Raw genomic sequence first — 55,462 nt, forward strand, 5'->3', positions numbered from 1 at the left:
CGACGGCAAGCACAAGGTGGAACGCCGGATGCAGGACACCGTCGTCTTCGACGAACGGCTGCAGGCGGCCAAGGCGCTCATCGACGAGTGCATCCAGAGCTGGAGCAAGGGCAGCAACGCCAACATCAAGGTGTTGGTGAACGATGCATTCCACGTCGACCAGCAGGGCAAGATCAGCACCGCCCGCGTGCTCGGCCTGCGCCGGCACGACATCGCCGATGCAAAGTGGCAGCAGGCGATGAGGGCGATCGGCGACAGCATGCGCATCGCCAGCACCAAGCCCTACATCCGCTTCTACGAGCGCAACGACGTCACCGGCGAGTACACGCCGATCAACCTGGACGTGGCCGCCGTATGAGCATGCACATCACCGAACCCTCTTTCTGCGCCTGGTGCATGGCGCCCGGCGCCAGCCTGCACGAGATCGCCTGCGACGCCTGCCGGCCGCAGCTCGAAGCCGCGGGCCTGGTCGAACCCTCGGCGATGCGGGAGCGCCCGCCCGCCAAGGTGCAGATCGGCCCCACCGACATCTGAAACGGAGCCCCACCCCATGAGCCCTCCCGAGTTCGTCAGCACCATGCCGTTTCCGACGCACACGATCGCGCCGTGGCCGCGCAGGGCCGCGCCAGCGCGCGACCTGCTGCCGCCCCGGTTGCGGGAGTTCGCCCGCCTGATCGGGTTGTCGGCCACCATGTCCTTCGTCGCGCGCTACGGCGGCCTGCGGATCTACATTCCGGCGAACCCGGCCCCCGACCATCCGTTCGCCGCGCTGATCGGCTTCGACAACCTGCGCGCCCTCAGCGCCGAGTACGCCGTCGACGGCACGGGGCTTCGCTTCGTGCTGCCCAAGGCCCAACGGGCCCTCGACGCCATCCGCAACGAACAGATCCGCACGGACTACAGCACGGGCAAGTCCATCCGCGCGCTGGCCGCGGAACACAGCCTCGTGGAACGTCAGGTCTCGCGCATCGTCGCGGACATTTCGCTCTGACCCGGAGGCCGGGCGGCAGGGCCCGGCCTCCTCACAGGAAAACTCTGGGGACAGTTTCCGGACAAGCCCCCTGTTATCCACAGCGAGAGCGACCTCGCCCAAGTTGTTCCTGTTTTGATAGCACCGCGAAAGCACAGGAGCGCACAGTGTCCGGGGTGTGACAAGTTGTTGTCAGGCAAGGGAAAAAGCGCCCTGTCCACAGGGCGGGTTTACCCTTATCTACTACTACTAACTTAAATAAGAAGAATAAATAGAGAAGAGAGCAGGAAGCCCGCGCCCGAAAAAGAGGCCGGGCGGGGGTCGAAGGGTTAGCCCGATAGGTCGAATCCGTCTCGGTTGATACGATTTTTCTCAAAGCGCCGATCCCCAGGGCGTTGGAGACAAGATGGACCTGAGCAACCCCCCAGGCGCCGGCGAGGCGCTGTACCGCGTCATGGTGCGCATCCGTGCCTTCGAGAACGCCGCCGAAACCGCCAGCCAGGGCGGGGTCAGCGCCTACGGCCAGCAGGCGGGCGGCGCCGCCAAGGTGCGCGGGCCGCTGCACCTGTCGACCGGGCAGGAAGCGGTGCCGGCGGGCGTGTGCGCCCACCTGCGCGCGAGCGACTACCTCACCTCCACGCACCGCGGCCACGGCCACACGCTGGCCAAGGGCGCGGACCTCACGCGGATGATGTGCGAGCTGTTCGGCAAGGCCACGGGCTTCAACGGCGGCAAGGGCGGCTCGATGCACATCGCGGATTTCTCGGTGGGCATGCTGGGCGCCAACGGCGTGGTCGCGGCGGGCTTGCCGATCGCGGTGGGCGCGGCGCATGCGCAAAAGCTCTTGAAGCGCAGCGACGACATCACGGTCTGCTTCTTCGGCGACGGCGCGATCAACCGCGGCCCGTTCCTCGAAGCGCTGAACTGGGCCCGCGTGTACGACCTGCCCGTGCTCTTCGTCTGCGAGGACAACCGCTGGAGCGCGACCACCGCGAGCGGCCCGATGACGGCCGGCGACGGCGCCTCGGCGCGCGCCGCGTCGATGGACATCGCGGCCACGCAGGTCGACGGCAACGACGTGTTCGCGGTGCATGCCGCTGCCGCACGGCTGGTGGCCGAGGTGCGCAGCGGCACGGGACCGCGCCTGCTGCACGCGCTCACCTACCGCGTGAAGGGCCATGTGTCGGTCGACCTCGCGGCCTACCGCGACCCGGCCGAACTGGCCGCCGCGCTGGAAACCGACCCGATCGCGCGCGCCCGCGGCCACCTGCTGGACACCGGCGTGGCCGCCGCGACGCTGGACGCCATCGAGAACGCCGCGCGCGACGAGGTGGACACGGCCCTGGCCGTGGCCGACGCGGCGCCCTGGCCCGAGGCGAGCGCCGCCTTCACCGACGTGCAGACCACGGGAGCAGGCCAATGGCTGTGACGACGCTGAGTTATTCCGAAGCCGCCGTGCGCGCGCTGCAGCAGGAGATGGACGCCGACCCGCGCGTGGTCGTGCTCGGCGAGGACGTGGGCCGCGGCGGCATCTTCGGCCAGTACAAGGGGCTGCAGCAGCAGTACGGCGCCGAACGCGTGATCGACACGCCGATCAGCGAGGCCGCGATCATGGGCGCCGGCGTGGGCATGGCGCTCGCCGGGCTGCGCCCCGTGGTCGAGATGCGCGTGGTCGACTTCGCGCTGTGCGGCATGGACGAGCTGGTGAACCAGGCCGCGAAGAACCGCTTCATGTTCGGCGGCCAGGGCCGCCTGCCACTGGTGGCGCGCATGCCGGGCGGCATCTGGGACGCGTCCGCGGCGCAGCATTCGCAGTCGCTCGAGGCCTGGTTCGCGCACCTGCCGGGCGTGGTGGTGGTGAGCCCCTCGACGCCGCAGGACAACCACGGCCTGCTTCGCGCGGCGCTGCAGTGCGGCGACCCGGTGGTCTACATCGAGCACAAGACGCTGTGGGGCCTGCGTGGCGAGGTGGACGACACGCTGGCCGTGCGGCTGGGCCAGGCGGCGCGCGTGCGCGAGGGCAACGCGCTCACGCTGGTGAGCTGGAGCAAGCAGATGCAGCCTTGCGCCGCGGCCTGCGACGCGCTGGCGGCCGAGGGCATCGCGGTCGACCTGATCGACCTGCGCACGCTGTGGCCGTGGGACCGCGAGACGGTGCTGTCGTCGTGCGCGCGCACGGGGCGGCTGCTGGTGGTGCACGAGGCGGTGCAGGCCGCGGGTTTCGGCGCCGAGATCGCCGCGAGCGCGGCCGAGGCCACGGGCTGCCGCGTCGCGCGGCTGGGCGCGCCGCGCATCCCGGTCGGCTACGCGCCGGTGCTGGAGGCGCAGTCGCGCGTCGGTGTAGACGCGATCGTGGCGGCGGCGAAGAAGCTGGCCGGCTGACACGCGCGAACCCGAACGGCCATGGACCCGCTCTTCTTCAAGCTGGTGCGGGTTGTCAACCTCACGGCGCGGCCGTTCCATGAGCGCGTGGGGCGCGAGCACCAGCTCACGCTGAACGAGTGGCGCGCGATGGCCGTGCTGGCCGCGCAGCCGGGGCTCAGCGCCACGCAGGTCGCCGACCTCACCGGCCTGGACAAGATGGCCGTGAGCCGCGCGCTGGCGGGCCTGAAGCGCCACCAGCGCGTGCAGCGCCGCAGCGACCCGACCGACCAGCGCTGCAGCCGCCTGTACCTCACGGCCGCCGGCAAGGCGCTGCACGCCACCGTCGGCGCGCTGGGACGGCAGCGCGAGGCCGAGCTGTTCGCGGGCGTCGATGCGGGCGAGCTGGCCCGCCTGAGCGACACGCTCGACACGCTGATCCGCGCGGTGGAGCGCGCGCCCGACTCAGGCACTGCCGGTCAGACCGTGTAGCCGCCGTCCACGCTCAGGTTGGCGCCAGTGACGAAGCCGCCGTCCGGGCCCACGAGGTAGGCGACCATGCCTGCGATTTCTTCGGCGCGGCCGTGGCGCGGCAGCACCATCACGTCGTGCATCGAGGCGGCGCGCGGGCCGGTGGCGGGGTTCATGGCGGTGTCGATCGGGCCTGGCTGCACGTTGTTCACGGTGATGCCGCGCGGGCCGAGGTCGCGCGCCAGGCCGCGCGTGAGGCCGACGATGGCGGCCTTGCTCATCGCGTAGACGCTGGCGCCCGCGTCCAGCACGCGCTCGGCGTTGATGCTGCCGATGTTGACGATGCGGCCCGTGCCGTCGCCCATGTGGCGCGCGGCGGCCTGGACGGCCACGAAGGTGGCGCGCACGTTGACGTCGATGGTGCGGTCGAAGTCTTCGAGCGAGAAGGTGTCGAGTTCGCCGCCGAGGTACACGCCGGCGTTGTTCACCAGGATGTCGAGCCGCTCGAAGGCGCGCGCGCCCTGGGCAATGGCGGCCGTGAGCGCGGCGGCGTCGCCGGCGTCGGCACGGATGGCCAGCGCGCGGCCGCCGGCGGCCTGGATCTCGCCGGCGAGCTTGTCGGCCTCGGCTTGGGCGCTGACGTAGGTGAAGGCCACGGCCGCGCCGTCGCGCGCCAGCCGGCGCACGATGGCGGCGCCGATGCCGCGCGAGCCGCCGGTGACGAAGGCGACCTTGCCGGCCAGGACGGGGGAAGAGGAGGAGGACACAGAGGTGGAAGCCATGATTTTTCCGATCGGGTGGAGGAGGAAGGCCTTCAGTGTCGGAATTCCATTCCCTTTGCGGTAGCCATCAATCAGCCCGATCAGATTCAACCCAAAGTTGAAGATGAACGCCAGAATGGCGGCATGGAACCGCTCAATCACCTCGAATCCTTCGTGCAGAGCGCTGAGGGCGGCAGCTTCTCGGCGGCCGCGCGGCGCCTGGGGCTCACGCCCGCGGCGGTGAGCAAGAACGTGGCGCGGCTCGAGGCACGGCTGGGCGTGCGGCTGTTCCAGCGCAGCACGCGCCGGCTCACGCTGACCGAGGCCGGCGAGCGTTTCCTGGCGCAAGTGGGCGGCGCGCTGGCCACGCTGCAGGACGCGGTGGCCGGCCTCGCGCAGGACGACGGCCAGCCCTCGGGCACGCTGAAGGTGAGCATGGGCCAGGCCTTCGGGCGCGAGCATGTGCTGCCGTTCATGGGCGACTTCCTGGCGCGCTACCCGGGCATCGTGCCCGACTGGCATTTCGACAACCAGCAGGTCGACCTGGTCGGCGAGGGCTTCGACGCGGCCATCGGCGGCGGCATCGCGCTGTCGCCCGGCGTGGTGGCGCGCGAGCTGGCACGCATCCACGTGGTCGCGGTGGCGGCGCCGGCCTACCTGGCGGGGCGCGCGCTGCCCGCGCACCCGTCCGAGCTGGCGCGCTTCGACGTGCTGCTGCGCCGCTCCTCGCCCACGGGCCGGCTGCGACCGTGGACGCTGCGGCATGCGAGCGGCGAGGAAACCATGGTCGACCTGCCGGCGCGACCGCGCGCGATCTTCAACGACCCCGAGGCGATCGCGCAGGCGGCGCTGCTGGGGCTCGGCGTGGCGATGCTGCCGATGCCTTTCGTGGAACGCGGCCTGCGCAGCGGCGCGCTGGTGCGGCTGCTGCCCGGGTGGTACCAGGATTCGGGCGCCGTGTGGATCTACTACCCGAGCAAGAAGCTGCTGCCGCCCAAGACGCGGGTGTTCGTCGACTTCGTGCTGGCGCGCTTTCGCGAAGCGCAGTTCGCGCAGCGGATGCAGGTGGGCTGAGCGGCGATGTCCATCGAAGGCCGGGGTTTTTACTCGCGACGCCTTTGGCGCCCCCCTGTACAAAGGCGCGCATGACTTCCATCTCCCGCTCTTCTTCCGTCACTTCCTCCACCCGCCGCTTCGCGCTCGTCGCCACGGCGGCAGCCACCCTCGCGCTGCTGGGCGGCGCCGCGCACGCGCAGGCCACCTGGCCGACCAAGCCGGTGCGCATCGTCGTGCCCTTCGCGGCCGGCGGCACCACCGACATCCTGGCGCGCGCGGTAGCGCCCGAACTCTCGAAGGCCTTCGGCCAGCAGTTCATCGTGGACAACCGCGCGGGCGCCGGCGGCAACGTGGGTGCCGAGATCGTCGCGCGCTCGCCCAACGACGGCTACACGCTGCTGATGGGCACGGTGGGCACGCACGGCATCAACCGCGCGCTGTACCCCAAGCTGCCCTTCGACCCGATCAAGGACTTCGTGCCGATCACCCTGGTGGCCGCGGTGCCGAACGTGATGGAGATGAACGCCGAGAAAGCCAAGTCGCTGAACATCCGCAACGTGCAGGATTTCATCAAGTACGCGAAGGCGAATCCCGGCAAGCTGAACATGGCATCGAGCGGCAGCGGCACCTCGATCCACCTGGCAGGCGAACTCTTCAAGAGCATGACGGGCACTTTCATGGCCCACATTCCGTACAAGGGCTCGGGCCCGGCGCTGCTGGACATGGTGGGCGGCAATGCCGATGTGATGTTCGACAACCTGCCCTCGTCGATGGCGCAGATCAAGGGCGGCAAGCTCACGGCGCTGGCCGTGACCAGTTCGCAGCGCTCGCCCGCGCTGCCCGATGTGCCGACGGTGGCAGAAGCCGGCGGCCCCGCGCTCAAGGGCTACGAGGCGAGCTCATGGTTCGGGTTGCTGGCGCCGGCCGGCACCTCGCCGGAGATCGTGAACCGCATCCAGCAGGAAGTGGCCAAGTCGCTGGGCACGCCGGCGATCAAGGAAAAGATGCTGGCCCAGGGCGCGATCCCGAGCGGCAATTCGCCGGCGGACTTCACGAAGCTCATTGCGAGTGAGCATGTGAAGTGGGCGAAGGTCGTGAAAGACTCCGGCGCAAAGGTGGACTAACCCCCAGTCTTCGCGCACTTCGTGTCGCTACGCCAACCCCCTTGCAGGGGGCAACACCTGCGGCCCGGCAAAGCCGGTTCCGCGGTGTTACTCGAAAAGACAGGGTGACTTGCTGAGGTCGGGGCTCAGGTCCCCCAGGTCACATCCTTGCTCTCGGCCTTTGAGTCCTTGAGCATGTGCAGCAGCGGTGCGGCGCGCTGGTGCAGGCCGACATGCTGCTTCTCGGCGTCGGCGTCGTGGCCTTCGACGACGTGTTCGTCGTGGTTGTGCGGCGCAGGCTTGCTGCTTTCGAGCGCCAGTGCGGCTTCGAGGGCAGCGATGGCGCCGGGGATCTGCTCGACCGTGATGATGCCCTGCGGCGCGGCCGGCTTGCCGACGATGTCGAGCAGCTGGCGCGCATGCACCTCGAGCATCACGAAGTCTGGGGCGGCCCGGGATTTGAAGCGGTAGAGCATGGTGGTGGTGTCCTCACTTATTTGTAGATGTAATCACGGGCAAAAGGGTACACCGATTGCGCACCGCGCAAGACGTCTGTGCGCCCTACATTGCCGTCAGGCTTTGTCGACAGCATCTGGTGCAGCGAGATCCAGCCCTGCTCGAAGCTCATCGCCGAGCCCGCGAGGTACAGGCGGTAGGCGCGAAGGATGCGCTCGGCGTTCTCGCCCTGGCGCCCGCCACTGCGGCCCAGCACCTCGCGCGCGGCATCGAGCTGCGCCTCGAGCGCGTCCGACCAGGCCCACAGCGTGCGCGCGTAGTGCGGGCGCAGGCTTTCGGTGTCGACCATCTCCAGCCCGGCCGCCGCGGTCTCGCGCAGCACGTGCGTCACGTGCAGCAGCTCGCCGCCGGGGAAGATGTATTTTTCGATGAAGTCGCCCATGCCGGCGCCGAGCTGGCGGTAGTTCAGCTCGCCCGAGGTGATGCCGTGGTTGAGCACCAGCCCGCCCGGCTTGAGCAGCGTGTGGATCTTGCGGAAGTAGGTCGGCATGTTGGCCGCGCCCACGTGCTCGAACATGCCCACCGACGAGATCTTGTCGAAGGGCTGCGCGTCGGGCAGCTCGCGGTAGTCGCGCAGCTCCACGCGCACGCGGCCCTGCAGGCCTTTTTCCTCGATGAGCCGCTGCACATGCGCATGCTGGTTCTTCGACAGCGTGATGCCGGTGGCGTCCACGCCGTAGTGCTCGGCCGCCCACAGCAGCAGCGCGCCCCAGCCCGAGCCGACGTCGAGGTAACGCTCGCCGGGCTGCAGCATGAGCTTGCGGCAGATGTGGTCGAGCTTGGCTTCCTGCGCCTGCGCCAGCGTGAGCTCGGGCGTGCGGAAGTAGGCGCATGAATAGACGCGGCGCGGGTCCAGCCACAGCGCGTAGAAATCGTCGGAGACGTCGTAGTGGAACTCGATCTGCGCGGCGTCCTTGCGCAGCGAGTGCGAGCCGCGCGACTTGGCGCGGTGCTGCAGGCGGCTCCACCAGCTGGTGTCGGTCTCGGCCGGGTTGCCAGGCAACAGGCCGACGGTGGCGTCGATCAGGTCGCGCATGGCGCCCTCGATCTGCACCTTGCCCTCGACGTAGGCCTCGCCGATGGCCCCGACCTGCCGGCCGGCCAGCTTGGCCAGCACCGACCACTCCTTGAAAGCCAGCGTCACGCGCGAACCCGCCTGGGCGACCCGGCGCCCGTCGGGCAACTCCAGTGCGATGGGCACGGGCAGCGAGGCCAGCTGCGACTCGATCTTGGGTATCAAGTGTTGCATGCGTCCATGGTATTGATTTTTCCAAGGATTTGCATGACATCGCGCAGCCGCGCGGGCCGGGAGCCTCTGCAGAGAAGCCCTCGTTGACAACAGATTGTTTATGCCTAAACTATTCAACCATGAACAGCTTGACCTCCCCCCGCCTCGCGCCCGCCTCGGACCTCCAGCGCATCCTGTGCATCGGTGGGGGTCCAGCCGGCCTGTATTTCGCCCTGCTGATGAAGGCCCGCAACCCGGCACTGCAGATCACGGTGGTCGAACGCAACCGCCCCTTCGACACCTTCGGCTGGGGCGTGGTGCTCAGCGACCAGACGCTGGGCAACCTGCGCGAAGCCGACGGCCCCACGGCCGCGCTCATCGGCAACGAGTTCCACCACTGGGACGACATCCAGGTCTTCTTCAAGGGCCGCCAGGTGCGCTCCGGCGGCCACGGCTTCTGCGGCATCGGCCGCAAGCGCCTGTTGAACATCCTGCAGGAACGCTGCCTCGAGCTCGGCGTGGAGCTGGTGTTCGAGACCGACGCCACCGACGACCAGGCCATTGCCGCGCAGTACAAGGCCGACCTGGTCATTGCCAGCGACGGCCTCAACAGCCGCATCCGCCAGCGCTATGCCGACGTGTTCAAGCCCGACATCGACCTGCGCAACTGCCGCTTCGTCTGGCTGGGCACGCACCAGACCTTCGACGCCTTCACCTTCGCCTTCGAACAGACCGAGCACGGCTGGTTCCAGGCGCATGCCTACCAGTTCGACGACAAGACCTCGACCTTCATCGTCGAGACGCCCGAAGCCGTGTGGAAGGCCCACGGCCTCGACCAGATGGAGCAGCCCGAGGCCATCGCCTTCTGCGAGAAGCTGTTCGCCAAGTACCTGGGCGGCCATTCGCTCATCAGCAACGCCACGCACCTGCGCGGCTCGGCCAACTGGATCCGCTTTCCGCGCGTGGTGTGCGAGCGCTGGACGCACCGCATCGACGTCGAGGGCCGCTCGGTGCCCGTCGTGCTCATGGGCGACGCCGCGCACACGGCGCACTTCTCGATCGGCTCGGGCACCAAGCTCGCGCTCGAGGACGCGATCGACCTGGCCAACGAATTCGCGCAGGGCGGCACCGTCGACCACGTGCTCGAGGGCTATGAAGCACGCCGCAGCGTCGAAGTGCTGAAGATCCAGAACGCCGCGCGCAACTCCACCGAATGGTTCGAGAACGTGCCGCGCTACACGGGCATGGAGATCGAGCAGTTCGCCTACTCGCTGCTCACGCGCTCGCAGCGCATCAGCCACGAGAACCTGCGCGTGCGCGACACGCAATGGCTCGGCGGCTACGAGCAGTGGCTGGCGGGCGGCAAGGCCGTGGCGCCGATGCTGATGCCGCTGAAGGTGCGCGGCCTCGAACTCAAGAACCGCATCGTGGTCTCGCCGATGGCGACCTACAGCGCGGTCGACGGCGTGCCGCAAGACTTCCTGCTGGTGCACCTGGGCGCACGCGCGCTCGGCGGCGCCGCGATGGTGTGCGTCGAGATGACGAGCCCGACGCCCGAGGGCCGCATCACGCCGGCCTGCACGGGCCTGTACAACGACACGCAGCAGGCCGCGTTCAAGCGCATCGTCGACTTCGTGCACACACAGTCGAGCGCGAAGATCGCGATCCAGCTCGGCCACAGCGGCCCCAAGGGCTCGACGCGCGTGGGCTGGGAAGGCACCGACGAGCCGCTCGAAAGCGGCAACTGGCCCGTGCTCGGCGCGAGCGCCCTGCCCTACGGTGAACAGAACCAGCTGCCGGCCGCGATCACGCGCGCCGAGATGGACACGCTGCGCGACCAGTTCGTCGATTCCACGCGCCGCGCGGTCGAGTGCGGCTTCGACTGGCTCGAGCTGCACTGCGCGCACGGCTACCTGCTGTCGGCCTTCATCAGCCCGCTCACCAACCTGCGCACCGACGAGTACGGCGGCGACATCGAAGCACGCTGCCGCTACCCGCTCGAAGTGTTCCGCGCGATGCGCGCCGTGTGGCCGGCCGACAAGCCGATGAGCGTGCGCATCTCGGCCCACGACTGGGCGCCTGGCGGCAACACCGATGCCGATGCCGTGGTGGTCGCGCGCCTCTTCAAGGAGGCCGGTGCCGACTTCATCGACGTGTCCTCGGGCCAGACCACGCGCGCCGCCAAGCCCGTGTACGGCCGCATGTACCAGACGCCGTTCGCCGACCGCATCCGCAACGAGGTCGGCATCTCGACCATCGCGGTGGGCGCCATCACCGACGCCGACCAGGCCAACAGCATCATCGCGGCCGGCCGCGCCGACCTGTGCGCCGTGGCGCGCCCGCACCTGGCCGACCCGGCCTGGACGCTGCACGAGGCCGCCAAGCTGCAAAGCCGCGACGTCGACTGGCCCAAGCAGTACCTGAGCGGCCGCGACCAGATGTACCGCGAGATCGCCAAGCAGCAGCAGATCGCCGCAGCCACCGCTGCCGCAGGCCGCGCGGCCGACGCCGAAGAGACACACTGACATGGACCTCGAAGCACGCGCCCACAGCGAGCACCCCGAGGCGCTGCGCCTCTGGCTGCGCATGCTCACCTGCACGCAGCTGGTGGAAAAGCAGGTGCGCAACGGACTGCGTGCGCAGTTCGCCACCACGCTGCCGCGCTTCGATCTCATGTCGCAGCTCGAGCGCTCGCCCGACGGCCTGAAGATGAACGAGCTCTCGCGCCGCATGATGGTCACGGGCGGCAACGTCACCGGCATCACCGACCAGCTCGTGACCGAAGGGCTGGTGGAGCGCATCAACGTCGAGGGCGACCGCCGCGCCTGGCGCGTGCGCCTCACGCCGCGCGGACGCAAGCTCTTCAACGAGATGGCGCAGCAGCACGAAGACTGGATCGTCGAGGCTTTCTCGAGCCTCAACCCCAAGGAGATCGCGCAGCTTCACAAGCTGCTCGGCAAGGTCAAGCAACATTCCCACAGCAGCCAATTGGCGGAGACCGCATGAAGCACTACATCGGCGCAAGCAATCCCATGCGCGCGCAATTCGAACCCAAGGCCGACTACAAGGCCGAGCACTTTGCCTGGCGTTTCGAGGCCGGCGTCGGCACCATCACGCTGAACCGCCCCGAGCGCAAGAACCCGCTGACCTTCGACTCGTACGCCGAGCTGCGCGACCTGTTCCGCGCGCTGACCTACGCGACCGACGTGAAGGTGATCGTCGTCACCGGCGCTGGCGGCAACTTCTGCTCGGGCGGCGACGTGCATGAAATCATCGGCCCGCTGACCGGCATGCGCATGCCCGAGCTGCTCGAGTTCACGCGCATGACGGGCGACCTCGTGAAGGCGATCCGCAACTGCCCGCAGCCCATCGTCGGTGCCATCGACGGCGTGTGCGCCGGCGCCGGCGCGATGATCGCGCTGGCCTGCGACCTGCGCTACGGCACGCCCGCCACGCGCACCGCCTTCCTCTTCACCCGCGTGGGCCTGGCCGGCGCCGACATGGGCGCCTGCGCACTGCTGCCGCGCGTGATCGGCCAGGGCCGCGCCTCGGAGCTGCTGTTCACTGGTCGCGCCATGACCGCCGACGAAGGCCAGGCCTGGGGCTTCTTCAACGCACTGCACGACAGCGCCTCGCTGCTCGACGCCGCCACCAAGGTCGCGCGCGACCTGGCCGAAGGCCCGAGCTTCGCGCACGGCATGACCAAGACGATGCTGTCGCAGGAATGGTCGATGACCATCGACCAGGCCATTGAGGCCGAAGCGCAGGCGCAGGCGATCTGCATGCAGACCGAAGACTTCAAGCGCGCCTACGAGGCCTTCGCGGCCAAGCGCAAGCCGGTGTTCGGCGGAGACTGACGCGCATCATGATGACCAAGATCCCCGCCCCACCTTCGACCGCGCACCTCGCGCTGCCGTTCTTCGACGACGCGCACCGCGCGCTCGCCAACGACCTGCTGCCCTGGTGCGCCGCACAGGAGATCGATGAGCGCGACGACCGCGCAGCCTGCCGCGAATGGGTGCGCCGTCTCGGCGACGCCGGCTGGCTGCGTTACGCGGTGCCCGGCAGTGCCGGCGGCGCGCTCGAGCGCCTCGATTCGCGCGCGCTCGTGCTGCTGCGCGAAACGCTCGGCTACCACTCGCCACTGGCCGACTTCGCGTTCGCGATGCAGGGCCTGGGCAGCGGCGCGATCACGCTGGACGGCACACCCGAGCAGCAGTCGCAGTACCTGACGGCCGTGGGCCAGGGCAAGAAGATCGCGGCCTTCGCACTCAGCGAACCCGAGGCCGGCTCTGATGTGGCAGCGATGGCGATGCGCGCCGAGCCCACCGCCGACGGCTGGCGCCTGAACGGCGAGAAGACCTGGATCAGCAACGGCGGCATCGCCGACTTCTACTGCGTGTTCGCCAAGACCGACCCCACGGCCGGCACGCGCGGCATCACGGTGTTCATCGTCGACGCGACGACGCCGGGGCTCGACACCTCGGCCCACATCGACGTGATGGCGCCGCACCCGCTGGCCACCCTGCGCTTCGACAACTGCGTCGTGCCGCGCACGGCGCAGCTGGGCACGCTGAACGGCGGCTTCAAGCTCGCGATGCGCACGCTCGACATCTTCCGCGCGTCGGTGGCCGCGGCCGCGCTCGGCATGGGACGCCGCGCGCTCGCCGAAGCCATCGCGCATGCCAAGGGCCGCCGCATGTTCGGCCAGACGCTGGCCGACTTCCAGCTCACGCAGGCCAAGCTCGGCGAGATGGCCGCGCTGATCGACAGCGCCGCACTGCTCACCTACCGCGCCGCCTGGATGCGTGACGACGCCGAGCGCCGCGGCGCGCCGGCGGTCGGCGACGTGTCGGCGGCTGCCGCCATGGCCAAGATGTGCGCCACCGAGAACGCGAGCCGCGTGATCGACATGGCGCTGCAGATGCATGGGGGACTCGGCGTGAAGGTCGGCACCAAGATCGAAAGCCTGTACCGGGACATCCGCTCGCTGCGCATTTACGAAGGCGCGACGGAAGTCCAGCAACTGATCATCGGCAAATCCGTTTTGCGGGGGTGAAACCGTGTCTGCCCAAGTCGATCGCTTCGTTCATGACCGCCTGCCGCCTGCCGCGCAGTTGCCGGTCTTTCGCTACGACCTGCCCGAACTGCAGTTTCCCGACCAGCTGAACCTGGTCGAGGAGATGCTGGACAAGGCGGTCGCCAAGGGCTTCGGCGACCGGCCGATGCTGCGCTCGCCCGCCGGCGTGCTCACCTACGCCCAGGCGGGCGTCGAGGTGAACCGCATCGCCCAGGTGCTGGTCGAGGATCTCGGGCTCGTGCCCGGCAACCGCGTGCTGCTGCGCGGCGGCAACTCGGTGTGGATGGCGCTGTCATGGCTCGCCGTGGTCAAGGCCGGGCTGATCGCGGTGGCGACGATGCCGCTGCTGCGCGCTAAGGAGCTCGGCGAGATCATCGAGAAATCGCAGCCCGTGGCCGCGCTGTGCGAGGGCCGCCTGCTCGAGGAGCTGGTGGCTGCGCAGCAGGCGCACCCCGTGCTCGCGACGGTGATTGCCTTCAACCAGCCCGACGCGCCCGATTCGCTGTCGGCCCGCGCAGCGAGCAAGAGCGGCGTGTTCCAGGCCTGCTCCACGGCGGCCGACGACATCGCGCTGCTGGCCTTCACCTCGGGCACCACGGGCAAGCCCAAGGCGCCCGTCACCACGCACCGCGACGTGGTCGCCATGTGCCAGACCTGGCCGCGCCACGTGCTGCGCGCGCGCAGCGACGACATCGTGGTCGGCACGCCGCCGCTGGCCTTCACCTTCGGGCTCGGCGGCTTGCTGATCTTCCCGATGTGGGCCGGTGCGTCGGTGTACTTTCCCGACGGCGCCTTCTCGCCCGAAGCGCTCGTGAAGCTCATCAACGAGGTCGGCGCGACCATCTGCTACACCGCGCCCACCTTCTATCGCCAGATGGCGCCCTTCGTCCGGCAGCACGGGGCGCCGAGCCTGCGCATCTGCGTGAGCGCAGGCGAGGCGCTTCCCGACGCCACGCGCCAGCTCTGGAAGGAGACCACCGGCATCGAGATGCTCGACGGCATCGGCGGCACCGAGGTGTTCCACATCTACATCTCGGCCGCCGGCGACGAAGTGCGCCGCGGCGCCGTCGGCAAGGCGGTGCCGGGGTTCACCGCGAAGGTGGTGGACGACCAGGGCAACGAGGTGCCGCGCGGCACGGTCGGTAAGCTGGCGCTGCAAGGCCCGGTCGGCTGCCGCTACCTCGACGATCCGCGCCAGGGCGACTATGTGAAGAACGGCTGGAACTACCCCGGCGACTCCTTCGTGCAGGATGACGACGGCTACTTCTTCTATCAGGCGCGTGCGGACGACATGATCATCACGGCCGGCTACAACGTCGGCGGCCCGGAGGTGGAAGACGCGCTGCTCAAGCACCCGGCCGTCGCCGAGTGCGGCGTGATCGGCAAGCCCGACACCGACCGGGGCATGATCGTGAAGGCCTTCTGCGTGCTCAAGCCCGGCAACACCGGCGACGCAGCGATGGTGAAGGCCCTCCAGGACCACGTGAAAGCCACCATCGCCCCCTTCAAGTACCCGCGGGAGATCGAGTTCGTGACGGCGCTGCCGCGCACCGAAACCGGCAAACTCCAGCGCTTCAAATTGAGACAACTCAACAGCAACACACCATCATGACGAACAAACTCATTCAGCCTCCGGGCTGGCTGCCCCCGAAGGGCTATGCAAACGGCATCGCGGCGCGCGGCACCCAGGTGTTCGTCGGCGGCCAGATCGGCTGGAATGCCCAGCAGCAGTTCGAATCCGACGACTTCATCGACCAGTGCGGCCAGGCGCTGCGCAACATCGCCGAGGTGCTGCGCGAAGCCGGTGCCGGCCCCGAGCACATGGTGCGCATGACCTGGTACGTGACGGACCGCGACGAGTACAGCCGACGCCTGTCCGAGCTCGGCCCGGTCTACCGCGATGCGCTGGGCCGCAATTTCCCGGCCATGACCTGCGTGCAGGTGGCGGCGCTGGTGGAGCACCGTGCGAAGGTGGAGATCGAGGTGACGGCGGTCATCCCGGACTGATCCTGCGCTTGGGCTGCGCGTCAGCGCAGTCGTCAGGCGCCGCTGCGGCGCACGTTCTCAAGACCGGCCTCTTCGCGGGGCTGGCCCGGAAACAGAAAAGCCCTCTTCGCGAGGGCTTTTTTTGTGTCGAATTTCGACCAGGAATTTCCAAAAGAATTCGGCCAAAGAAAAAGGCCCTTTGATTTCTCAAAGGGCCTTTTAAATTGGTTGCGCGAGCAAGATTTGAACTTGCGACCTTTGGGTTATGAGCCCAACGAGCTACCAGGCTGCTCCATCGCGCGGCAAGTATAAATTATAGCTTATTCAGCGGCGTTTTGCTCAGCGCCAGCATCTTTAATTTCAGCACGGTCGACCAGTTCGACGAGCGCCATCGGGGCGTTGTCGCCCACGCGGAAACCCATCTTCAGGATGCGGGTGTAGCCGCCCGGACGCGCTGCGAAACGCGGGCCGAGTTCGCCGAAGAGCTTGACGACGCTGTCGCGGCTGCGCAGGCGGTCGAAGGCCAGGCGCTTGTTGGCGAGCGTGGGCTTCTTGGCTAGGGTGATCATCGGCTCGATGACGCGGCGCAGTTCCTTGGCCTTGGGGACCGTGGTCTTGATGACTTCGTGCTCGATGAGCGAATTCATCATGTTCTGCAGCATCGCGAGGCGGTGCGAGCTGGTGCGGTTGAGTTTGCGGAGTCCGTGTCCGTGACGCATGGTGCTTTCCTTTACTTTATAAAAACAGACAGCCGTATCAGGTACTGTCCGGTGCACTGGCCCTTTTCAGGGGGCCGATTTCTCAAAAAATCAAATCAACGCTTGTCGAGACCAGCCGGCGGCCAGCTTTCGAGCTTCATGCCAAGGGTGAGACCGCGCGAAGCGAGCACTTCCTTGATTTCGTTGAGCGACTTGCGACCCAGGTTCGGGGTCTTGAGCAGCTCGTTTTCGGTGCGCTGGATCAGGTCACCGATGTAGTAGATGTTTTCGGCCTTCAGGCAGTTGGCCGAACGCACCGTCAGTTCGAGTTCGTCGACAGGGCGCAGCAGGATCGGATCGAATTGCTGGGCGCTGCGCGGTGCGGGTGCATCGAATGCAGCGAGTTCGCCGCCTTCGAGCTGCGCGAACACGGCGAGCTGCTCGACCAGGATTTTAGCCGATGCGCGAACGGCATCTTCGGCGCTGATCGCACCGTTGGTCTCGATCTCGACCAGCAGCTTGTCCAGGTCGGTACGCTGTTCGACACGAGCGCTTTCGACGGTGTAGCTCACGCGCTTGACGGGCGAGAACGAGGCGTCGAGAACGATGCGGCCGATCGACTTGGTCGGCTCGTCGGCGTAGCGACGCATCGTGCCGGGCACATAGCCGCGACCCTTTTCGACCTTGATCTGCATGTCGAGCTTGCCGCCTTGCGACAGGTGCGCGATCACGTGGTCGGGGTTGATGATCTCGACGTCGTGCGGGGTCTGGATGTCCGATGCGAGGACCGGGCCTTCGCCGTCCTTGCGCAGGCTCAGCGTGACTTCGTCGCGGTTGTGGAGCTTGAACACCACGCCCTTGAGATTCAGCAGGATGTTGACGACATCTTCCTGCACGCCGTCGATCGACGAGTACTCATGCAGAACGCCAGCGATCGTGACTTCGGTGGCCGAGTAGCCGACCATGGACGACAGCAGAACGCGACGCAGCGCGTTGCCGAGCGTGTGGCCGTAGCCGCGCTCGAAAGGTTCGAGCGTGACCTTGGCCTTGTTGGCGGCAAGTTGCTCGACCTGGATGGTCTTGGGTTTCAGCAGGGTGGTTTGCATGCAGACTTCCTCTCAATACCCCCGGCTCGTTACACCGGTAAGGCTGGTGAAGCGCCTGATCCGCAACAGAGTGCGGAGCAGGAACGTGAACAACAATATCAATCTCCCGCCGGCGCAAGGACGCGCAGGCGGGTAGAGAAAATCAACGCGAATACAGTTCGACGATCAGCGATTCGTTGATGTCGGCTGCGAATTCGTCGCGATCCGGGACCTTCTTGAAGGTGCCTTCGGCCTTGTCGGCGTTCACATCGACCCAAGCCGGCATACCGACTTGTTGGGCCAGTTGCAGCGCTTCGACAATGCGGTTCTGCTTCTTCGACTTTTCGCGCACGGCGATCACGTCACCGGTCTTGACCAGGTACGACGGGATGTTGACCGACTGGCCGTTCACGGTGATCGCCTTGTGCGACACGAGTTGGCGTGCTTCGGCGCGCGTCGAGCCGAAGCCCATGCGGTAGACCACGTTGTCCAGGCGCGACTCGAGGATGAACAGCAGGTTGGCGCCGGTGTTGCCACGGCGGCGATCGGCTTCTTCGAAGTAGCGGCGGAATTGCTTCTCGAGCACGCCGTACATGCGCTTGACCTTCTGCTTCTCACGCAGCTGCAGACCGTAGTCGGAGGTGCGCTGACCCGAGGTGCGGCCGTGCTGGCCGGGCTTGGAGTCGAACTTGGCCTTGTCCTGGATCGAACGGCGGGCGCTCTTCAGGAACAGGTCGGTGCCTTCACGGCGGGAAAGTTTGGCCTTGGGGCCGAGGTAACGTGCCACGGTATTTCCTTGGTGTCATCTGCCGCAGTTGCCTGCGGGAGCCGTCGGCGAATGTGCCGATGGCGGTGGGCTTAGTGAAAAAACAAATGCGCAGCCGCTCGAAAGCTGGCTGCGCCTTGCGGACTGACGATCAGATGCGGCGACGCTTCTGGGGACGGCAGCCGTTGTGCGGAACGGGCGTCACGTCGGCAATGGAATTGATCCGGATGCCGAGCGCAGCCAGTGCGCGCACCGACGACTCGCGACCAGGACCGGGGCCCTTGATCTCGACGTCGAGGTTCTTGATACCTTGTTCGACAGCAGCACGGCCGGCCACTTCGGAAGCGACCTGCGCAGCGAACGGGGTCGACTTGCGCGAGCCCTTGAAGCCCTGGCCACCCGACGAAGCCCACGACAGGGCGTTGCCCTGGCGATCGGTGATCGTGATGATGGTGTTGTTGAACGAGGCATGCACGTGGGCGATACCGTCCGCAACGTTCTTGCGAACCTTCTTGCGAACGCGCTGTGCGGCGTTGTTTGCAGGTGCTTTAGCCATGCTTGTCTATCCTTATTTCTTCAGGGACTGCGCAGCCTTGCGCGGACCCTTGCGGGTGCGGGCGTTGGTGCGCGTGCGCTGGCCGCGCATCGGCAGGCCGCGACGGTGACGGAAGCCGCGATAGCAGCCGATGTCCATCAAACGCTTGATGTTCATCGTCGTCTCGCGACGCAGATCGCCTTCGATCGTGAACAGAGCGATCTGGTCGCGAATCTTTTCGAGATCGGCGTCGGTCAGATCCTTGATCTTCTTCGAATATTCGATGCCGCTCGCTTCGCAGATTTGACGGGCGCGGGTGCGACCGATACCGAAAATGGCGGTCAGGCCGATTTCAGCGTGCTTGTGCGGCGGGATGTTGATGCCAGCAATACGTGCCATGTGCGTCCTCTAATACTCTTCAATCAACCCTGGCGCTGCTTGTGGCGCGGGTCGGTGCAAATCACACGCACCACACCTTTACGGCGGATGACCTTGCAATTACGGCAGATGGTTTTGACCGAAGCCGAAACTCTCATTTCATTCTCCTAAAACTGTTTAACGTGGCGGTCTACCGCCCGGACTCAATACTGAAACTCACAGCCCTACGATGTCTTGAAGTTCGCCTTCTTCAGCAGCGATTCGTACTGCTGGGACATCATGTAGTTTTGCACCTGGGCCATGAAGTCCATCGTGACGACCACGATGATCAGCAGGGAGGTACCACCGAAGTAGAACGGCACGTTGTACTTCAGGATCAGGAACTCGGGCAGCAGGCAGACGAAGGTGATGTACACCGCGCCAGCCAACGTCAGGCGAACCAGAATCTTGTCGATATAGCGAGCGGTCTGGTCACCCGGGCGAATGCCAGGAATGAACGCACCACTCTTCTTCAGGTTGTCGGCCGTTTCCTTGCTGTTGAACACGAGTGCCGTGTAGAAGAAGCAGAAGAAAACGATCGCAGCGGCGTACAGCAGCACGTAGATCGGCTCGCCCGGACGCAGTGCGCTGGCGATGTCCTTGATCCAGCGGAAGCCACCGTCACCAGCGCTGAACCAGCCCACCACCGTTGCCGGCAGCAGAATGATCGACGACGCGAAGATCGGAGGAATCACACCGGCCATGTTCAGCTTCAGGGGCAGGTGCGACGACTGACCGCCGTAGACCTTGTTGCCAACCTGGCGCCGCGCATAGTTCACGAGGATCTTGCGCTGACCACGTTCCACGAACACCACGAAGTAGGTGACCAGCACCACGACAGCGATGATGAAGAGCGCAACGATGGGGTTCATCGCACCGGTCGTCACCAGCGAAGCCAGGCCGCCGATCGCACCGGGCAGACCGGCCGCGATACCTGCAAAGATCAGGATCGAGATGCCGTTGCCCAGGCCGCGTTCGGTGATCTGCTCGCCGAGCCACATCAGGAACATCGAACCTGCCGTCAGGCTCACCATGGCGGTCAGGCGGAAGCCGAAACCGGGGGCGATCACCAGACCGGCCGACGATTCGAGGGCCACTGCGATGCTGAACGACTGGAACAGGGCCAGGCCGAGCGCGCCATAGCGCGTGTACTGCGTGATCTTGCGGCGACCGGCCTCGCCTTCCTTCTTCAATTGCTCGAAGGTCGGAAGCACGTAGGTCATCAGCTGCATGATGATCGACGCCGAGATGTACGGCATGATCCCCAACGCGAACACGGTGAAACGCGACAGCGCCCCGCCCGAGAACATGTTGAACAGGCTCAGAATGCCGCCCTGCTGGCCCTGGAACAACGCTGCCAGCTGGTCCGGGTTGATACCCGGCACAGGAATGTGCGCGCCAATCCGGTAGACCACGAGCGCGAGCAGCAAAAAGACGAGCCGACGACGGAGGTCGCCGAACTTGCCTGTTTTTGCGATCGTTGCCGCGTTAGTTGCCACGAAGAACTTCTTTCAGTCCGATGGTGATCAGGCGAGGCTGCCGCCGGCTGCTTCGATCGCAGCCTTGGCACCAGCGGTCGCACCCACGCCCGTCAGCTTGACGGCCTTGGTGAGTTCGCCGGTCTTGATGATCTTGACGACCTTGGCGAGCTGGCCCACGAGGCCGGCTTGCTTCAGTGCCAGGACATCGACTTCGGCCAGGCCGAGCTGCTCGAGAGCAGTCAGCGTGACTTCGGCGTTGTACTTCAGCAGGTGCGACTTGAAGCCGCGCTTGGGCAGGCGACGCTGCAGCGGCATTTGACCGCCTTCGAAGCCGACCTTGTGGAAACCGCCTGCGCGCGACTTCTGGCCCTTGTGACCGCGACCTGCGGTCTTGCCGATGCCCGAGCCGATACCGCGGCCAACGCGACGCTTGGCGTGCTTGGCGCCAGCTGCCGGCTTGATGCCATTGAGTTCCATATCAGTCTCTCTTACAGAACTTTGACCAGATAACTGATCTTGTTGATCATGCCGCGCACTGCGGGCGTGTCTTGCAGCTCGCTCACGCTGTTGAGCTTGCGCAGGCCGAGGCCACGCACGGTCGCGCGATGCGATTCCTTGGTGCCGATCGGGCTCTTCACCAGCTGCACCTTGAGGGTTTGTTGTTGCGTCATTTGAATGCTTCCTTCAGCCTTGCGAGAGCTTGCGCTCAGGCGAAGATTTCTTCGACGGTGAGACCGCGCTTGGCAGCCACTTGGCCGGCCGTCGTCGAGTTCTTCAACCCGTCGAGCGTGGCGCGAACCATGTTGTAGGGGTTCGACGAACCATGGCTCTTGGCCACGATGTCGGTGATGCCCATGACTTCGAACACGGCGCGCATCGGGCCGCCGGCGATGATGCCGGTACCCTTGGGAGCCGGGTACATCACGACGGTGGCAGCACCGTGGTGACCTTGCACCTGGTGGTGCAGCGTACCGTTCTTGATCGGAGCCTTGAACAGGTTGCGGCGGGCTTCTTCCATTGCCTTCTGCACGGCAGCGGGCACTTCCTTGGACTTGCCCTTGCCCATGCCGACGCGGCCATCGCCATCACCGACCACGGTCAGCGCTGCGAAACCGAGGATACGACCACCCTTCACCACCTTGGTGACGCGGTTGATCGCGATCATCTTCTCGCGCAGACCGTCCTCAGGACCTTCGTTCTGCGTTCTTGCTTGAATCTTTGCCATTTTGAATCTCGTGTCCGATTAGAACTGCAGACCGGCTTCGCGGGCTGCCTCGGCCAGCGCCTTGACGCGGCCGTGGTAGGCGAAACCTGCGCGATCGAAAGCGACCTTCTCGACGCCGGCAGCCTTCGCCTTTTCAGCGATGCGCTTGCCGATGGCGGTGGCAGCGGCGGCATTGCCACCCTTGCCCGAGGCGCCGAGTGCTGCGCGCACTTCGGCTTCGGCGGTCGATGCGGTTGCGATCACCTTGGTGCCGTCGTCGGAGATGACGGTGGCATAGATGTGCAGGTTGGTGCGGTTCACCGTGAGGCGAGCCACGCCCTGCGTCGCAATGCGGATGCGGGTCTGGCGCGAGCGGCGAAGACGCTGTGCTTTTTTGGTCAACATCATTTTGCTGCCCCTTACTTCTTCTTGGTCTCTTTGATCACGATCTTCTCGTCCGCATAGCGGATGCCCTTGCCCTTGTAGGGCTCTGGCGGACGAACAGCGCGGATCTCAGCGGCGATCTGGCCGACGCGTTGACGGTCAGCGCCCTTGATCACCACTTCGGTCGGGGTCGCGGTGGTCACCGTGATGCCTTGCGGCATGTCGATGTTGACCGGGTGCGAGTAACCGACTTGCAGGTTCAGCTTGGCGCCAGACGCTGCAGCCTTGTAGCCGACGCCGACCAGGTTGAGCTTCTTCTCGAAGCCCTTGGTCACGCCAACCACCATGTTGTTCACCAGCTGGCGAATCGTGCCGCTCATCGCATTCGCTTCACGCGAATCGTTGGCGGGCTCGAAGCTCAGCTTGCCGTCCTTGTTGACGACATTCACCAGCGCGTTGCGAGCCAGGCTGAGCGTGCCGCCCGTGCCCTTGACGCTGATCTGGTCTTCCTTGATCGACACATCCACGCCTGCGGGGATGGCGACCGGCATTTTTCCTACTCGGGACATTTCAGTAACTCCTCGATGTCTCGGTTAGGCGACGTAGCACAGAACTTCGCCGCCGACACCGGTGGCGCGCGCCTTGCGGTCGGTCATCACGCCCTTGGGGGTCGTGACGATCGCAACGCCGAGGCCGTTCTGGACTTGCGGAATGGAAGTGCTGGCCTTGTAGACGCGCAGGCCGGGGCGGCTCACGCGCTCAATGCGCTCGATGACCGGACGGCCAGCGTAGTACTTCAGCGAGATTTCAAGTTCGCTCTTGCCAGCTTCGGTCTTGACCTGGAAGCCGTCGATGTAGCCCTCGTCCTTCAGGACTTGTGCGATCGCGATCTTCACCTTGGAAGACGGGACCGACACGGTGGGCTTCGCCACCATCTGCGCGTTACGGATACGCGTCAGCAGGTCGGCAATGGGATCACTCATGCTCATGTTGTTTGCTCCTGCCTGGCTTACCAGCTGGCCTTGGTGACACCGGGGATGTCGCCATTGAAAGCCAGTTCGCGGATCTTGGCGCGGGCCAGACCGAATTGACGGAAGGTGCCACGGGGGCGACCGGTGATTTCGCAACGGTTGCGCTGGCGCGTGGGGTTCGCGTTGCGCGGGAGCTTCTGCAGGGCCAGGCGGGCCGCTGCGCGCTCTTCGTCGCTCTTCTTCGCGTCGTTGGAAGTTGCCTTCAGTTCTGCGTGCTTCGCAGCGAACTTGGCAACCAGCTTGTCGCGCTTGAGTTCGCGCTGGATCAAAGATGCTTTAGCCACAGATCACCTCAGTTCTTGAACGGGAAACGGAAGCCAGCGAGAAGCGCCTTGGCCTCTTCGTCGGTCTTGGCCGTCGTCGTGATGCTGATATTGAGACCGCGCAGGGCGTCGACCTTGTCGTACTCGATCTCAGGGAAAATGATCTGCTCTTTGACGCCGATGTTGTAGTTGCCACGGCCGTCGAATGCGCGACCCGAGATACCGCGGAAGTCACGCACGCGGGGCAGGGCCACGGTGACGAAACGGTCCAGGAACTCGTACATGTGCACGCCACGCAGCGTGACCATGCAGCCGATCGGCTGGTTTTCGCGGATCTTGAAGCCGGCAATGGCCTTCTTCGACTTGGTAACCACGGGCTTCTGGCCAGCGATCTTGGTCAGGTCGGCGACGGCGTTGTCGAGGACCTTCTTGTCGGCGACTGCTTCACCCACACCCATGTTCAGGGTGATCTTGGTGAGACGCGGAACTTGCATCGGCGACTTGTAGCCGAACTTTTCCGTCAGGTCTTTCGCGATCTTTTCGCGATAGTGTTGTTGGAGACGTGCCATGTGAGTACCTCTTAGGCGAACTTGATTTCGTCGCCGCTCGACTTGAAGACGCGAACAGCCACGCGCTTGCCGTCGGCACCTTGGGTGACCTTGATGCCCACGCGATCGGCCTTGCCGGTCGCAGCATTGAAGATCGCCACGTTGGATTGGTGAATCGGCATGGTCTTCTCGACGATGCCACCGGTCGTACCCTTGAGGGGGTTCGGCTTGGTGTGCTTCTTGACGAGGTTGATGCCGTCGACGATCACATGCGAATCGTCTGCGCGCAGCGACACGACGCCGCGCTTGCCCTTGTCACGACCGGCCAACACGATGACCTGGTCGCCTTTGCGAATCTTGTTCATGGCGTTGTGTCCTTAGAGAACTTCGGGTGCCAGCGACACGATCTTCATGAACTTCTCGGTGCGCAGTTCGCGCGTGACCGGTCCGAAGATGCGGGTGCCGATGGGCTCCAGCTTGGCGTTGAGCAGCACGGCGGCATTGCCGTCGAACTTGACGAGCGAACCGTCAGCACGACGGATGCCCTTGGCGGTGCGGACCACCACTGCGCTGTAGATCTCGCCCTTCTTGACGCGACCACGCGGAGCGGCTTCCTTGATGCTGACCTTGATGACGTCGCCCACGCTGGCGTAACGCCGCTTGGAGCCACCGAGCACCTTGATACACAGGACGGATTTCGCGCCCGTGTTGTCGGCCACTTCGAGCCGGGATTCAGTTTGGATCATTTCTTGATATTCCCAACTTGTACCGATGAGCCTCCAGGAGGGAGACACCGCGGTCAGTCTTGGGCCCGTCGTCCACGCCTCGAACCACTCGAGACGCTTCCGCTTTGGGCTGAAAGCTTCGCCTTTTGAAAGCGAAGCCCGCGATTGTGGCACCCATGCCGGGCGATGTCAACTGCCTCATCACGCGAACTTCGACAGCCGCTAGACTTTGTGGCGTGCGCGCCCCCAACTACCCCCTCATTTCGCCGCCCTCCATGCTGCGCCGACGCCTGCTGGCGGGCGGCGCGGGCCTACTGGGACTAGGATCGCTGGGGCTCGCGGGATGCCGCAGCGCAGCACCGGCGCCGGACACCGGCCGGCTGCAGCGCCTGGGGGAAGCCCTCTGGGCGCACCGACGCTCTATAGAGAGCACCACGGCAGGCGGCCTCTCCGGCATCGACTACGACCCCATCAAAGGTGAGTACCTGCTTCTCAGCGATGACCGGTCAGATCTGAGCCCCGTGCGCTGCTACACCGCACGTTGGCCCCAGCCGGCCGACGCAGCCCCCGAGCCCACCGGCGTTGTCCCGCTGCAACGCCCCGGGGGCGGCCCGTGGCCCGGGCGGCGCCAGGCCATCGACGGCCTGCCCGTTCCCGATCCCGAGGCCCTGCGCCTGCGCCCCTCGACCGGCACCCTGCTCTGGACCAGCGAAGGCGACCTCGCGCGCGGCTTCGGCCCCGCCCTGTATGAATCAGCGCGCGACGGCCGCTTCCTGCGCGAATTCACCCTGCCGGCGATGTTTGCCCCGGACCCGGCCCAGCGCCGCGGCCCGCGCGACAACCAGACACTCGAGGGCCTGGCCCTCACGCCCGACGACCGGTCGGCTTGGCTCGCAATGGAAAACGCCCTGGTCCAGGACGGTCCCGTCCCGACCACCACCGCCCCCGGCGGCCCCAGCCGCTTCACCCAGGTCGACCTCGCGACCGGCCGCGCCATGCGCCAGATCGCCTATGTGCCTGACGCCATCCCGCTGCGCCCGTTGGTGCCGGGCACCTACGCCGACAACGGCGTGAGCGAGGTGCTGATGCTCGACGCCCACCGCATGCTGGTGCTGGAGCGGGCCTACGCCACCGGCGCCGGCAACTCGCTGCGCCTGTATGAAATAGACACCCGGGCCGCCGACGACGTGCTCGCCATCGACGCCCTCGCCCCCGGCAACCACCGCCCGGCCGCCAAGACGCTGGTGGCCGACTTCGCCACCCTCGGCCTCTCGCGCCTGGACAACACCGAGGGCATGTGCTGGGGCCCATCGCTGCCCGACGGCCGCCGCCTGCTGGTGGTCGTGAGCGACGACAATTTCAACCCGCTGCAAGTGACGCAGTTCGCCGCCTTCGCCTACACCGACCGACCATGACCATCGCCGTGACCTTCCTGCCCCGCACCGCGCCGGGCCCCCTGCCCCCCATCGCCTTCATCGGCGGCGGCAACATGGCCAGCGCCATCATCGGCGGCCTGATCCAGCAAGGCGTCGCGGCCGACAACTTCGAAGTGGTCGAGCCTTTCGAGGAAGCCCGCACCAAGCTGGCCCAGTCCTACGGCATCGTCGCCAGGGCCGAGGCCAGCGAGGCCCTCGCGCGCTGCGCCGTGGTGGTGTGGGCAGTCAAGCCCCAGACCTTTGCCGAAGCCGCCCGTCCGGTGCGCGCCTTTGCCGCCGACGCCCTGCACCTGAGCGTGGCGGCGGGCATTCCGTCCGACAGCATCGCCCGCTGGCTCGGCACCGAGCGCGTCGTTCGCGCCATGCCCAACACGCCGGCGCTGGTCGGCAAGGGCATGACCGGCCTCTTCGCTCGGCCGGGCGTCGAAAGCGCCGACCGCGCACGCGTCGGCCAGCTGCTGGCGCCGACGGGCGAGCTGATCTGGGTCGACGCCGAGCCCGCGCTCGACGCGGTGACCGCCATGTCGGGCTCCGGTCCGGCCTACGTGTTCTATTTCATCGAGGCGATGACCGAGGCCGGCGTCGAGATGGGCCTCACGCCCGACCAGGCCCAGCGGCTGGCCATCGGCACCTTCACCGGCGCCTCGGCGCTGGCGCACAGCGCGACCGAGCCGCCGTCGGTGCTGCGCGAACGCGTGACCTCCAAGGGCGGCACGACCTACGCGGCCCTGAGCGCGCTCGAAGCCTCCGATGTGAAGGGCCAGTTCAAGACCGCCATCCGCGCGGCGCAGAAGCGCGCGGCCGAGCTGGGCGAGGAATTCGGGCGCGGCTGACCCGCCCGGTGGGCTATCGGAGGGCGTAGCCCGCCACGATGCCCACGAACACCGCGAAGCCCAGCCAGTGGTTTTCGCGGAAGGCCTTGAAGCAGCCTTCCCGCGTGCGGTCATGGATCAGGCGCCAGTGCCAGAGCGCCTGCGCCACCGCCGCGGCAATGCCTACATAGAAGAGAACCCCCAGCGACCGGCTGGCACCCGCCCAGATCCAGACCGCCAGGAAGATCGCGTAGCTGGCCATCACCGCCGCCACGTCGAAGCGACCGAACGTGATCGCCGAGGTCTTCATGCCGATCTTCAGGTCGTCGTCGCGGTCGACCATCGCGTACTCGGTGTCGTAGGCCAGCACCCAGAACAGGTTGCCCGCCAGCAGCCACCAGGCGAAGGCCGGCACCGTCGACTGCACCGCGGCAAAGGCCATCGGGATGCCGAAACTGAAGGCAATGCCCAGCACGGCCTGCGGAATCGACACGAAGCGCTTGGCGAACGGGTAGATCAGCGTGATCGCCAGGGCCGCGAACGACCACAGCACGGTCGTACGGTTGGTGGTGAGCACTAGCCCGAAGGACAGCAGCGCCAGCACCGCGCCCAACCCCAGCGCCTCCTTGACCGACATCGCGCCGCTCGTGACGGGCCGCTGGGCCGTGCGCTTCACGTGGCGATCGAAGTCGCGGTCGGCCACGTCGTTGACGCAACAGCCCGCGCTGCGCATCAGGAAGGTGCCGAGCGTGAACACCGCGAGCAGCTGCAAACCGGGCCAGCCGTCGGCCGCGAACCAGAGTGCGCCCAGCGTGGGCCATAGCAACAACAGCCAGCCGGCCGGCCGATTCCAGCGGATCAGATCGAGGTAGAGCGCAAAACGGCGGGCAAGCATGCGGCGGACGGGCAGACGAAAAAAGAGCGGCCATTGTGCCGCTCTTGGAAGGGGCTCCCGGCGCACCAGGAGATCATCAGGACGACGTCATCAGTCCTCGAGCAGCGAGCGCAGCATCCAGGCCGTCTGGTCGTGCACCGTGCAGCGCGCGGTCAGCATGTCGGCGGTCGGATCGTCGCCGGCCTCTTCGGCCACCGGGATGAACTCGCGCGCGATGCGCGACACCGTCTCGTGACCCTTCACGAGGATGCGCACCATCTCCATCGCCTTGGGCGGGGTCTGCGGCACGTCGGGCACGGTGGCGATCTTGCTGAACTCGGCGTACGAGCCCGGCGCGTAGTGGCCCAGCGCGCGGATGCGCTCGGCGAGCACGTCCGTCGAGCCCCACAGCTCGGTGTACTGCGTCATGAACATCGCATGCAGCGAGTTGAAGTGCGGCCCCGTCACGTTCCAGTGGAAGTTGTGTGTCGTGAGGTACAGCGTGTAGGTGTCGGCCAGCACGCGGCTCAGGCCTTCGGCGATGGCCGCGCGGTCCTGGCGTTCGATGCCGATGTTGATGATCGGCGCATTGCGGCTGCCCGACTCCTGCGCGACGACGGCGCCGCCCTTCTTGGGCACCTTGCCAGCAGAGGAGGCAGGCGACGGGGACTTGGTCTTTTTCGGGGGTTTGGCCATGGCGGAGGGGTCTTTCTTGAAGTTGGGTGACAACACCGAAATTCTGAAAGCCGGCAGGCGGCTTCGCAACAGCTTCACTCTATCCCAGCGATCAGCGATCCCAAACAGCCCGCGCGTAGGCGAAGGCCCCGAATCGCTAGGAGAGTCGTTTGACACCCGGCAGCTCGCACGCGTAGATCGCGTTGCGCAGCGCCGCGATTGCCTCGTAGCGCGTGAAGGTGCGGCGCCAGGCCAGCACCACGCGGCGCATCGGCGGGTCGCGGTCCTGCGCGTCGCGCACGGGCAGGTAGCGCACCATCTGCTCGGGCTCCTTGCGCCCCTTGACCTTCGGCTTGAGCGCCTCGGCCGGCACCGACAGGCGCGGCACCAGCGTCACGCCCATGCCCGAGGCCACCATGTGCTTGATGGTCTCCAGCGACGAGCCCTCGAAGCTCTTGCGGATGCCCTCGGCATTGCTCGAGAAGCGCGCGAACTCGGGGCACACCTCGAGCACGTGGTCGCGAAAGCAGTGGCCCGTGCCCAGCAGCAGCATCGTCTCGCTCTGCAGCTCTTCCGACGTGATCGACTCGCGGTCGGCCAGCTTGTGCTTCACGGGCAGCGCCGCCATGAAGGGCTCATCGTACAGCGGCGCCATCGCCAGGCCCGTGTCGGGAAAAGGCTCGGCCATGATCGCGCAGTCGATCTCGCCGGCGCGCAGCATCTCGAGCAGCTTGACCGTGAAGTTCTCCTGCAGCACCAGTGGCATCTGCGGCGTGCGCGCGATCACCTGGCGTACGAGGTCGGGCAGCAGGTACGGGCCGATCGTGTAGATCACGCCCAGGTTCAGCGGGCCAGCCAGCGGGTCCTTGCCGCGCTTGGCGATCTCCTTGATGCTGGCGGCCTGATCGAGCACGCTCTGCGCCTGCTGGACGATCTGCTCGCCGAGCGGCGTCACGGTCACTTCACCGGCGCTGCGCTCGAAGAGCTTGACCTCGAGTTCGTCCTCGAGTTTCTTGATGGCCACCGAAAGCGTCGGCTGGGACACATAACAGGCCTCGGCCGCCTTGCCGAAGTGCCGCTCGCGGGCGACTGCGACGATATATTTGAGTTCGGTGAGAGTCATAGCTTGCGTCAATTATGCGCAAGGGTCTGTGACCCGGCTGGGGCGGGGTTAAAAGCCGCGGGCTGCGCTCAGTCGGTGCGGCTCCAGACCCATTGCACCGGCCGCCCGCCGTTCGAGGGCATCGGCTCGCCCTGCGTGACGGCCACGCTCACGCGCAGGTCGGTCAGGCAGGCCCAGACGCCCGAGCGGGGGCAGGTCTGGCCCGTGTCCGCAAACAGCAGTTCATCGCGGCGCATGCGGTGCCCCTGGATCTGCGCCGAGCCATCGTCCTGCACGGAGAACGCGACGCGGCCGGACGCGGCACGCTCTTCGAAGATCTCGATGGCGCCTTGCAAGGCGACGAAGAAATCCCAGTCGGACAGATCCTGCTCCGCCGCCGCGGCGGTGAAGTCGGCCTGGTACAGGCGCTGATAGCGCTCGACGTTGTAGTCCAGCTCGAAGACGACCTGGCCCGTCGCGGCGTCCATCAGCCGGAACTGGCTGAAACCTTGCCGCAAGCGCCCATCGCCATACCGCGAGGGCGCGATCTCGCTGCGCAGGACAGGCGGGACCATCACCACGGAGCCGTCGCCGCGCTTCTGGCAGATCTCGAACACGGCACCGTCGTCGGTGCGAAAGACGAACTTCTCGTCGGACGTCCAGTAGCTGTAGTAGCGCTTGTCGTTCTCGATCGTGTAGCCGCCTTTGACGGGGAGGTCAGCGAGTACCGAAACGCCTGGCGGTTTCTCGGCGTCGTCGACGGGGCGCCAGCGGCCGGTTGTGGGGTCCAGGTCGATGAGGTCGGCGGCGGTGTGATGCAGGTAGAGCCACATGGGAATGGTTAAACCATCATCCCTATTTCGGGCAAGCCTCTCCACTTCAGGGGGAGGTGGGGGGACCGTCTTGTGCCGCAAGGGTCACGCAGGTGTCAGGCGATGCGACCGCGCCATGCGTGCGCGCATAGTCAACCAGATCCTTGGGATAGAACGGCAGGTCTCGGTAGCTGCTGTCGTCGATGTCCCAGAGGTAGGTCACCAGCCCGGCCTCGAAGGCCCAGTAGCCGAAGAAGCTCTGCGGTACCTTGTCGTGCAGGCCATGCCAGTAAGTCCCCTTCATGGAGGGATACCACTTTTTTAAGAACTCGGCGATAAACAGCGGGCGCTTTCGGGGTTCAGCTTCGATGGCCTTTAGCAGCAGCGGATGGGCTTTCAGGAAGCGCAGCATGCCCGTTGCATGAACTGTTGGTAGGCCCAGTTTCTCCAGCAGCGCTTCATACAAGGCATCTTTCCCGCGGTTCTCGGTCCGAGCTACTTCGAACAGTGCGACCACGCGTGGAACGAGGTCGTCGTGGTGCAACAGCTTGGCCAACGACAGCAAGGTCATGGCGTAGTGGTAGCCGTCGAGTTCTTCGAGGAAAACAGGCTCTGTCTGATAGATCGGGTGAGGCAGATTTTCGGCCTCGACAGCTTGAATCAAAGAAGGAAAAGCTCTCGCGATTTCCTGCATCGGGCTCCCTGCGGAATAGTCCCCAACGAACAAGGAAAATTTCGAACCGGCCAAGAAGCTGTGCCAGCGGGACCAAGCATTTTCATCCGCGGAGGCCAGATCATTTCTTAGATAGCCTTCAAGCTCCGCGACGTTTGCTCGGGTTGCGTTCACAAGAAGTAGATAAGGCTCCTCGTCCAAGAACCTCTCGCGTCGGGTCGAGTAGAAGTTGCTCATCTGTTCGCGCTCAAACTTTTCAATTCATCTTTTCGAAGTCGTCGCCACACTCCTTCAGTTCGGTAACAAGCTCATCGATATCCTGCGTATCGAAAAATTTCATCGTTGTGCTCATGACTCTTCATTCACAAGTCGTTCGCGACGCTTCGAGTAAGAACTACTCATAGCTCACCAGTCCAAACCGCGCATTTGACTTGAGTCTCAGAGCTTGGGCGCCGTTTGATCCGCACTCCATTGCCAGAAGGTTGCGCCGTAGCTGCTGCCCTCGATGACGGGCATGACCTCGTCCGCCTTGAAGTAGCGTCGGCTGCCCGCCTTGGCTGGCGTGAACCACCAGCCGGCCAGTGGGCAAGGCTCTCCACCTCGTGTGGAGACCGGAGGGCCGTCTTGTGCTGAAAGGGAAGCGCTGGTGTCAGGCGATGCGACCGCGCCATGCGTGCGCGCATAGTCAACCAGGTCCTTGGGATAGAACGGCAGGTCTCGGTAGCTGCTGTCGTCGATATCCCAGAGGTAGGTCACCAGCCCGGCCTCGAAGGCCCAGTAGCCGAAGAAGCTCTGCGGTACCTTGTCGTGCAGGCCATGCCAGTAAGTTCCCTTCATGGAGGGATACCACTTTTTTAGGAACTCGGCGATAAACAGCGGGCGCTTTCGGGGCTCAGCTTCGATGGCCTTTAGCAGCAGCGGATGGGCTTTCAGGAAGCGCAGCATGCCCGTTGCATGAACTGTTGGTAGGCCCAGTTTCTCCAGCAGCGCTTCATACAAGGCATCTTTCCCGCGGTTCTCGGCCCGAGCTACGTCGAACAGTGCGACCACGCGTGGAACAAGGTCGTCGTGGCGCAGCAGCTTGACCAACGACAGCAAAGTCATGGCGTAGTGGTAGCCATCGAGTTCTTCGAGGAAAACTGGTTCCGTGCGCTGTGTAGGGTGCGGAAGGGCAGATGGCTCCTGAGCTGCAAGCACATTCTCAAAAGAAAGCGCCAACTCGCCAATCGGCTCACCAGCTGAATAGTTCAAAACCAGCAATTCGAGCTTATTCGAGGCGATGAACCAGTTCCAACCATGCCACGCGAACTCGCCAGCATCCGCGAGTTCTTCGACCAACGAGCGTTGGTAGTCCTGGATCGATGCAGTCCTGCCTTTGGTCTGAACTACGTAGGGCTCTTCGTTCAAGAACCTCTCACGTCGGATCGAGTAGAAGTTGCTCATTTGTCCGCTCTTAAACTTTCCAATTCATTTTGTCGATATCGTAGCCACGCAATGCATAAGGTGGGAAGAAGGCCAGGCCCTTCATGCGCCTTCCACCTCGGGATTGCGCTACCTTCTTGTTCTTGGCATTTGCGGGCTGGCAACCATAGAGCCACCGAAGATACTGTGCTATTACGGATTTCAGCTTTGCAGGTGGTTGTCCTGTGACGGGATCGGGAGGGAAAACGGTGCTTTGCAGACGACTATTGATCCAGTTGCGACTCATTTGCTTCTGTCCCGTCGTCGTCGTCCCCAGCTTGTTCTTCCATTCAATGTCCTGAAGCTTGTTGCCCGACTTGACGTGATAGCCGAACTTGGCCTCCATCACCACAAAGCGCGGGAATGTGGCGGGCTTGCCCGTCACCGGGTTGAAGTCTGAATCGATATCGCCGAAGGGCTTGATGCTGCGGCTGACGGCCGCCTTCGCAATCTGCTCACCAGGTATCTCCACATCGAGTTCGTCCAATATCCAGCCCAGGCTGTTGGGAATGCCGTTGTAGTGCGGTGGCAGCAAGGTGCCACCGGTCACCACACTGGGCTCTTTTTCGAAGAGGCCATCGATGCCCTGGTCCGAGCCGAAGAACGCGCTGGTGTCGCGCTTGGATGTGTTTGGCGCTGGGAACAGACGCGAGTAGCCCATGAAGTTGATGAAGTAATTGTCCACGCAGCTCTCGCACAAGTTGCCGTTGATCTGCGCGTACATCCAGTCGAGCAATTTGTCGGGAATCTTGTCCAGCACCTTGGGGTTCGTGATGTTGGTCGCGGCGTTGTAGACCACATGCTGGAGCTTGGCAACGGCTGCAGCCACCCAGGTCTGGACCTGCTTGAGAGCGCCCGTCACCCAACCACTGATCTTGGCGTACCACTCGCTGATCACCTTGGACATCTTGGGCAGATAGCGCCCCACCGCAGCCCCGATCTTGTCGAATATCTGGCGCAGCAGCGAATTGATCTTGCCCGCGTAGGACGGAAAGTTCAGTCCCTTGAGGTATCCCAGGGTGTCGCCGGTACCCAGGAACCGCAGCATCGCCGCGCCTTCACCCGTCTCCAGCGCCGCGACCGCAAAGCGCATGTTGGCGAACTTCGGCAGCATCCGGTAGATCACCTTGCCGGCCCGTCCCACGTAGGGGATGCACAAGGCGGCAGCAGCCATGCCCAACTCCACCAGGGCACCCTTGGTTTCCTCCGCCGTGTCGTCCTTGGAGTCGACCAGCAACGCCAGGGCGCGCAACACGTCGCGGAAGTCCTCCAGAATCCAGATGGCGATCTGCTTGCCGATGGTCAGCGGATTGATCAGTTCGACAAGGCTGAGTATTTCAGCGAACAGGTCGGAGACCCAGTTGCCTTGCTCGCGCAGATAACTTTTCAACGCGTCGGAGCCATTGAAGCTCAGCTTGTCGAGCTCGATGGTCCAGTCATCCACGGTGTCCGCGGCACTGCGCGCGCCCTTGGCTGCCAGGTCCCGCACCCAATCGAACGCGTCGCTCAGGTAGGTGTGCGCATGCGCGTCTTCGAGACTGACCAATTCACCTCTGTCGCCGCTCATTTTTTGACTCCCTGTTCAACTTGATCCGCGAACGCCGCCGTGAGCGCGCTGCGCCATGCCGAGACGTCCGCTTGTGCCTTGTCTTTGGAATGCACGGAGGGGTCGATCGTCTTCACCTCCTCGTATTTCACCTTGACCGGACCCGGTGGCACGTTCTCCATTCGAGCATGCCCCTGTGCGTCCAAGTTGCCGCTGCGAACAGAACCATCTGAAAAGGTCGCGGTGTACTTGGCGCCTGCGACGGGGTCCAGATCGGCATAGTGATAAGTGAGTGCGATCCAGTTCTTGAGGTCCATCGCGTCGGACGGTAGTTGCGGCAACTCCACCGAACCCCGCCCCGGCCCCACAAAGCTCTTGCTCGTCCCCTTCACATCCAGCAGCCCCGGCATCTTCAAGGTGATGTTCGCCCCGTCCAGCTCGATGCTCGCCTGCCCCCCCTTGAGCGTGACCTTCTGCTGCGCCAGCACGTGAATCTCGTCATTGCTGCTGGTGACCGTAAAGCCTTCCTTGGCCAGCCATTCGAGCTCGTCGGTGTGCGCCTGCACGCTCACCGGCCCGTCCTGCGCGATGACCTGGATGCCGCCTTCGTGGCTGTACAGCCCCACGGATTTGGCGGCCACAAAGCTCACGGTCTTGCCCGCCGCGATGTGGGCCTGCGCCTGCGCAGTCCAGTGGATCGCCTCGCCCGCGTACACGGTCGCGCTCGCAGGCGTGGCCATGTTCAGGCTCATGGCCGCATCGAGCACCATGAGCGGCCGGGCGAAGGCGGGCACGGGGTCTTGCCCTTCGCGTGCGCCTGCGCCCTCTCCACCCTTGGGCTCGCGCGCGTCCTGCCCGTTGACGCTGCCGGGATAGTGCCCGTTCTTCTGCGGATCGATGTCGTCGATGAGCGGCTGCAGCAGCGCCGTGGCGCTTAGTGCAAGGGCCTTCGCACCTCCGGCCGCATCGGACAGCTTCTGCGCCTCGCGCAGCGCGCCCGCGAGCTGGCCGCGCACGCTGGTGGTGTCCTGCACGCTGCCCGCCGCACGCTCCTGGGCCAGCGTGGAGATCAGCAAGCCCTCACCAGCGCGCGTGGCGACCCAGGCGTCGGAGCGCAGCTCGGCGCCGCTGCCGCGCCAGGCGCCGCGGCTGCTCTCGTCGGGCGACTGGGCGTTGAGGTGGCCCAGGTTCAGCTGGCTCGCGGCGTGCGAGCTGGCCAGGCGGGTGCGCACCTGTCCGGGCGCATCGTCGGCGATCCACTGGTTGTAGCCGCTGCCGTCGAGCGCGCGGCTGTGCCAGCCCGAGAGCACGCCGGCGTGGTTGGCCGATGAATCGGTGCCGGCGGACCAGGGCGGCAGGTCCTGTCCGTTGTAGAGCTGCTGGGCGACTACCGGTCGGTCGATGTCGCCTTCGATGAAGGACACGAGCACTTCAGAACCCACGCGCGGCAGGTGATGTGCGCCCCAGTTCGGGCCGGCAACGGGCGCAGCCACGCGCAGCCAGACGGACTGGCGGTTGCTGGCGTGGCGACCGGCAGCGACCAGGCTGCCTTGTCCGTTGCCCGTCGACTGCTGCTGGCCCGCACGCTGGGCCTGCCAATGGAAACGCACCTGCACACGATGGTCGCGCTGGGTGTGGACAGCCGTCGGTGCCTCGTCGTCATCGCCGCCGACCACGAGCGCGACCATGGCCTCGGGGGCTGTGGGCTTGGGGCGCCACAGCGGCACGACCTGCGCCTCGGCCGGCTGCGCCTCGAAGCTGTTGCGGTAGCTGCCCTTCTCGAGTTCGCCGGCCTCGAGCACCTGCGCGGCCTGTGCGCCTAAGTTGTTGGCCGCTTCGTGGCGCACGCGCAGTGCGAGGAATCTGCGGCCGTCGTAGCGGTCGTGCTGCGTGAGCGTGAAGCGCTCGCCGGCACCGAGCTGTCGCACGCTGCCTGCGGCGCCGTAGCGCTTGATGCGCGATTCGAAGGCCACCAGCTGTTGTTCGGCGCGGCGGGCGGCGGTGGCGCTGTCGGCATAGCGCTGCGCGCCGGTGCCGTCGTAGTGCTCCAGTACGGGCACCTCGCCCATGGCCAGCGCGCTCTGCACCGCGCCGGTGGGGGCCTGCAGCACGCTGGCGTCCCAGGCGTTGCGCATGACGGCGTTGGTGGTGACCTGGCGCCGGCTGCTCCAGGCGGTGATGGCGTCGGTCGCTTCGGTGGCGTCGACGCGGTGGAAGCGGATCTGCGACAAGGCGCAGTCGGGCGGGGTTGCCGCGCGGTCGAAGATCACCAGGCGGTGGTGCGAGGGCGTGGTGTTGCCGCTTCCACTGCCCGTCGACTGTTGCTGCTCGTGCTCGAAGCGAAAGCTCAGGCCCTCTTCCGCCAGCAGGCGCAGCACGAAGGCCAGGTCCGACTCACGGTACTGCACGCAGGTGGGCCGCACGGGCATCTCCTGCGTGACTTCGAAGCTGAAGCTGGCGGTCGTGTGGTCGGCGAACACTTCGCTGACGATGTCCTGCACGTGCTTGGCGGCGTACACGAAGCTGTCGCGGCGCAAGCCCAGCGCAGCGAGCCAGGGTTGCAGGTGCAGCCGGTAGCGCGCCAGGCCGCCGTCACCACCCAGCGCATCGACGGCCGTGAGGTTGCCGTGCCAAGTGCGAAAGCTGCCGTTGGCCAGCAGCAGGCGCAGGCTCAGCTCTTCGCCGATCAGCGCGAACGGGTCGAACTCGCTCGAGGTGGCGAGGGTGTCGATGGTGAAGTCGAAGAGTTCGTTGAGGCCTTCGCTGCCGGTGAAGCGCTCGACGACGACGGCGTTCTGCGGTGCCGCCGCGGGCAGCTGCAGCTTGATGAGCCGCGCCTGCTCCGAGAGCCGCGCGACGTTCAGGCCTTCGAGCTTCCATGGCGTCGGCATGAAGCTGCTTGATGTGTCTGATGACATGGATATCCACCTCCCTGGTGTCAGTGCCGGTCGTGCCGGTCTTCGTTCGATGCATGGCCGCGCGCGATCTTCCCGCCCTGTCGGTTCAGGGGCTGGCCGATCGACATCGCGTGGACCGGAAAAATCCTAGTTCGCCAGCGTTGCATGTGCGTTTGCTGTGCCACAGCTGAATGTCATGACCGCAGGCGGCGGAAACACGGTGTTCGATCCGAACAGCCCGTAGCGCTTGGCATTGATCGTGACGGTCTGGGTGAACGAGCCTGTCAGCCCCAGACTGGACGCGGTCGGGTTCGTCTCATCGAAGCTCAGGCTTTGCGCAGAAAGGAACGGCTCTTTGGGAATATTGAGGACCACATGAATGGCGGTTGTCGGAATGGTTTCATTTCCAAGACGGATGCCGAACCAGCTGCGCGTCACGAACGTGGAGGACTTTTCCAGCCACGCGTCATGCACCGAGCAATCGCCAAAGGACGGTGCATCGAAACGAAGCTTCGCCAACAGCCTTCCCTGGGCCCGGCTCTCGTCGCTCGATACCGCGGTTGAAGTGTCGGAAGTGCTCGTGTTCACCCGATAGCCGCGGTACGCCACAGCCGATGCGATGAGGACTGCGACAACAACTGCGGCAAGTAGAGCGAATCGCTTCATAGGGCAAAAGAACGGCTGTGCAGCGCACAGGCCACACCGGCCGCACCCGCCAGCCGGACAATCTCTTCCACACTCAACGCCGGCCCGCCGGCCGCTGCAATGACCTGCGGCGGCAACTCCGGCAGCTTGCCCGAGCCGCTGGTGCGCAAGCTCTCGCCCGGTTGGATGGCCGGGCCGCCCTCTTCCATGTAGCGCCGGATGTGTTCCCACAGACGCCAGAGTGCAGCGTCTTCGTACCAACCGAGATAGCCGATCAAGGCGATGCCTTCCAGCTTGCGCGGGTTCCGGGCCTCGCCCCACAGCAGGCGCAGCACATGGGTGTCGCGGGCCGCCTCGCCGGTGAGTTGCATGACCTTGTAGCTGCGGGCCTGCAAATCGTCCCACGAGGTGGTGATCACGTTGTCGATGCCAACGCGCTCCCAGAAGCGCCAGAAGCGCAAGCGCCCCAACACGCAGATGCTGACTTCTCGGGTCTTGCGGTTGAAGACCACGGGAATGTCGCGGGGGGCAAGGTGGGACATCCGCAGGGCGAAGGAGAAGAAGAGGAAGCCCATGCCAAACATGATGAGACCAAAAGCCAATGGCTCTAGAAAATCGATCGCTCTCGGTGGGTTGCTCCAAGGACTCGGATCGTCGTAGGCAAACCATTTCAGCCAACTCTTCCAAGCAGCCCAAAACCAAGGAATCCCAAGACCCATGCAACCCAAGGAGAAGGCCGCAAAGGTATTCCCATTCCCCACCACTTCTCCGGTGCCCATAGGCGCTCCAACTTGAATCGCCTCCGGGTACACAGCCAACAGTGAGTCGCAGGTGCAGGCACTCTCGTGCACAGGCTGCTTTTTGTCCTCGGGTGCCACGCGCGTGATCGTCCCGTTGAGCATCGCGCGCAACGCGTCGCTGATATCGTCAAACTGCGTCTCCGGCCCTTGCCAATCCGGCAGCAGCACGTTGTATTCGGGTAGCTTTTTCATGTCACGCCGTCATCCCGTCACCGTCGGCATCGATTGATTTCTTGACAGCCGCTTGCGCCTGACTGGTGAAGATCGAGTGCACATCAGCTTGCACCCTAAGCCGCCGCATCGGCCGCACCCGCCAGCCGGGTAACCTCTTCCACACTCAACGCCGGACCACCGGCCGCTGCAATGACCTGCGGCGGCAACTCGGGCAGCTTGCCCGCACCGCTGGTGCGCAAGGTCTCGCCCGGTTGGATGGCCGGGCCGCCCTCTTCCATGTAGCGCCGGATGTGTTCCCACAGACGCCAGAGTGCAGCGTCTTCGTACCAACCGAGATAGCCGATCAAGGCAATGCCTTCCAGCTTGCGCGGGTTCCGGGCCTCGCCCCACAGCAGGCGCAGCACATGGGTGTCGCGGGCCGCCTCGCCGGTGAGTTGCATGACCTTGTAGCTGCGGGCCTGCAAATCGTCCCACGAGGTGGTGATCACGTTGTCGATGCCAACGCGCTCCCAGAAGCGCCAGAAGCGCAAGCGCCCCAGCATGCAGATGCTGACTTCTCGGGTCTTGCGATTGAAGACGATGGGGATATCTCGGGGAGCAAGGTGAGACATGCGAAGGGCAAAAGAAAACGCATAAAAACCAAGCAAGAACATTGCCGCGCTCAGCGCCCAGCCCAAGACATCAGCACCTCTTGGTGTCATCCATCCCCCCAAACCCATAAGCCCCACCGAAAAGAGAATGTAGGTATTTCCCGTCCCAATCACCTCTCCCGTACCCATGGGCGCGCCGATCTGAATCGCATCCGGATGCACTGCCAGCAACGAATCGCAGGTGCTCGCACTCTCGTGCACCGGCTTCCGCTTATCGTCAGGCGCCACGCGCGTGATCGTTCCATTGAGCATCGGACGCAGCGCTTCATCGATCTCGTCAAACTGCGTCTCCGGCCCTTGCCAATCCGGCAGCAGCACGTTGTATTCAGGTAGTTTCTTCATGTCAGTCAGTCATCGTCTGATCCACCACATAGTCTCCGCTGGTGGCGTCGACCAGCACCTGGACCTGGACCTGGGCTCGCGGGTAGAGCAACCCATCGGTGTCGATGGTGATGCGGGTGAAGTCGCCCTCATCACTGCGTTGCGGACGCTCGAGGCCCTTCAAGCTCAGCGCTGGCGCAGGCGGCACGCTGCGACCCAGCATGTAGACCAAAGTCGAGATGCCGTCGCGGCCGCCCAGCGTGATGCCGATGGTCCATTCAAGGCTGTCGCGCAATGCCTTTGGCATCCACAGCTTCAGTTCGACGGTCTTGTACAGACCGCTGTGGCCTTCGAACGGGTCTTTCATGAACAGCGCTCCCAGCCCGCCATTGGCACGCGACATGCCGGCCCCGGTCGTGGCCATGGTGTTCATGCCGTACTCGAATTCGACGCGGATGCCCATGAGCAGCTTGTTGAGTTCCTGCTGCTCGACTTCCAGGCTGCCCCATTTGGTATCGGCTCGGCCCCAAATGGTTTTGGCAGCCCATTCTTCAGTGGGCGTGTCTTGTAGCAGCATGGCGATGTAGCCGACACCGATGGCCAGGCCGATCAGAATCAGGCCCCAGCCGGTCCACGACAGGCCCAGCAGGCCGGCGCTGACCACCGAGCCGCTGATCTGCCCAGCAGCCATCAGCCCTGCGACCCCGGCGAGTCCGAAAAGAGCTGCGGAGACTCTGTATGCATTTGCGGCATCCTTGTCCGCCACCTCCGACCTTCGCACTGAATTAACCGCAGCCAAACCCGCATCGACAAACAATCCCATTGCCGACAACCTGCTCGCCATCAGCTTCAGCATGTTCGCCTTCGAAGCCCATGCACCGTTCACCTTGGCAACCTGCTCGGCAACTTCAAGGCTAGCGCCCGTGATGCCCAGGCCCGAGCCGGCCAGCCCAAACCACGCAGCTGTGCGCTGGTCTTGCGTGCCGTTCTCCAGCATCTTGATGGACTTGGCAATCGAGAATCCATGCAACACCGCGCCGGCTGCCGAGAAGGACGCTGCGCCGCCACTCATAACGGCTGCCGAGCCCTTGGCAAAACCGGAGAGCTGTGCCGCGGTCCAGCCGGCCGCACGGGTGGCCGCTTGCGTTGCCGGCGCGGTGGCGCTGCCGACCGCCCGCCCCGCCGCAGTGGCGACGTTGCCGGCAGAGCGGCCCGCCTGAGCGGCGGCGTTGGCGGCGGAGCGCCCTGCGACGGTGGCCTTTTTGGTGAGGTCGTCTGCCGATTCAGCCGTGAAGATCCACACATCGATCAGCGTGTTGAGACCGCGCGAATGCCCCGCCAGTGCCAAGCTCAGACCACCCGCCAGCGCCACGTTCTTGAGCTTGCCTGTGGCGGCGGTACCGGCCTTGTTGGCCGCGCCCGTTACGGCGCCCGCGCCCTGCGCCGCGCGGCGACCCAACTCGCCGCGCAGGCTCTCCCAGTACTTCACAGCCTCCGACAGGGTCATCTTGACCGTTTGCGCCATCGCGCCTGAAGGCCCTGCCGTGCCGGCGGTAATGCATTGCATGACGGCCGTGAGGAATTGCCGTGTCTTGACCGATGCCGGGTCCGTGCCTGTCGTGGCCATGCTGATCCCGCCCACGATGGTGATGAGCGGATGCGCCAGACCCGAGGCGGCGTTTTTCAGCAACGGCAAGCTGCTGACGACCTTGTCGTAGAACGGATACTTGGCAAGGAGGACCTGGCTGGCCAAGGGAGTTCCCTTGCCCGCGCTTGCATCTTTCAGAGCCTGTGCCGTTTCCTCGAACAACTTGAAGATGTTCTTGGTTTCCTTGTGGATCTTGGTGGGCTTGAATGCGTCGAAGAATGCCACCTGATTCCCAAGCAGCGCCCGAGTGAGCAGCGCCTGGCTGTCATGTGGGTTGTCAGAAGCAAAGGGCTTGTACCACTCGAGTCCCGTGGTGCTCATGTGCCCTCCCAACGTGATCTGTGCGACAGCATTGGCGTAGTGCAGGCCGTCGATGCGTTCGTTGAGGCCAAAGTCATGCTCGGTCACGAGCTTGCGCGCTGCCGAATTGAGCCACGCCCCGTGATCGGGCTCGATCTTCGAAAGAAGATCCTTGTCGGCCTTTGAAAGCCTGTCGAATTGCTCCAGGAAACTCCGGAAGGGGTACCTGCCACCCGATCCGAGCTTCTCAAGAACGTCATCTTTGAGGCCCGCGGTGTCGTGGTCGATCTCCCCCTCGTTGGGAAGCTCGATTTTTCCATTGATCGGGTCGGGGTAGGCGTCTACCCTCGACATCGGCCTTGCCTTGCGATTGCCTACCCAACGAGCTTCCGGCGGCAAGCTGCCGGCTGCTTTCTGCTTGCGGAAATCCTCGCTCGTGATGGCCTTGCCATTCAGGTGCGCCATGCCTGCTATGCGTCTCTTGGTCGCATCGCCTTGTGCATCGATTTCTTTCAGCAAGCCCTCGATGGTCAACGCCGTTTGAAGTCGCCACTGCCCCTGCTTTTTACCTTCCGAGTCCTTGTACTCGTTCAGCCACCGGGCTGCGCTGTTGCACTTGACCAGACGCATGTAGGCCGACTCGGAGGTCACACCAACGGCATCGGGAACGCTGACCATGTGCACATGGTCCATGGTGTATTGCCCCTGTGAAGCCCTCACCAGACGTTCGGCCGCTTGAAAAACGTCCAGTGCGCTTTCCGGCCGCACGCCGGCTTTGCCCGCCGCCCCCTTCTGCATGCTCAACGGGGGGAACGGCGTACCCAGCAAATCGTTGGGCTGCAGCTTCTCGTCGTAGTCCGCGACAAGCGTCAGGATGGTGCCCGTTGTCAGTGGCATCGACCGCTTGGCCGTCCCCTTCGAAGCCTCGATGAGAGTCATGCGTCTTTTTCGCAAGTCCTCTTTGGACGCGTACAGGTCTCGCACTGGCTGGGACCAGGGATGATCGCTGTAGCCCACCCACACAGAGCCCGCGAGCTTGGCCTCTGGAATCACGAGCAGCATCGCATTGGCATACGCTTCGGAGCGCTGGCACACAAAGCCACCTTCGCTGCTGGCACTGTTCGTGTAGGGCACGGCCTGCAGCGGGAAAGGACTGAGATACCCACCATCGCTGACACGAAAAATCTGCCAGCCTTTGTCGGCCTTCAATTGCGGCGTATGGGGCTTTTCATAGAAAACGACAACGAATCCCGCACGCAGCGTACGCATTGCGTAGCGGCTGTAGCTCAACGCCGCCTCCGCGGTGTGCCTGTCGAGCAGCGGCCGCGCCGCTTCCTGTTTGGGCTGCGCGTAACTACTTTCCGCGAGGCCGGGCCGTACGAGCAACACCGGCAATCCGGCTTTGGCGCACGCCGGGCAGCCGCCGGCAGTGCATCCGGGCGTGCCGGCAGCCGCCTTTTGCGCGCCCGCCGAATAGCTGGGGGCAGGTGTATCAGCCAAGTCGTTCTCCCTGTGTGGCCGGTTGAAGCTGCGACAGTCCGGCGTGGCGCTCCAACTCGGTCCGAATGGTGTTCCATCCCTCGGGGTCAGGCACGCCTTCGAGCGCCTGCGCCAGCGTGGCGTCACCGCGCAAGGCGCGAGCGATCAACGAGTGCACGGTCAGATGGGTGGTCAATTGCGGGTGGACCTGCAGGATGTAAGCCCCCAGCAAGACCCGGTCTTGCCGGTTCGACAATCCCGCGGAGATGGTCGCGGCAGTCGCCTCGGAGGCCTTCTGCAAGTAATCGGAGGGCAAGACGCCTGCGAACCGCTGCCACCCGCGCAGCAAATCCTGAACCGCTTCGTTGCGGGTTGCATGGGCCCACTGCTCGGCACTGAAGCCCACGCCCTCCTGCTTGGCATCGGAGGTGGCCTCGTAGCGCACAAGTTCGCCGCATCGGTCCAGGCTGTACCAGCAATGCACGGGCCCCAGAAGACCCGCTTGCTGGTTCGGTGTCAGTACAGGCCACATCCACTCGATGACCCGCCGATCGGCCCAGCGTATGAACTTGGGGTTGGTCTCACCGGGGAAGCCGCCCTGCATGCACCGGGCGAAATGTCGAGCCAATGCGTCTGCCGGTGCGTCAGTCAACAACCAGCCGCCCAAGACGAACCCTTGTTCGCCCTCCGCATCCGGGTCTTCCTGCTCGCTCAACGCCAAGGCCAGGCTCGCCTTCAGCAGATGCGTGTCGTGCGGATGCAGGCGAATCAATCGAGGGCGCTGTTCGGGCTTCAACAACGGGTGACGAACAGGAACGGTCCAGGTTTCGCGCGGCTCCGCCTGCAACAGGTCCTCGGAGAAGGGCTCGCGCAACATGGGGTCGACCAGCAGGTAGGCGGACAAGGCATCGTCCGCCTGCAGTGCCTCCCCCAACTGCCGAACAAGGTTTTCGAACATCTGTCCCCGGCCTCAGAGGGTGACGGCGCCGCTGGCTGCGGCATCGTTTTGCTTGGGACATGGCTGTGCTTCCGCCTTGCCCACGCTGTTGCTCGCACTGTCCCCCATCGGCCCCACGAAGTTGTGCATCCCCCTGAACGTCACCTTCCCCGGCGCATGGATCTTGATGCTCGATCCCTCCAGCCTGATGTACGCCCCCGCGCTGGTCAGCAGCACGTGTTTCGGCGCTTCCACGACCACGTCCTTCGCCGTGCTGGCGATCGTCACCTTCTTGTCCGCCGCGATCTTCGTGGCGCCGGTCTGGCTCTGCAGGCTCACCTTGCCGCTGGCCGCATGCAGCGTTATGCCGCGCTCCTGGTTCGGCTCGCCGCCTTCACCGGCCTTCGCGCCCACCGTGTACAGGCTCACGCCGCTGGCCACGCTCAGGGCGATCTGACCTTGCGCGGGCAGGTCGACATCCTGGCTCGCGACGATCGCGGTGTGCTGTCCGCTCACGGCGATCACTTCCTTCGGCGTGACGAAGCCGATGCCCATGGGCGCGCTGAACTGCAGGTGCGGCTCGCTGTAGGCGGTGACGCTGCCGTGGCCGCCTTCGGTGGCCTTGATCTCGCCGCCGCCCGATCCGTTGCTTGATGCCGCAGCACCGCCCTCCTGCTTCGCCTCCAGCACCTCGGCCACATGCTTCAGCGCGGCGATCGCCGGCAGCTCGGCCGGAGCACCTTCACCCTTGATCTGCGCCTTCTGCGTCTGCGCACTCTGGGCGAGTGAAGTGGCGAGCTCTTCCGCCTGTTTCGTCTGTTGCTGCGCTTCGCGGCTGGCCATGAACGCGCCCTTGGCGTTCGGCTGGGCATAGGCGCTCACGAGCAGGCCCGCGCCGGCGCGGATGGCGCCTTGCGCGGTGGTGGCCAGTTCGGCGCCGTGGCCGCGGCCCTTGCCGCGGGCGTTGTCGTCCTGCTGCTTGTGGTGGCCCAGGTGCAGGCGGCTGCTGGCCTGGGTGGTGGCCAGGCTGGTGCTGCCCTGGCCGGGGGTGTCGTCGAAGACGAGCTGGTTGTAGCCCCCGTCGCCGCTCTGGCTGGCGCTCAGTTCCTGGGTCTTGATGCCGCTGAAGACGGCGTTGTGCGCGTGCTCCTTGGCGCCCTTGCCTTCGCCGGCGAACCACGCAGGCGCGTTGCCGGTGGACTGGGCGGCGCCCGCGGGTTTCTGGTTGTGCTGGGCGTCGACCTGGCCGGCACCGTTGTACAGCGCGGCGACGACCACGGGGCGGTCGATGTCGCCGTGGTGGAACTCCACCAGCACTTCCTGGCCCACGCGCGGCAAACTCATCTGGCCCCAGTTGTCGCCGGCGGCGCTGGCGGCCACGCGCACCCAGGCGCCCAGGCGGTCGGCGGCGGGCGCGTTGTCCTGGCCGTCGGTGCGCGACTGGCGTGCGCTCGACGCACTGCCGCGCTGCCAGTGGAACTGCACCTTGATGCGGTGGTCGCGGTCGGTGTGCACCGGCGCATCGGCACCGCCCACGCCGATGACGATGGCGCTCTGGCTGCCGTGCACGCTGGGCTTGGGATGGATGCGCTGGCCGTGGCCGTCCAGGCTCAGCGGCCGGTAGGGGATGGCCGCGCGCACGGTGGTGAACTCGTTGCGGTAGTGGGTGATGGCGTCTGCGGTCGTGTCGCCGTTGCCACTGTCGAACACGGTCGCGATGTCGGGCAGGCCCAGCCGCTCGCCGATGCCGGTCTTCAGGTCTTCGTCGAAGTTGTTGCGCGCGATGTGGCGCACGGCAAGCACGGCGAAGCGGCGGTCCTGCTCGCCGTCCTTGTCATGCTGCTCGTGCCCGCTCAGCGTGAAGGTGGTGGCCGGGGCCAGGGTGCGCACGGCGCTGCGGCCTTCGAAGCGCTTGTTGCGCAGCTCCAGCGCCTGCAGGGCGTTGGCGAGCAGGCGCTCGCCTTGTGCACTGGTCTCCCAGCCGTAGGCGCCGGGGTCGTCGCTCCAGTGCAGCGTGCGCTGGCCCGCGGCGCGGCTTTGCTGTTGCACGGGGCGGGCGTTCACGCTCTTGTAGTCCCAGCTTTGCTGCGCGAGGCTGTTGGTCTGCAGCTGGCGGTGGCCGCGCCACTGCTGGATGGTGTCCTCGCGCTCGCTGGCATCGGCGCGGTGGAAGCGGATGGTGGGTTGGGCGTTGGCGCGGAAGGCGCCGTTGTGATCGGCGATGACGAGGGTGTGGCTGCCCAGCGCACCGTCCTTGCCCGTGGCGTGTTCGAACCAGTAGCACAGGCCCTCTTCGGCGAGCAGCCGCGCGACGAAGTCGAAGTCGCTCTCCTGGTACTGGGTGGTGATGCCGCGCACGGGGTAGATGTCGCGCTGGGCGATCTCCCAGCGCCACTGGGGCACGAGCTGGCCCTGGCTCTGGTAGCGCCCGAACACGGCGTCGACGATGTCGAACACGTTCTGGTGCTGGAACAGGCAGCTGTCCTGGCGGTAACGCAGGAAGGCCATCCAGGGTTCGATGACGAGCCGGTAGCGCGCCATGCCGCCGTTGCTCGACACGCACTCGGCCTCGCTCACATGGCCGTGGAAGGGGCGCAGCTCGGTGCGGCTTTGCGCGGTCTGCAGATCGAGCCGCACGCCCTGCCCGATGAGGGTCTTGAGTTCGATGTGCGCGTCGTCGCTCAGCGCGGTGAGTTCGAAGCGAAAGCCACCGCCGTCGATGCACTCCACGCCGTCCAGGCGCTCGGCCAGCAGCTTGTTCTCGCCCAGCGGCGTGTGCAGCACCAGCAGGCGATCGCGCTGCGTGGTGCCCGCGCGCATGAGCCCGCCGAGCGAGGCCGATGTGAAGGTCGTCGTCATTGTTTTTGTTCTCCCGTGGGCACGCGCGGCGGCTGCGCCTAGGTGATCCGGTAGCGGAACTCGCCGCCCTTGCCGCAGCTGGCCTTGATCTTCGCCAGCGGCGTCTCGTCGGCCATGCGCGTGAGCACGGCCTCGGCGATCTCGGGCAGCAAGGTGCCGTTGAGGATGTGGTCGACGTTGCGCGCGCCCGAGTCGACCTCGGTGCAGCGCGCCAGCACGGCCTCGACCAGCGCGTCGTCCCACTCGAACACGGCCTTGTGGTTGGTCGCGATGCGGTCGCGGATGCGGCCGAGCTTGAGCGCGATGATCTGCTCGAGCACCGCGTCGGTGATCGGATAGAACGGCGCCACCTTCATGCGACCGAGAAAGGCCGGCTTGAAGGCCTTCATGAGCACCGGGCGCAGGGCGTCGGCCAGCGCGTCGGGCGCGGGGCGCTCCTCGTCGGCCTTGTTGAGGCACGCCTGCATGATCTGCGACGAACCGATGTTCGAGGTGAGGATGATCAGCGTGTTGCGGAAGTCGATCTCGCGGCCCTCGGCGTCGTCCATCATGCCCTTGTCGAACACCTGGAAGAACATCTCGAGCACGTCGGGGTGGGCCTTCTCGACCTCGTCGAGCAACACTACGCTGTAGGGCTGGCGGCGCACGGCTTCCGTCAGCACGCCGCCTTCGCCATAGCCCACGTAGCCGGGCGGCGAACCCTTCAGGCCCGAGACGCTGTGCGCCTCCTGGTACTCGCTCATGTTGATGGTGATGAGCTTCTTCTCGCCGCCGTACAGGATGTCGGCCAGAGCGAGCGCGGTCTCGGTCTTGCCCACGCCCGAGGGGCCGACGAACATGAACACGCCGCGCGGCTTGTTGGGGTCTTCCAGGCGCGCGCTCGCGGTGCGCACGCGCTGGGCCACGGCGGCGAGCGCGTGGTCCTGGCCGATGACGCGCTCGGCCAGCAACGTGTCGAGGCTGCGCACGGTCTTGATCTCGTCCTTGACCATGCGGCCCAGCGGCACGCCGGTCCAGGCCGAGACGATCTCGGCGACGACGTGGCCATCGACCTGCAGCGGCACCATCGGCGTGGTGCCTTGCAGTGCGCGCAGTTCGGCCAGCAGGGCATCGAGTTCATCGCGCGCGGGGTCGGCAGCGGCAGCCACTTTCTTGCGGCTGGCGGCGCGAGCCGGTGCCTTCTCCGCCACGGCGGGTGCGGCCTCGGGCTGCTGCGCGGCCGACTCGTCGCGTTGTGCACGCAGCGCGCGGATGCGTTCGACCAGCGCGTTCTCTTCGGCCAGGCGTTGCTGGCTCGCGGCCAGCTCGGCCTGCAGTGCGCTCTTCTTTTCCGCCAGTTCGGCCAAGCGCGCTTCATGGCGCCCGCCGGCCGCGGTGTCGCGCACCAGCGCGGCGCTCTCGGCCTCGATGCGTTCGAGGCCGCGGTTCGCCTCTTCGATCAGCGCCGGCGTCGCGCTCTGGCCGAGCGCGACTTTCGCGCAGGCCGTGTCGAGCACGCTCACCGCCTTGTCGGGCAGTTGCCGCCCGCTGATGTAGCGGTGCGACAGGCGCACGGCCTCGGTGATGGCTTCGTCGAGCACGCGGATGTTGAAGTGCTTCTCCATCAGCGGCACCATGCCGCGCAGCATCGCGGCGGCCAGCGTTTCGCTGGGCTCCTCGACCTTCACGACCTGGAAGCGCCGCGCGAGCGCCGCGTCCTTCTCGAAGTATTTCTTGTACTCGCCCCAGGTGGTGGCGGCGATGGTGCGCAGCTCGCCGCGCGCGAGCGCGGGCTTGAGCAGGTTGGCCGCATCGCTCTGCCCGGCCTGGCCGCCCGCGCCGATCATGGTGTGGGCCTCGTCGATGAAGAGCACGATCGGGTGCGGGCTCTTCTTCACTTCGGCGATCACGTTCTTCAGGCGGTTCTCGAACTCGCCCTTCACGCTCGCGCCGGCCTGCAGCAGGCCCATGTCCAGCGTGTGCAGCGCCACGGCGCGCAGCGACTCGGGCACGTCCTGCGCGGCGATGCGCAGTGCCAGCCCTTCGACCACGGCCGTCTTGCCGACGCCGGCCTCGCCCGTGAGGATGGGGTTGTTCTGGCGCCGGCGCATCAGGATGTCGATGACCTGGCGGATCTCGGTGTCGCGGCCGATGACCGGGTCGAGCGCGCCGTCCTTCGCGCGCTGCGTGAGGTTGGTGGTGAACTGGTCGAGCGCGGGCGTCTTGCCCGGCACGCCCGCGGCCAACGGGTCGGCCGGCGCTTGCTGCGCATCGCCTTCGGCGGCTTCGCCCGAGGCGCCGGCTTCCGCCGCTTCGCTCGACCCGTCGGTGAGCTTGTCGAAATCGTGCTTCAGGTCTTCGAGGCGGATCTTCGCGAACAGCGGCGAGCCGCGCTGCGCCAGCTGCGCGAGGTCGGGCTGCGTGAGCAGTGCGAGCAGCAGGTGGCCCGAGCGGATCTGTGCCGCGTGCGCGTCGAGCGAAGCCAGCAGCCATGCCTGCTGGAACAGCTGCTGCAGGTGCTGCGAGAACACCGGCGTGCGCGTGTTGCCGTTCTTGAAGGTCTGGATCTCGCGCTCCAGGTCCGACTGGATCGCGGTGGCGCTGATGCGGTTGGCGCGCAGCACGCGCGCGAGGTCGTTGTCGGTCTGCTCCAGCAGCGCCAGGAACAGGTGCTCCAGGTCGACCTCGTAGTGGCCGTGGGCCAGGCACAGGTTGGCGGCGCGCTGCGTGGCCATGCGGGCGCTGGCGTTGAGCTTGGTGATCAGTGTCTTCAGCGAGGTGCTCATGAGCGGTGGTGTTCTTCTGTCGGTCGTGTTCGTTGAAAGGGTCACTGCAGGGGCTGAAGCTCGTACTGCGTGTCGCTGCGGTCGCCCTCGGCCTCACGGGTGGTGATGAAGCTGTCCCAGCCGAGGTGGCTGCCGCCGCTGTCGCTGAGCTGCACGGCGGCGACTTCTTCGCGCGCCAGGATCAGGCGCACTTCGTATTCGCAGGTCACGCCGGCCAGCAGCGCGAGCATTTTTTCGAGCGCCTTCGCATGCGCGCGGCCCGGAAAGAACTCGCGCAGCGCACTGCGCTTGAGCGGACCGATCCACAGGCGGATGCGCAGGTCGCGCTGCCAGATGCGCTCGCCCGCCATCGCGTTCTGACCCAGGCTCACGTTGCCCTCGCCCAGCCTGGAGCGCTGCTGCACGGGCATGTCGTACCACTTGCCGAGGAACTGCTCGATGCGGATGTGGCTGCGGAAGTAATCGGACAGCACGCGCTGCAGGTACGCCGCCGACATCGGCCGGTGGCGCACCGCGGCGGCGTAGCCGGCCACGGTCTCGTCGAACACGGTGCCCGTGCCGTCGGTCAGCGGGTCGCGCTGGGCCGTGTGCTCCAGCCCGGCCATCGACAGCAGCACCGGCAGGTAGGCACGGCTGCGTTCGTGCTCGTAGTGCAGCGGCAGGCGGTACTTGCGCCACGCGGCATAGAAGAGCGCGGCGGCGCGGTTGCTGAACACGTCGAGAAAGGCGCGCGCCGAGCTGTCGCGCAGATGCTGCTCGCGGCGCATCAGCATCTCGGTGTAGACGATGGGCAACGCGCCCGACACGCCCAGCATGCCGAAGGAGGCGGGCGTGAGCTCGATGCGGCTCAGGCCGTGTTCGTCCTCGGTGGGCAGTGGCGGCTCGCACAGCTGCGCGCCCGACATCAGCTCGCCCACGGCATCGCGCACCGCCAGCGCCTCGATCTCGCTGGGCGGGAAGTTCAGGCTCGTGGAGCTGCGAAAGCGCACCCAGCGCGGCACCATGCGCTCGCCGGGCACCAGGCGCTGGTGCACGTCGCACTCCTGCCGCTTGAGCAGCATGAGCTCGATCAGCCGCACCGCCTGGAAAAACTCGAAGCGGTAGGGTTCGCGCAGCAGCCTTTCGGCTACAGGAGGATCGATTCGCCGCTGCGGGGCTTGCATCGCACCAGCTCCTCCTTGTCGCGCGCCGAAACGATCACCAGCTGGGTGAAGCTGTTCAGGTGCACATAGAGACCGAAGAAATGGTCCATCACGCGAGCAAAGGCCTGCAGGCTGCTGCCCACGAAGCCGGTCTCGTCGACCGTGAGCTTGAGCTCGATGCCGCGCACGAAGGTCGCGAAGGGCTTGCCCGGCAACCACTGGGTGGTGGCCTGCTGCTCGATCGCGGTGATGGCCTCGATCTGCCGCGCCGACACGGCCGAGCGGCCCAGGTCGTACAGCCGCAGCATTTCCTTCAATGCCGGCAGCCCGCTGGTGGCCAGCGACAGGTGGTTGAGCGACAGGTGCGACACCAGCCGCCACTGCACGCCCTTGCCGCGCGGCATGCGCAGCGTCTGCGTCGGGCGGCGCAGCATGCGGATCGAGCGCGCCACCGAGTTGCCCTCGATGAACAGGTCGCCGCCGGGCAGGCCGAAGGCCAGCGAATGCGGCAGGTCGCGGTTGGTGCAGGTGAGGTCGATGCTCAGCGTTTCGGTCTGCGGCAGCGAGGGCTGGAAGTCGATGTCGACGATCGAAAGCTCGGTCTCGTAGCCCGGGCTGCGCTGCGCCACGAGTTCGTTGCGCCGCGCGAACCAGTAGTGCTCGGCCTCCTTCGGATGCTCGCCGTGGTGCAACGAGTAGAAGGGCCGGAACTCGATGTAGGCGTCGCCCTCGGCGGTCTGCTTCACGAGCTTGACCGAGTCGATGCTGTAGACCTCGAAGCCGAAGGCGCGGCGCGCATCGGCCACCACCGGGTACGCGGCGGCGGCGTGCGTGACGCGGATCGGGTCGCTGCGCTGCTTGAAGAGGTTGATGACGGGCGTGCAGCCCAGGCGCAGGTTGCGGCTGGACACGCCCTCGAGCAGCCGCGCCGTGGGCGAATCGGCGCGCACGCCGGTCATCACCAGGTGCAGCGTGATCGAGCGGCACGAGCCGATGTGGCGCAGCGCGTTCGCCAGGTCGATGTCGACGAAGTTGAACTTCTCGGGGAACGCGAAGTACTCGCTGAGCAGGCGGTAGGCCGGGTGCGAGCGCGCCGGCAGTTCGATGAGCGCGTCGGCCTCCTCGAAGCCGACGGGGTGCAGCGCCTCACCCTGCACCAGCGTCCACTTGCCGCTGCGCTCGGGCTCCACGAAGACGGCGGCAGTCTTCAAAAAGATGGCGTCGGCCAGCGCCGTGGCCAGCGAGGGCTCGGCGTCGATGAAGGTGCGCAGGCGCGCCAGCGTGAGCGCCAGGGTGCCGAGCGACTTCTGCTCGCCGGTGGCCTCGAGCGTGACCGAGAGGCAGCCCGTGGCGTTGCGCGGCAGCGAGGCCTGCGCGGGCGCATTGACCACCGAGTGGTAGACCACGTTCGACACCTGCACCGCCGCCAGCGTGACGTCGTACACGCTGCGAAAACGGCAGGCGCCGCCGCGCACCGGCTGCGAGGTGAGCTCGGTCCCGCGCGCGATGGTGACGGGCTTGCTGAGCTTGGCGAGCGCCGCGCCGCCGGCGTCGAACTGCGCGATGGAGCACGACGGAAAGGGCCGCAGGTAGTGCGGGTACATCACCTCGAGCAGCGCTTCGGTGAGCTCGGGGTAGTCGTCGTCGAGCTTCTTGCTGATGCGGGCCGTGAGCAGCGCGAACGACTGGATCATGCGTTCGACGTGCGGGTCTTCGCTGGCGTCGGCCGAGATGGCCAGGCGCGCGGCGATCTTCGGGTAGCCCTTGGCGAACTCCTGCGAGTAGCCGCGCAGGAAGGCCAGCTCGCGTTCGTAGAAGGGCAGCAACTCGTCCATGGTGTGCGTCGTGTGCGCGGATCGTGGCGCTAGGCGTACCGGCTCTTGCCGGTGCCGCGGGTGATGGAGTACTGCAGCGTCGTGGGCTGCAGCATGGCGTCGAAGTTCACCGGCTCGGCCAGCTCCGGCAGCACGAGCAGGGCGGTGATTCCGAAATAGAGCATGTGGGTGCTGGCCTGGCCGTCGACCTCGAGCGACACCGAGACATCGCGCAGGCGCGACTCGTGGCGCGCGATGGCCTGCTCCAGCGAGCGGCAGATGAACGAGCGGTCGTAGTGGCTGGCCAGGCTCAGGCCCGAGAAATCGCTCAGGCCGTAGGTCATGACGGAACGCCGGCACTCGGGGTAGGCCTGGAGCTTGGCGTCGTCGAAGACCATGCGCGTGTTGAGCAGGGATTCGAGGTCGCGTGCGACCACGTTCTTGACCTCGTCAAGCGACAAGTGCCGCAGCACCGGCGAAGCCGGCCCGCGCCAGTCGTCATCGAACAGCTTGTCGAGCAGGCCCGGTTCGAATCCTGTCATGGGTCACTCCCTGTCTCTCGCGTCGGACAACGGGCAAGGCGCCGCGCGAGGGGCGCGGCGCCAAAAAGAAACCGCGGCCTGCGCCGCGGTCGTCATTGCCCGACTGGCGTCAGACCGAGTAGGTCTTGTCGTTCTTCGTGAGGCTCCAGGCGCCTTGCGAGTTGCCGCCCTGGTTGCCGCCGATCTTCTGCTGCGTGTACTTCCACTGCACGGCGGCGTACTTCAGCGAGAAGGTCTCGCTCGGCACGCTGGCCACGTCGGTGCTCACGACCTTCGGGTTCACGCTGGCGATCAGCACGTACTTGAGCTTGATCTCCATGTACTGCACGCGCTTGCCTTCGCCGTCGGCACGGTAGAACTGCACCGTGACTTCGTCGAAGGTGGTGCCGCCCGACGCGTGCTGGTACAGCAGCGGGCTGACGACGTCCATGTCCTTCGTGAAGATCATCTCGCCGTGCTCGCAGCGCTCGGCGGTGTGGCCGCCGGCGGTCGACGCGGTGGCCGAGCGCGGTTGCACGATGCTGTGCTGCCACGAGCTGACTTCGATCCAGTCCTTGTGGTCCTTGTCCTGCGACTCGCCGTTGATGGCCGGGCTGCCGAACTTGACGTAGATATCTTTCATGTTTCTTCCCCTTCTTGATTGATTGATTACTGACAGTTAACGTGTTGCAGCACGGCCCCTCGGCCGCGCACCCGATCTGCCTCCTTACTTATTCACTGACTTCGGCAGATCGGCGACCAAGCGCAGTGAAATAGACAGTTCATCCAGCTGGAAGTGCGGGCGCAGGAACGCGACCGCGCGGTACACGCCGGGCCGCCCGGGCACTTCGCCGACCTGGATGGCGGCTTCGCGCAGCGGGAACTGGGCCTTCTGTTCCTGCGTCGCGTTGTCGTCGAGCAGCACGTACTGCGCGATCCAGCGGTTCAGGAACTGTTCGACGTTGTGCGCCGAGGCAAAGCTGCCGATCTTGTCGCGCATCATGGCCTTGAGGTAGTGCGCGATGCGCGACACCGAGAAGATGTACTGCAGCTGCGCCGAGAGCACCGCGTTGGCGTTGGCGCTGTCGGTGTTGTACTTCTTGGCCTTCTGCAGCGACTGCGCGCCGAAGAACGCCGCGTAGTCGGAGTTCTTGCAGTGCACGAGCGGAATGAAGCCCAGGTCGCTGAGCTCCTTTTCGCGCCGGTCGGTGATGGCGATCTCGGTCGGGCACTTCAGGGCGATCTCGCCCTCGTCGGTCTTGAAGGTGTGCGTGGGCAGGTCTTCGACCAGTCCGCCGCCTTCGACACCGCGGATGGCCGCGCACCAGCCGAAGTCGTCGAACGCGGCCGTCAGGCGCGTGGCGAAGGCCCAGGCGGCGTTGCACCAGAGGTACTTGGCGTGGTCGGTGCCGTCGACGTCTTCGACGAAGTTGAAGCTGTCGACCACCGTGCCTTCGCGCGGGTGGTAGGGCAGGCGCCCGAGGAAGCGCGGCAGCGTGAGGCCGACATAGCGCGAGTCTTCCGAATCGCGGAACGACTTCCACTTGGCGTACTCGACGGTGTCGAACACCTTGGCCATGTCGCGCGGCTTGCCCAGGTCGGCAAAGCTTTCCAGGCCCAGCAGCTCGGGCGAGGCCGCGCCGATGAAGGGCGCGTGCGCGGCGGCCGCCACGTGCGCCATCTGGTCCAGGAAGTACATGTCTTCGGGCTGGCGCGTGACGTCGAAGTCGCCCACCAGCGCGCCGAACGGCGCGCCGCCGAAGGTGCCGAACTCTTCTTCGTAGACCTTCTTGAACATCGCGCTCTGGTCGAACTCGACGGCGGCCTTGAAGTCGCGGATCAGGTCGCGCTTGGTGGCGTTGATGACCTTGATCTTGAGCATGGTGCCGGTCGGCGTTTCCTTGACCAGGTACTCCAGGCCGCGCCAGGTGCTCTCCAGCTTCTGGAACTCGGGCGCGTGCATCACGGCGCTGAGCTGGGCGGAGATGAGCGCGTCCAGGTCGGCCACGCGCGCGTCGATCATGGCCGACACGTTGTCGGAGACGATCACCGAGCCTTCGAGGACCTGGCTGACGAGTTCGCCGATGAGGTCCTTGGTGCGCGTGTGTTCCACGTCGGACTTGGCGACCTTGCTCTTCTCGACGATCTGGTCGAGCAGGTCGACCGAGACTTCAGACGAGGCGACACCACTCGATGCCGAAAGTGCTTGCGCGGTCATGTTCAGCTTTCGTCCTTCTTGCCGGCGCTCTGTCCCAGGCGCTGGAGTTGCTCGGTGTTGTTCAGCACGTCGGCCAGCAGGTCTTCGAGCTTGCTGTTGCCGGCCATCTTGTTGCGCAGGTCGGCCAGCTTGGTGCGCGCGTCGAGCAGGCGCTTGAGCGGCTCGATCTGCTCGACGACGGCTTCGGGCGAGAAGGCGTCCATCGAGTTGAAGGTGAGGTCGACACCGAAGC

General features: G+C 65.8%; 57 protein-coding genes and 1 tRNA gene (2 of these 58 cut by a window edge). 16 read left to right on the top strand and 42 right to left on the bottom strand.

What is annotated here, in order from left to right; genetic code table 11:
• The 6 genes from FFI97_RS31450 to FFI97_RS31475 form a co-directional block, all read left to right on the top strand.
• On the top strand, positions 1-358 hold the 3' portion of the coding sequence (locus FFI97_RS31450) for a DUF3164 family protein (protein ID WP_095950404.1). The gene continues 263 nt to the left of window position 1, outside the view; 358 of the gene's 621 nt are visible here — the last part of the coding sequence; its start codon lies off the left edge, out of view; it ends in the stop codon at positions 356-358.
• The gene (locus FFI97_RS31455; protein ID WP_139700597.1) at positions 355-534 is read left to right on the top strand and encodes a hypothetical protein; all 180 of its coding nucleotides are present in this window, start codon (positions 355-357) and stop codon (positions 532-534) included. Before FFI97_RS31450 ends, FFI97_RS31455 begins: the two co-directional genes overlap by 4 nt.
• A gap of 16 nt (positions 535-550) precedes the next feature.
• Positions 551-991 carry a hypothetical protein gene (locus tag FFI97_RS31460; RefSeq protein ID WP_253252566.1) on the top strand — a complete coding sequence of 147 codons (441 nt, stop codon included), beginning with the start codon at positions 551-553 and terminating at the stop codon, positions 989-991.
• A 385-nt stretch (positions 992-1,376) separates the two neighbouring features.
• Positions 1,377-2,399 carry a thiamine pyrophosphate-dependent dehydrogenase E1 component subunit alpha gene (locus tag FFI97_RS31465; protein WP_139700600.1) on the top strand — a complete coding sequence of 341 codons (1,023 nt, stop codon included), beginning with the start codon at positions 1,377-1,379 and terminating at the stop codon, positions 2,397-2,399.
• Positions 2,390-3,352 (top strand): alpha-ketoacid dehydrogenase subunit beta, encoded by a 963-nt coding sequence (locus FFI97_RS31470; RefSeq protein ID WP_139700601.1) that lies wholly within the window; start codon positions 2,390-2,392, stop codon positions 3,350-3,352. The genes FFI97_RS31465 and FFI97_RS31470 overlap by 10 nt, the downstream gene beginning before the upstream one ends.
• Before the next feature lie 21 nt (positions 3,353-3,373).
• Positions 3,374-3,823, top strand: a complete 450-nt coding sequence (locus FFI97_RS31475) for a MarR family winged helix-turn-helix transcriptional regulator (protein WP_062474846.1) — start codon at positions 3,374-3,376, stop codon at positions 3,821-3,823.
• On the opposite strand, the gene FFI97_RS31480 is transcribed toward FFI97_RS31475, so the two are convergent.
• Positions 3,811-4,584: an SDR family oxidoreductase gene (locus FFI97_RS31480; RefSeq protein WP_139700602.1), complete on the bottom strand. Its 774-nt coding sequence runs from the start codon at positions 4,582-4,584 to the stop codon at positions 3,811-3,813. The two genes, FFI97_RS31475 and FFI97_RS31480, sit on opposite strands and share 13 nt — an antisense overlap.
• A 123-nt stretch (positions 4,585-4,707) precedes the next feature.
• On the opposite strand from FFI97_RS31480, the gene FFI97_RS31485 reads away from it, so the two are divergent.
• Together FFI97_RS31485 and FFI97_RS31490 are read left to right on the top strand one after the other, a co-directional pair.
• On the top strand, positions 4,708-5,637 hold the full coding sequence (locus FFI97_RS31485; protein ID WP_139700604.1) for a LysR family transcriptional regulator: 930 nt from the start codon (positions 4,708-4,710) through the stop codon (positions 5,635-5,637).
• Between the two features lie 71 nt (positions 5,638-5,708).
• Positions 5,709-6,743 (top strand): Bug family tripartite tricarboxylate transporter substrate binding protein, encoded by a 1,035-nt coding sequence (locus FFI97_RS31490; RefSeq protein WP_139700606.1) that lies wholly within the window; start codon positions 5,709-5,711, stop codon positions 6,741-6,743.
• A 125-nt stretch (positions 6,744-6,868) separates the two neighbouring features.
• Here the strand turns inward: FFI97_RS31490 and FFI97_RS31495 are convergent, their stop codons facing one another.
• Complete coding sequence (locus FFI97_RS31495) at positions 6,869-7,198, bottom strand: DUF1840 domain-containing protein (RefSeq protein ID WP_139700608.1); 330 nt, start codon at positions 7,196-7,198, stop codon at positions 6,869-6,871.
• Positions 7,199-7,215: 17 nt separating this feature from the next.
• Positions 7,216-8,487 carry a class I SAM-dependent methyltransferase gene (locus tag FFI97_RS31500; protein ID WP_139700610.1) on the bottom strand — a complete coding sequence of 424 codons (1,272 nt, stop codon included), beginning with the start codon at positions 8,485-8,487 and terminating at the stop codon, positions 7,216-7,218.
• 119 nt (positions 8,488-8,606) lie between these two features.
• On the opposite strand from FFI97_RS31500, the gene FFI97_RS31505 reads away from it, so the two are divergent.
• From FFI97_RS31505 to FFI97_RS31530, 6 genes are read left to right on the top strand one after another with little or no spacing between them, the layout of a single operon-like run.
• The gene (locus FFI97_RS31505; RefSeq protein WP_139700612.1) at positions 8,607-10,991 is read left to right on the top strand and encodes a bifunctional salicylyl-CoA 5-hydroxylase/oxidoreductase; all 2,385 of its coding nucleotides are present in this window, start codon (positions 8,607-8,609) and stop codon (positions 10,989-10,991) included.
• 1 nt (position 10,992) lies between these two features.
• On the top strand, positions 10,993-11,472 hold the full coding sequence (locus tag FFI97_RS31510) for a MarR family winged helix-turn-helix transcriptional regulator (protein ID WP_101491458.1): 480 nt from the start codon (positions 10,993-10,995) through the stop codon (positions 11,470-11,472).
• On the top strand, positions 11,469-12,323 hold the full coding sequence (locus FFI97_RS31515) for an enoyl-CoA hydratase family protein (protein WP_139700614.1): 855 nt from the start codon (positions 11,469-11,471) through the stop codon (positions 12,321-12,323). The genes FFI97_RS31510 and FFI97_RS31515 overlap by 4 nt, the downstream gene beginning before the upstream one ends.
• An 8-nt stretch (positions 12,324-12,331) precedes the next feature.
• A complete protein-coding gene (locus FFI97_RS31520; protein WP_139700616.1) occupies positions 12,332-13,525 on the top strand; it encodes an acyl-CoA dehydrogenase family protein in 1,194 nt (397 codons plus the stop codon).
• A gap of 4 nt (positions 13,526-13,529) precedes the next feature.
• Positions 13,530-15,158 carry an AMP-binding protein gene (locus tag FFI97_RS31525; protein WP_139700618.1) on the top strand — a complete coding sequence of 543 codons (1,629 nt, stop codon included), beginning with the start codon at positions 13,530-13,532 and terminating at the stop codon, positions 15,156-15,158.
• A complete protein-coding gene (locus tag FFI97_RS31530; RefSeq protein WP_056576966.1) occupies positions 15,155-15,553 on the top strand; it encodes a RidA family protein in 399 nt (132 codons plus the stop codon). Before FFI97_RS31525 ends, FFI97_RS31530 begins: the two co-directional genes overlap by 4 nt.
• Before the next feature lie 204 nt (positions 15,554-15,757).
• Here the strand turns inward: FFI97_RS31530 and FFI97_RS31535 are convergent.
• The 18 genes from FFI97_RS31535 to rplN all read right to left on the bottom strand — a co-directional run bounded on the left by FFI97_RS31535 (position 15,758) and on the right by rplN (position 24,690).
• A tRNA-Met gene (locus tag FFI97_RS31535) sits at positions 15,758-15,834 on the bottom strand.
• Positions 15,835-15,852: 18 nt separating this feature from the next.
• Positions 15,853-16,251, bottom strand: a complete 399-nt coding sequence (rplQ, locus tag FFI97_RS31540; protein ID WP_056576970.1) for a 50S ribosomal protein L17 — start codon at positions 16,249-16,251, stop codon at positions 15,853-15,855.
• Between the two features lie 95 nt (positions 16,252-16,346).
• Positions 16,347-17,336, bottom strand: coding sequence for a DNA-directed RNA polymerase subunit alpha (locus FFI97_RS31545; protein WP_056576973.1), 990 nt, complete (start codon positions 17,334-17,336; stop codon positions 16,347-16,349).
• A gap of 142 nt (positions 17,337-17,478) precedes the next feature.
• A complete protein-coding gene (gene rpsD, locus FFI97_RS31550) occupies positions 17,479-18,102 on the bottom strand; it encodes a 30S ribosomal protein S4 (RefSeq protein ID WP_056576976.1) in 624 nt (207 codons plus the stop codon).
• Between the two features lie 130 nt (positions 18,103-18,232).
• Entirely contained in the window at positions 18,233-18,637 is a 405-nt protein-coding gene (gene rpsK, locus FFI97_RS31555; RefSeq protein ID WP_009124825.1) for a 30S ribosomal protein S11, read from the bottom strand.
• Between the two features lie 12 nt (positions 18,638-18,649).
• Positions 18,650-19,015, bottom strand: coding sequence for a 30S ribosomal protein S13 (rpsM, locus tag FFI97_RS31560; RefSeq protein WP_013544105.1), 366 nt, complete (start codon positions 19,013-19,015; stop codon positions 18,650-18,652).
• A gap of 23 nt (positions 19,016-19,038) precedes the next feature.
• Complete coding sequence (rpmJ, locus tag FFI97_RS31565; RefSeq protein WP_013544106.1) at positions 19,039-19,152, bottom strand: 50S ribosomal protein L36; 114 nt, start codon at positions 19,150-19,152, stop codon at positions 19,039-19,041.
• A gap of 66 nt (positions 19,153-19,218) precedes the next feature.
• Complete coding sequence (gene secY / locus FFI97_RS31570) at positions 19,219-20,532, bottom strand: preprotein translocase subunit SecY (protein ID WP_056576979.1); 1,314 nt, start codon at positions 20,530-20,532, stop codon at positions 19,219-19,221.
• A 27-nt stretch (positions 20,533-20,559) separates the two neighbouring features.
• Positions 20,560-20,991: a 50S ribosomal protein L15 gene (rplO, locus tag FFI97_RS31575; RefSeq protein WP_056576982.1), complete on the bottom strand. Its 432-nt coding sequence runs from the start codon at positions 20,989-20,991 to the stop codon at positions 20,560-20,562.
• A gap of 11 nt (positions 20,992-21,002) precedes the next feature.
• On the bottom strand, positions 21,003-21,185 hold the full coding sequence (gene rpmD / locus FFI97_RS31580) for a 50S ribosomal protein L30 (RefSeq protein ID WP_019653974.1): 183 nt from the start codon (positions 21,183-21,185) through the stop codon (positions 21,003-21,005).
• A gap of 35 nt (positions 21,186-21,220) precedes the next feature.
• Positions 21,221-21,739: a 30S ribosomal protein S5 gene (gene rpsE / locus FFI97_RS31585; RefSeq protein WP_056576983.1), complete on the bottom strand. Its 519-nt coding sequence runs from the start codon at positions 21,737-21,739 to the stop codon at positions 21,221-21,223.
• 18 nt (positions 21,740-21,757) lie between these two features.
• Entirely contained in the window at positions 21,758-22,123 is a 366-nt protein-coding gene (rplR, locus tag FFI97_RS31590) for a 50S ribosomal protein L18 (RefSeq protein WP_056577252.1), read from the bottom strand.
• 14 nt (positions 22,124-22,137) lie between these two features.
• Positions 22,138-22,671, bottom strand: a complete 534-nt coding sequence (gene rplF / locus FFI97_RS31595; RefSeq protein WP_062474819.1) for a 50S ribosomal protein L6 — start codon at positions 22,669-22,671, stop codon at positions 22,138-22,140.
• Between the two features lie 24 nt (positions 22,672-22,695).
• On the bottom strand, positions 22,696-23,091 hold the full coding sequence (gene rpsH, locus FFI97_RS31600; protein ID WP_062474816.1) for a 30S ribosomal protein S8: 396 nt from the start codon (positions 23,089-23,091) through the stop codon (positions 22,696-22,698).
• A 20-nt stretch (positions 23,092-23,111) separates the two neighbouring features.
• Positions 23,112-23,417, bottom strand: a complete 306-nt coding sequence (gene rpsN, locus FFI97_RS31605) for a 30S ribosomal protein S14 (RefSeq protein ID WP_056576989.1) — start codon at positions 23,415-23,417, stop codon at positions 23,112-23,114.
• An 8-nt stretch (positions 23,418-23,425) separates the two neighbouring features.
• Positions 23,426-23,965 (bottom strand): 50S ribosomal protein L5, encoded by a 540-nt coding sequence (gene rplE / locus FFI97_RS31610; protein ID WP_056576993.1) that lies wholly within the window; start codon positions 23,963-23,965, stop codon positions 23,426-23,428.
• 11 nt (positions 23,966-23,976) lie between these two features.
• Positions 23,977-24,309: a 50S ribosomal protein L24 gene (rplX, locus tag FFI97_RS31615; RefSeq protein WP_062474813.1), complete on the bottom strand. Its 333-nt coding sequence runs from the start codon at positions 24,307-24,309 to the stop codon at positions 23,977-23,979.
• A gap of 12 nt (positions 24,310-24,321) precedes the next feature.
• Entirely contained in the window at positions 24,322-24,690 is a 369-nt protein-coding gene (rplN, locus tag FFI97_RS31620; protein WP_009124801.1) for a 50S ribosomal protein L14, read from the bottom strand.
• A gap of 254 nt (positions 24,691-24,944) precedes the next feature.
• Between rplN and FFI97_RS31625 the strand changes: the two genes are divergently transcribed.
• Together FFI97_RS31625 and proC are read left to right on the top strand one after the other, a co-directional pair.
• Positions 24,945-26,084 carry an esterase-like activity of phytase family protein gene (locus FFI97_RS31625; protein WP_139700825.1) on the top strand — a complete coding sequence of 380 codons (1,140 nt, stop codon included), beginning with the start codon at positions 24,945-24,947 and terminating at the stop codon, positions 26,082-26,084.
• The gene (proC, locus tag FFI97_RS31630; protein ID WP_139700620.1) at positions 26,081-26,938 is read left to right on the top strand and encodes a pyrroline-5-carboxylate reductase; all 858 of its coding nucleotides are present in this window, start codon (positions 26,081-26,083) and stop codon (positions 26,936-26,938) included. The genes FFI97_RS31625 and proC overlap by 4 nt, the downstream gene beginning before the upstream one ends.
• Before the next feature lie 13 nt (positions 26,939-26,951).
• Here the strand turns inward: proC and ubiA are convergent, their stop codons facing one another.
• The 21 genes from ubiA to tssB all read right to left on the bottom strand — a co-directional run.
• Complete coding sequence (gene ubiA, locus FFI97_RS31635) at positions 26,952-27,812, bottom strand: 4-hydroxybenzoate octaprenyltransferase (protein WP_139700622.1); 861 nt, start codon at positions 27,810-27,812, stop codon at positions 26,952-26,954.
• A gap of 90 nt (positions 27,813-27,902) precedes the next feature.
• Positions 27,903-28,487 (bottom strand): Dps family protein, encoded by a 585-nt coding sequence (locus FFI97_RS31640; protein WP_139700624.1) that lies wholly within the window; start codon positions 28,485-28,487, stop codon positions 27,903-27,905.
• Positions 28,488-28,623: 136 nt separating this feature from the next.
• Entirely contained in the window at positions 28,624-29,589 is a 966-nt protein-coding gene (locus tag FFI97_RS31645) for a LysR substrate-binding domain-containing protein (RefSeq protein ID WP_062474802.1), read from the bottom strand.
• A gap of 68 nt (positions 29,590-29,657) precedes the next feature.
• Positions 29,658-30,401: a hypothetical protein gene (locus FFI97_RS31650; RefSeq protein WP_139700627.1), complete on the bottom strand. Its 744-nt coding sequence runs from the start codon at positions 30,399-30,401 to the stop codon at positions 29,658-29,660.
• A 46-nt stretch (positions 30,402-30,447) separates the two neighbouring features.
• The gene (locus tag FFI97_RS31655) at positions 30,448-31,290 is read right to left on the bottom strand and encodes a PoNe immunity protein domain-containing protein (protein ID WP_139700629.1); all 843 of its coding nucleotides are present in this window, start codon (positions 31,288-31,290) and stop codon (positions 30,448-30,450) included.
• Between the two features lie 201 nt (positions 31,291-31,491).
• Positions 31,492-32,496 (bottom strand): PoNe immunity protein domain-containing protein, encoded by a 1,005-nt coding sequence (locus FFI97_RS31660; RefSeq protein ID WP_139700631.1) that lies wholly within the window; start codon positions 32,494-32,496, stop codon positions 31,492-31,494.
• A gap of 10 nt (positions 32,497-32,506) precedes the next feature.
• Positions 32,507-34,081, bottom strand: a complete 1,575-nt coding sequence (locus tag FFI97_RS31665) for a hypothetical protein (protein ID WP_139700633.1) — start codon at positions 34,079-34,081, stop codon at positions 32,507-32,509.
• Positions 34,078-36,951, bottom strand: a complete 2,874-nt coding sequence (locus FFI97_RS31670; RefSeq protein WP_185993764.1) for a type VI secretion system Vgr family protein — start codon at positions 36,949-36,951, stop codon at positions 34,078-34,080. Before FFI97_RS31670 ends, FFI97_RS31665 begins: the two co-directional genes overlap by 4 nt.
• A 153-nt stretch (positions 36,952-37,104) precedes the next feature.
• Entirely contained in the window at positions 37,105-37,623 is a 519-nt protein-coding gene (locus FFI97_RS31675) for a hypothetical protein (protein ID WP_139700637.1), read from the bottom strand.
• Positions 37,620-38,594, bottom strand: a complete 975-nt coding sequence (locus tag FFI97_RS34215) for a DUF6708 domain-containing protein (protein ID WP_260685240.1) — start codon at positions 38,592-38,594, stop codon at positions 37,620-37,622. The genes FFI97_RS31675 and FFI97_RS34215 overlap by 4 nt, the downstream gene beginning before the upstream one ends.
• Before the next feature lie 95 nt (positions 38,595-38,689).
• Positions 38,690-39,568, bottom strand: coding sequence for a DUF6708 domain-containing protein (locus tag FFI97_RS34220; protein ID WP_260685241.1), 879 nt, complete (start codon positions 39,566-39,568; stop codon positions 38,690-38,692).
• A gap of 1 nt (position 39,569) precedes the next feature.
• Entirely contained in the window at positions 39,570-42,995 is a 3,426-nt protein-coding gene (locus FFI97_RS31690) for a T6SS effector BTH_I2691 family protein (protein WP_139700640.1), read from the bottom strand.
• Complete coding sequence (locus FFI97_RS31695) at positions 42,988-43,932, bottom strand: DUF4123 domain-containing protein (protein WP_139700643.1); 945 nt, start codon at positions 43,930-43,932, stop codon at positions 42,988-42,990. The genes FFI97_RS31690 and FFI97_RS31695 overlap by 8 nt, the downstream gene beginning before the upstream one ends.
• 12 nt (positions 43,933-43,944) lie before the next feature.
• Positions 43,945-46,770, bottom strand: a complete 2,826-nt coding sequence (locus FFI97_RS31700) for a type VI secretion system Vgr family protein (protein WP_139700644.1) — start codon at positions 46,768-46,770, stop codon at positions 43,945-43,947.
• Between the two features lie 38 nt (positions 46,771-46,808).
• The gene (gene tssH, locus FFI97_RS31705) at positions 46,809-49,535 is read right to left on the bottom strand and encodes a type VI secretion system ATPase TssH (RefSeq protein ID WP_139700646.1); all 2,727 of its coding nucleotides are present in this window, start codon (positions 49,533-49,535) and stop codon (positions 46,809-46,811) included.
• A gap of 41 nt (positions 49,536-49,576) precedes the next feature.
• The gene (gene tssG, locus FFI97_RS31710) at positions 49,577-50,698 is read right to left on the bottom strand and encodes a type VI secretion system baseplate subunit TssG (RefSeq protein ID WP_139700648.1); all 1,122 of its coding nucleotides are present in this window, start codon (positions 50,696-50,698) and stop codon (positions 49,577-49,579) included.
• Positions 50,662-52,512: a type VI secretion system baseplate subunit TssF gene (gene tssF / locus FFI97_RS31715; protein WP_070062961.1), complete on the bottom strand. Its 1,851-nt coding sequence runs from the start codon at positions 52,510-52,512 to the stop codon at positions 50,662-50,664. The genes tssG and tssF overlap by 37 nt, the downstream gene beginning before the upstream one ends.
• A 29-nt stretch (positions 52,513-52,541) precedes the next feature.
• Positions 52,542-53,033 carry a type VI secretion system baseplate subunit TssE gene (gene tssE / locus FFI97_RS31720; protein WP_062474770.1) on the bottom strand — a complete coding sequence of 164 codons (492 nt, stop codon included), beginning with the start codon at positions 53,031-53,033 and terminating at the stop codon, positions 52,542-52,544.
• 109 nt (positions 53,034-53,142) lie between these two features.
• Positions 53,143-53,655: an Hcp family type VI secretion system effector gene (locus FFI97_RS31725; RefSeq protein ID WP_062474768.1), complete on the bottom strand. Its 513-nt coding sequence runs from the start codon at positions 53,653-53,655 to the stop codon at positions 53,143-53,145.
• Between the two features lie 84 nt (positions 53,656-53,739).
• Positions 53,740-55,230: a type VI secretion system contractile sheath large subunit gene (gene tssC, locus FFI97_RS31730; protein WP_139700650.1), complete on the bottom strand. Its 1,491-nt coding sequence runs from the start codon at positions 55,228-55,230 to the stop codon at positions 53,740-53,742.
• A gap of 2 nt (positions 55,231-55,232) precedes the next feature.
• Positions 55,233-55,462 carry the 3' end of a type VI secretion system contractile sheath small subunit gene (gene tssB, locus FFI97_RS31735; RefSeq protein WP_070062960.1) on the bottom strand. Its footprint extends 286 nt past the window's final position, so 230 of the gene's 516 nt are visible here — the last part of the coding sequence; the start codon falls outside the window, past its right edge; its stop codon occupies positions 55,233-55,235.

Source organism: Variovorax sp. KBS0712, from assembly GCF_006323185.2.
GTDB classification, from domain to species: Bacteria; Pseudomonadota; Gammaproteobacteria; order Burkholderiales; family Burkholderiaceae_C; genus Variovorax; species Variovorax boronicumulans.

Bases quoted from the DNA above. Each gene is read 5' to 3' on its own strand.
- FFI97_RS31520 (WP_139700616.1), top strand. From the start codon at position 12,332: ATGATGACCAAGATCCCCGCCCCACCTTCGACCGCGCACCTCGCGCTG.
- rpsK (WP_009124825.1), bottom strand. From the start codon at position 18,637: ATGGCTAAAGCACCTGCAAACAACGCCGCACAGCGCGTTCGCAAGAAG.
- rpsE (WP_056576983.1), bottom strand. From the start codon at position 21,739: ATGGCAAAGATTCAAGCAAGAACGCAGAACGAAGGTCCTGAGGACGGT.
- FFI97_RS31725 (WP_062474768.1), bottom strand. From the start codon at position 53,655: ATGAAAGATATCTACGTCAAGTTCGGCAGCCCGGCCATCAACGGCGAG.
- FFI97_RS31455 (WP_139700597.1), top strand. From the start codon at position 355: ATGAGCATGCACATCACCGAACCCTCTTTCTGCGCCTGGTGCATGGCG.
- FFI97_RS31530 (WP_056576966.1), top strand. From the start codon at position 15,155: ATGACGAACAAACTCATTCAGCCTCCGGGCTGGCTGCCCCCGAAGGGC.
- rpsM (WP_013544105.1), bottom strand. From the start codon at position 19,015: ATGGCACGTATTGCTGGCATCAACATCCCGCCGCACAAGCACGCTGAA.
- FFI97_RS31660 (WP_139700631.1), bottom strand. From the start codon at position 32,496: ATGAGCAACTTCTACTCGATCCGACGTGAGAGGTTCTTGAACGAAGAG.
- FFI97_RS31500 (WP_139700610.1), bottom strand. From the start codon at position 8,487: ATGCAACACTTGATACCCAAGATCGAGTCGCAGCTGGCCTCGCTGCCC.
- FFI97_RS31665 (WP_139700633.1), bottom strand. From the start codon at position 34,081: ATGAGCGGCGACAGAGGTGAATTGGTCAGTCTCGAAGACGCGCATGCG.
- FFI97_RS31700 (WP_139700644.1), bottom strand. From the start codon at position 46,770: ATGACGACGACCTTCACATCGGCCTCGCTCGGCGGGCTCATGCGCGCG.
- rplO (WP_056576982.1), bottom strand. From the start codon at position 20,991: ATGGAACTCAATGGCATCAAGCCGGCAGCTGGCGCCAAGCACGCCAAG.
- FFI97_RS31545 (WP_056576973.1), bottom strand. From the start codon at position 17,336: ATGCAAACCACCCTGCTGAAACCCAAGACCATCCAGGTCGAGCAACTT.
- rplE (WP_056576993.1), bottom strand. From the start codon at position 23,965: ATGGCACGTCTCCAACAACACTATCGCGAAAAGATCGCGAAAGACCTG.
- rpmD (WP_019653974.1), bottom strand. From the start codon at position 21,185: ATGACGCAACAACAAACCCTCAAGGTGCAGCTGGTGAAGAGCCCGATC.
- rplR (WP_056577252.1), bottom strand. From the start codon at position 22,123: ATGTTGACCAAAAAAGCACAGCGTCTTCGCCGCTCGCGCCAGACCCGC.
- FFI97_RS34220 (WP_260685241.1), bottom strand. From the start codon at position 39,568: ATGAAGAAACTACCTGAATACAACGTGCTGCTGCCGGATTGGCAAGGG.
- FFI97_RS31670 (WP_185993764.1), bottom strand. From the start codon at position 36,951: ATGCCGACGCCATGGAAGCTCGAAGGCCTGAACGTCGCGCGGCTCTCG.
- tssH (WP_139700646.1), bottom strand. From the start codon at position 49,535: ATGAGCACCTCGCTGAAGACACTGATCACCAAGCTCAACGCCAGCGCC.
- rpmJ (WP_013544106.1), bottom strand. From the start codon at position 19,152: ATGAGAGTTTCGGCTTCGGTCAAAACCATCTGCCGTAATTGCAAGGTC.
- FFI97_RS31645 (WP_062474802.1), bottom strand. From the start codon at position 29,589: ATGACTCTCACCGAACTCAAATATATCGTCGCAGTCGCCCGCGAGCGG.
- FFI97_RS31695 (WP_139700643.1), bottom strand. From the start codon at position 43,932: ATGTTCGAAAACCTTGTTCGGCAGTTGGGGGAGGCACTGCAGGCGGAC.
- FFI97_RS31675 (WP_139700637.1), bottom strand. From the start codon at position 37,623: ATGAAGCGATTCGCTCTACTTGCCGCAGTTGTTGTCGCAGTCCTCATC.
- FFI97_RS31515 (WP_139700614.1), top strand. From the start codon at position 11,469: ATGAAGCACTACATCGGCGCAAGCAATCCCATGCGCGCGCAATTCGAA.
- rpsH (WP_062474816.1), bottom strand. From the start codon at position 23,091: ATGAGCATGAGTGATCCCATTGCCGACCTGCTGACGCGTATCCGTAAC.
- rplQ (WP_056576970.1), bottom strand. From the start codon at position 16,251: ATGCGTCACGGACACGGACTCCGCAAACTCAACCGCACCAGCTCGCAC.
- tssC (WP_139700650.1), bottom strand. From the start codon at position 55,230: ATGACCGCGCAAGCACTTTCGGCATCGAGTGGTGTCGCCTCGTCTGAA.
- FFI97_RS31460 (WP_253252566.1), top strand. From the start codon at position 551: ATGAGCCCTCCCGAGTTCGTCAGCACCATGCCGTTTCCGACGCACACG.
- FFI97_RS31505 (WP_139700612.1), top strand. From the start codon at position 8,607: ATGAACAGCTTGACCTCCCCCCGCCTCGCGCCCGCCTCGGACCTCCAG.
- rplX (WP_062474813.1), bottom strand. From the start codon at position 24,309: ATGAACAAGATTCGCAAAGGCGACCAGGTCATCGTGTTGGCCGGTCGT.
- FFI97_RS34215 (WP_260685240.1), bottom strand. From the start codon at position 38,594: ATGAAAAAGCTACCCGAATACAACGTGCTGCTGCCGGATTGGCAAGGG.
- FFI97_RS31655 (WP_139700629.1), bottom strand. From the start codon at position 31,290: ATGAGCAACTTCTACTCGACCCGACGCGAGAGGTTCTTGGACGAGGAG.
- FFI97_RS31495 (WP_139700608.1), bottom strand. From the start codon at position 7,198: ATGCTCTACCGCTTCAAATCCCGGGCCGCCCCAGACTTCGTGATGCTC.
- FFI97_RS31475 (WP_062474846.1), top strand. From the start codon at position 3,374: ATGGACCCGCTCTTCTTCAAGCTGGTGCGGGTTGTCAACCTCACGGCG.
- rplN (WP_009124801.1), bottom strand. From the start codon at position 24,690: ATGATCCAAACTGAATCCCGGCTCGAAGTGGCCGACAACACGGGCGCG.
- rplF (WP_062474819.1), bottom strand. From the start codon at position 22,671: ATGTCCCGAGTAGGAAAAATGCCGGTCGCCATCCCCGCAGGCGTGGAT.
- tssF (WP_070062961.1), bottom strand. From the start codon at position 52,512: ATGGACGAGTTGCTGCCCTTCTACGAACGCGAGCTGGCCTTCCTGCGC.
- proC (WP_139700620.1), top strand. From the start codon at position 26,081: ATGACCATCGCCGTGACCTTCCTGCCCCGCACCGCGCCGGGCCCCCTG.
- FFI97_RS31650 (WP_139700627.1), bottom strand. From the start codon at position 30,401: ATGTGGCTCTACCTGCATCACACCGCCGCCGACCTCATCGACCTGGAC.
- FFI97_RS31470 (WP_139700601.1), top strand. From the start codon at position 2,390: ATGGCTGTGACGACGCTGAGTTATTCCGAAGCCGCCGTGCGCGCGCTG.
- FFI97_RS31490 (WP_139700606.1), top strand. From the start codon at position 5,709: ATGACTTCCATCTCCCGCTCTTCTTCCGTCACTTCCTCCACCCGCCGC.
- ubiA (WP_139700622.1), bottom strand. From the start codon at position 27,812: ATGCTTGCCCGCCGTTTTGCGCTCTACCTCGATCTGATCCGCTGGAAT.
- tssG (WP_139700648.1), bottom strand. From the start codon at position 50,698: ATGCAAGCCCCGCAGCGGCGAATCGATCCTCCTGTAGCCGAAAGGCTG.
- FFI97_RS31640 (WP_139700624.1), bottom strand. From the start codon at position 28,487: ATGGCCAAACCCCCGAAAAAGACCAAGTCCCCGTCGCCTGCCTCCTCT.
- FFI97_RS31465 (WP_139700600.1), top strand. From the start codon at position 1,377: ATGGACCTGAGCAACCCCCCAGGCGCCGGCGAGGCGCTGTACCGCGTC.
- tssE (WP_062474770.1), bottom strand. From the start codon at position 53,033: ATGACAGGATTCGAACCGGGCCTGCTCGACAAGCTGTTCGATGACGAC.
- FFI97_RS31625 (WP_139700825.1), top strand. From the start codon at position 24,945: ATGCTGCGCCGACGCCTGCTGGCGGGCGGCGCGGGCCTACTGGGACTA.
- FFI97_RS31485 (WP_139700604.1), top strand. From the start codon at position 4,708: ATGGAACCGCTCAATCACCTCGAATCCTTCGTGCAGAGCGCTGAGGGC.
- FFI97_RS31510 (WP_101491458.1), top strand. From the start codon at position 10,993: ATGGACCTCGAAGCACGCGCCCACAGCGAGCACCCCGAGGCGCTGCGC.
- FFI97_RS31480 (WP_139700602.1), bottom strand. From the start codon at position 4,584: ATGGCTTCCACCTCTGTGTCCTCCTCCTCTTCCCCCGTCCTGGCCGGC.